The organism is Aeromonas sp. 601039, assembly GCF_049174415.1.
Classification (GTDB): domain Bacteria; phylum Pseudomonadota; class Gammaproteobacteria; order Enterobacterales; family Aeromonadaceae; genus Aeromonas; species Aeromonas veronii_A.
In genome coordinates, this window is the sequence record NZ_JAAKTL010000003.1 from 1 (window position 1) to 57,671 (window position 57,671).

Sequence of the window (57,671 nt, forward strand, 5' to 3'; positions counted from 1 at the left end):
CACCACAATAATGGGATACCGCCAGCAAAAGCCGAAGATCGGCCTAACCAAGTGTCCGGATTTAGTTGACCACTACAGGGCTTTTTGTTTCTGCTTTTCGCCCTCCTTGCATTCCCTAATTACAGCAATATTTTGACACACTTTATTTCCTGTGCCGGACAAAATTAACGTTTTGTTCAGGGGATGGGTGCTATAACCCCTGCCTCGTTCATGATGAACCGTGTAGTAGGGAGAGTGACATGCTGGATATGCTGATGGCCATTTGGCATCAGGATTTTGACGCCCTGGTTCAGATGCAGGCGGTCCCCCTGTTGATCAGTTGCCTGATGCTGGTACTGCTGCTGGAGTCCGCATTCGTCTTCCTGCCCCTGCCGGGGGACAGCCTGGTACTGCTGGCCGGTGGGTTGGTGGGCATGGGGGTGTTTGGCCCCGAAGTGACTCTTGTCTATCTGCCGTTGGCTGCGGGCATAGGTTCCGTGCTCGCCTACTGGCAGGGACGGGCACTGCAGCGCACCCGCTTTATGGATCATATCGAGCGGATATTGCCTCCCGACAGCCTGCCCAAGGCGACCCGGCTGCTGAAAAAGTACGGTTTTCTGGCGATGTTCTCCTCCCGTTTTATCCCGTTTGTGCGGGTGCTGACCCCCATGCTGATGGGGATTGGCCGCCTGAGCGTGATGCGGATGTGCGTGGCCAGCTTTGCCAGTGCCTTTATGTGGGCGCTCTGCCTCAGTTTGGTGGGCAAGCTGGCGATGAATACCCCCTTCTTCCTCCATCACAGCGAACTGTTGACCCGAGCCCTGCTGATTACCTCGCTGGTGCTGTTTCTGGCGGCCGTCATGGCCATCCTGTTTCGCTGGTTCAAAGGCGGAGCAAAAAACGAGACCAGCCACGACTAGATGACAACCCTTGCCGCACTGGATCAGTGGGCAAGGGGGGTCTTGTGCAGCAGGGGCACGGAATTGTGCCCATTCGGGTAATGAGCTTTGTGTCGGGTGAGCAGGATGCCTTATCCTGTTTCCAGCCACGCTGCGTTTGCAGCGCTCCAACTCGGGATGGAACCTATGCGCCTCTTCGACTCTCTCTCTGCTTCTCACCGCTCTACCGCTGGAACCGGCGCTTTGCGCCGCCGCTGGTCAACCCTGCTGCTTTGCGGGGTGGTCGGTTTGCTGTCTGGCTGCGGCCCTGACAAGCCCGCCAGCCAAGTACCGACCACTGAATCCACTGCGCAGCAGGAGGCCGGGGCGCCAACTTCTGTAGTGCAGGCCAATGCCCGCCAATATCGCGATGCGCCGGCACTGGCGCTGGTCTTCTCCGGCCCCCTGGCGCCCAAGGCGAACTGGCAGAGCTGGCTCGGGGTCAGTGAGGGGGGCAAGCAGGTGCAGGGGGAGTGGATCCTGGCCGACGATGGCCGCACCCTCTATTTCCCGAACGTTCAGCCCGATAAAAGCTATGAAGTGAGCCTCAAGGCGGGGCTGGGCCCATCCCCCCAGAGCTGGACCCTCAAAACCCGGCCGCTGGAGGCGGGAGCCTCCTTTACCGCCAGTGGCATGGTATTGCCGCTGCGTCAGGAACTTCGCCTGCCCATCAGCGCGGTCAATGTGGATGAGGTCAATATCGATTTCTTTCGGGTCGATGCGGAATATCTGCCCCGTTTTCTGGCGGAATATCGCCCTGGTGCCGGCATGGGCAACTGGGAGCTTGAACAGATCACCAAGCGGGCCAAGCGGGTGTTCAGCGGCCGCTACGCGCTGGAGCTCGATGCCAACCGGCGCGAGACCCGCCTCATCAATGTGAAGGAGCCGCAACTGGCGGAGTCCGGCGTCTACTTTGCGGTGATGTCGCCCCTTGGCAACTACGACTGGCGCAAGGAGACCACCTACTTTGCGGTGAGCGACATGGGGCTCAGTGCCCGCCGTTACCGCGATCAGCTGGAGGTGTTCGTGAGCTCCCTGGCCAGCGCCGACCCCCTCAAGGATGTGCAGCTCTCCCTGCTCGACGAGAAGGGCAACCGGCTGCAGGTGCAACAGACCGACCCCCAAGGTCATCGCCGCTTCGATCAGGTGCAGGGGGCTCGCCTGCTGCTGGCCGAACAGGGCAACCATCTGGCGGTGCTGCGCCTCGATGGCGCGGCCCTCGATCTCTCCACCTTCGATCTCGGCACCCAGCCCTGGCAGGCCCAGCAGTTGTATCTCTTTAGCGGGCGCGACCTTTATCGCCCCGGCGAGCGGCTCGACAGCGAGATCCTGCTCAAGGGGCAGGATGGCCAGCTGCTGCCCGGCATGGCGGTGGAGCTGGAGGTGAAGCAGCCGGACGGTCAATTGCTCGAACAGAAACGGCTGCTACCTGATAGCCTTGGCGCCGCCCACTACGGCCTGCGTCTGCCGGACGATGCGCCGCTCGGGCGCTGGACCATCAACCTCAAGACCGCCGCCGGCAGCCGCTTCGAGTGGCCTTTCCTGGTGGAGGAGTTTTTGCCGGAACGGCTCAAGCTGCAGCTTGGCAAGGGGCCGGATGGGGAAGTGACGGATTTGGACGCCGCTCTCACCCTGCAGCTGCAAGGGGACTATCTCTACGGCGCGCCAGCGAGCGCCACCAAGGCGAAGGCGGAGGTAAAGATCAGCCGCGCCACCATGCCCTTTACCCAGTGGCAGGAGTTCACGCTGGGTGACGTGTTGCTCGCCGAGCAGGCCAAGGATCTCGAGGCGCGCAGTCTCACCCTCGATGCGCAGGGGCAGGGGACTTTTTCGCTTGCTGATGAGCTAGATGGGGGGCGCGCCCTCGGGCCGCTGGAGGTGGCCTATCGGGTCTCCCTTTCCGAGCCCGGTGGCCGCGCCGTCAATCGCAGCCGCACCCAGTATGGCTGGCCTGCGGGCAGCCAGTGGCCGGCGCTCAAGGCCGACTTCGTGGCCGATCGTGTGGAAGGGGGCAAGCCGCTCCCCTTCCAGATCCTCAACCTCGATGAGCAAGGCCAGCCGGTGGCGGGGGCGGTGAAGGTGCGTCTTATCAACGAGTACCGCGACTACTACTGGCACTACGCCGATGGCGAGGGGTGGAAGTACGAGTTCAACAGCCAGCCCTATCTGGAACAGGAGCAGACCCTGCAGCTGGATGGCAAGGGGCCGACCCCGCTCACGCTGCAACTGGCGGCGGGCTGGTATCGATTGGAAGTGGAGAACAGTCAGGGCCATCAATCCAGCCTGCGGGTGGAAATAGGCAGTTACGCCTGGGGTGGCGGTGGCGAGCAGGCGCGGCCTGACAAGATTGCCATCACCCTCGACAAACGCGCCTATCAGGCGGGTGACAAGGCCAAAGTGACGCTGGTGGCGCCGCGCCCCGGTAAGGGGTTGCTGCTGGTGGAAGATGGCGACGGCCTGCGCTGGTGGCTGCGCATCGAGCTCAAGGGGGCCGGTGGCGATGCCAAGGATGCCCGCGGCGAGTTCGAGATCCCGGTCAGCCCCGAGTGGCAGCGCCACGATCTGCACATTTCGGCCCAGATCGCCGCGCTAGACAGTGCCTCCAAACCGGTCAGCAGCCAGCAGGGACAGAGCCTGCGCTCGGTCGGGCTGGTGCCGCTCACCCTGGATCGGGAAGAGCGCCGTCTTCCGCTCACCCTGAGCGCGCCGGATAAAGCGGTGCCCCTTACCCGGCTGGAAGTGACCGCCACCTCCACCCCCAACAGTCAGGGACGGGTGGTGCTGGCTGCGGTGGATCGGGGCGTGCTCAATATCAGCGACTACCAGCCGCTCGACCCGTTCGAGATCTTCTTTGGTCGCAAGCGCTTCGCCCAAGATTTGTTCGACAACTACGGCCAGGTGATCCCGCCGCAGGATGGCAAGCTGGCCCGCCTCAATTATGGGGGTGACCGGGCGCCGCTGAAAAAGGGTGGCGCGCTGGAGAGCCGGGTCGAGATCGCCGGACTGTGGAGCGGCGAGGTGAGTTTTGATGAGAGCGGCAAGGCGGTGATCCCGCTCGATCTGCCCAACTTCAACGGCGAGTTGGCACTGATGGCGCTGGCCTGGAACGAACAGCAAGTCGGCGAGGCCGAGCGCGCCGTCAAGGTAGTAGCGCCCTTGGTGGCCGAAATTGGCTGGCCACGCTTTGGCGCCAGAGGGGATGAGACCCGAGCGCTGGTGCAACTGCGCAACATGAGCGGCGAGGATCAGACCCTCTCCCTTGCCTGGACCCTCAATGGCGGGCTGAAAGCAAACGGTGAGCTGCCCGGCACCCTTTCCCTTAAAAATGGCGAGGAGCAGTGGCTGACCCTGCCGCTCACCGTGACCGGGGCGAGCGGCGTGGCGAGCCTGCAGTTGGCGGCCAGCGGCAAGGATTTTGCGATAAGTCGCGACTGGACTTTGCCGCTGCGCTCCCCCTGGCCGGCCGAGACTCGCCAGCGCTACCAGATGCTGGCCCCCGGCCAGCAGATGAGCTTTGCGCAAAGTGAGCTGGCCGGGCTGGATCGCGCCAATCTGCAGGGGTTGCTCAGCCTCTCCGGCACTCCCCCCTGGGATCCGGCAGCCCAGTGGCAGGCGCTGGCTGACTACCCCTACGCCTGTCTGGAGCAGACCCTGTCCCGAGCCTGGCCTTACTTGCTGACCACGGCGGATGAGCGGGCCGCCTGGCGCAAACCCGCAGAGGGCAAGAAAGCGGCGAGCGAGGCGGATGTACAACGCGCCCTGCTGCAACGGTTGCAGCGGTTGCAACTGCCCAGCGGCGGCTTTGGCCTGTGGGATGGTCGCTCCGACGAGGAGCAGTGGCTCACCGCCTATGCCGCTGACTATCTGCTGGCGCGCAAGGAGGCAGGCGATGCAGTGCCGGAGGCGATGCTCAATCAGGCGCTGAACCGGCTGCAAAACTATCTCACCGACAGTCAGTATGGTGAGCGCTGGAGCAGTGCCCCCGAGCACAGCCGGTTGGCCTATCAGGCTTACAGTGCCTATGTGTTGGCCCGGGTGGGCAAGGCGCCGCTCGCTACCCTGCGCCTTATCTGGGAACAGCAGGCCGATCACGCCCGCTCAGGTTTGCCGCTTTTGCACCTCTCGCTGGCCCTCTCGGCCATGGGGGATGAGCAGAACGCCGCCAAGGCCCTCAGCCGGGCATTGGCGACCGAGCGCGGTGATGACTATCTGGGGGATTACGGCTCGCCGCTGCGCGATCAGGCCCTTGAGCTCTCCTTGCTGCGCCAGCACAAGCTGGCTGCGGAGCGCTGGCCTGATCTCAGCGCCAAGGTAGCCGATACCCTGGCTCACCGTCAGTGGCTCAGCACCCAGGAGCGGCTCGCCCTGCTGCGACTCGCCCGCTTCGATCCGGCCGCCGACTGGCAGGCCAGGGTGACTTCCTCTCTTGGCAGTGGATCCCTGAGCGGTTCGGCTCCGTTGCAGCAGGGCGCCCCCGAGGCGCTGGCGGCGAGCACCGTCACCAACGAGGGCAAGGGCTCGCTCTATGTGCAGCGCACTCTGGTCGGTTACCCCGAGCAGGCACCGGCACGGATCAGCAAGGGGATGAGCGTGACCCGTAGCTGGTTCAATAGCGACGGTCAGCCGTTTGATCCCGCCAAGGTGAAGGTGGGCGATCTGGTGGTGGTGCGGCTCAACGTCAGCAGTGAGTCGGCGGTGCCCGATGCCCTGCTGGTAGAAATGGTGCCCGCCGGCTTCGAGCTGGAGAACCCAGCCCTTGGCAACAGCATCAAGCTGGAAGAGCTCTCCATTGAGGGGAAACCGGCGTGGCAGAGCGAGTGGAACGACTATCTCAAGCATCAGGAGTTTCGCGATGACCGCTACACGGCGGCGCTGGATCTGAGCGAGGGGAGCAACCAGCAACTGGTCTACCTGATGCGGGCGGTGACGCCGGGTCGCTATCAGGTGCCGCCGACCCAGATGGAGGATATGTACCGCCCCGAGCTGCGGACTGTGGGTGAGGATATCCATGAGGTGATCATCTCTGAGTAACATTCCCTCCCTTGAGCGGGTTCGCCCGCTCACTTTCTGGCAGCGTGGCTGGCTGAAATTAGGTCGCACTGGCCACGCTGGCTGGCGCTGGCTTGGTCGCCTGCCACGCTGGCTGCGTTGCTCGGTGCTGGGCGTTGTAGCACTGCTCCTGTCATTGCTGGCACTGGATCGACTCTTCCCGCCGCCACCGCTCGACCCTGCCTACGCACGGGTGGTGCTCGACATGAAGGGGCGACCGCTGCGCGCCTTTGCCGATACCAGCGGCGTGTGGCGCTACCCCGTGACCCTGGAGCAGGTCTCCCCCCGCTATATCGAGGCGCTGCTGGGCTACGAGGATCGCTACTTCTGGCGTCATCCGGGGGTCAATCCGGTGGCCATGGTGCGCGGGGTCTGGCAGTGGCTGCGCTATGGGCGGGCTGTATCGGGCGGCTCGACCCTTACCATGCAGGTGGCGCGTCTTATCGAGCCCTACCACCGGAGCGTGCCCGGCAAGCTGCGCCAGATGGTGCGTGCGCTGCAACTGGAGTGGCACTATGACAAGCGCACCCTGCTCACCGTCTACCTCAATCGGGCGCCGTTTGGCGGCAACCTGGAGGGGGTGCAGGCGGCAAGTTTTGCCTATCTCGGCAAGAGCGCCGCCAAGCTGACCTATGCCGAGGCGGCGCTGTTGGCGGTGCTGCCGCAGGCTCCCAGCCGCAACCGGCCAGACCGTCATCCCGAGCGGGCCCGCGCCGCCCGTGACAAGGTAATGCAGCGGCTGGTGGCTCAGGGTGTCTGGCCCGAACAGGTGTGGTTGGAGGGACGTATCGAGCCGGTGCTGGCCCGCGGTCACTTCACGCCGATGGAGGCGCCGCTCTTTGCCCGCCTCGCCGCCGACCATCAGGCCGGTGCGCTGGTGCACACCACCATCGATGGCGAGCTGCAGCGCTGGCTGGAGGGACGGGTGGCGAGCTATATCCGTCGTTTCCCCGAGCAGACCTCAGCGGCGTTGCTCTTGGTAGACAACAAAACCATGGCGGTGCGCGCCTATGTGGGCAGCGCCGAGTATGGCAATTTGCGCCGCCACGGTTACCTTGACATGGTGCAGGCGATCCGCTCTCCCGGCTCCACCCTCAAGCCCTTTATCTACGGTCTGGCCATGGATGAAGGGTTGGTGCACTCGGCCTCCCTGCTCTCCGATGCGCCAAGGCTGGGCTCTGATTATCGCCCCGCCAACTTTTCTGGCGCCTTTCAGGGGCCGGTGACGCTAGCCCAAGCGCTGCAGCAATCCCTCAACGTGCCGGCGGTGCAGGTGCTGGAGGCGCTCGGGCCCGACAAGCTGGTCAGCCGCCTCGACAACGCCGGGGTGCGGCTGGCCCTTTCCGACAAGCCAAATCCGGCCATCGCGCTGGGGGCGGCAGGCATTCGACTCGAGCAGTTGGTGGCGCTCTACAGCGCACTGACCCGGCAGGGGCAGGTGGCGATGCCGGTCTGGCTGGCGGGGCAGCAGGCGGTGTCACGCCCCTTGCTGAGCCCGGGAGCGGCCTGGATCATCTGGCAGATATTGAGTGCCCAGGGGCGCGCGGATCAGCCCTTTGCCAGTGAGGCGACCGGCCGGGTCAACAGGCTGGCCTGGAAGACCGGCACCAGCTACGGCTATCGCGACAGCTGGGCGATGGGAGTCTCCGGTCGCTGGACCATCGGCGTCTGGCTTGGGCGCCCCGACGGCACCCCCATGCCCGGTTTTTACGGCCAGAGCGCAGCGGTGCCGCTGCTGCTCTCGGTCTACTCGCGATTGGCTGACAACAGCCCCTTGCCGGCACAACCCAACACGGTGAGTGAGGCCGAGATCTGCTGGCCGCTGGGGCGCAAGGCGAGCGCGACCCTGCCTGAGGCCTGTTTGCAGCGCCAGAGCGCCTGGTTGCTGGAAGGGCGCGATCCTCCCACCTTGCCGGATCCCATGGATTGGCCCTCGCCGCTGCGCCAGGTTGCACTCACTGCCGAAGGCAAGCCGACGCTGATCCGTTGCCACGATGCGGCACAATCCGGTTTTCGGGCGCTCTGGCCATTGTCGCTGGAGCCGTGGCGAACGCCCGGCGAGCGACGTCAGGCGCTGCTTGCAGGTGGTTGTGCAGGGGAGGGGCAGAGTGCCGAGCAGCAGGCCCCCATCCGCATCGTGACGCTGGGGGAGGGCAACCTTATCCGCAGCCTGCGCTACCGGTTGCAGCCCAAGGTGCTGGGCGGTGTCGGCAAGCCGGCCTGGTTTCTCAATGGTCAGCGGCTGCGCTGGGACGGGGATCAGGTGCTGAGCGTGGCGGGGCGCTACCAGTTGGTGGTGGTGGATGAAGCGGGCAACAGCGATCGTATCGAGTTTCGCGTGGTGCATCCTGACGGTGATGCCGGCACCATCACCCGTTGAGCGTTTTGCCGACAGCCATTGAGGTGAATGTAATTAACCATTTGAAATGCATCAATATTTGATTGGGTGAATTAATTTGTGAATAATTACGAATTCATTCAAATCCAATCGGGAGTTCTCTTTTGCTGCGTGTTCTGTGTCCCTTGCTGGTGCTGATGAGTTCGGGTTGTGCCACAACCAATCATGGTGATCACCATGTTTCTCCTGAACGTACCGGGTTCTATTCACCTTTCGAACCTGCTTCCGCGGGTTTTGCGCGTTGCTATCAGAAACAGTTTGCCTGTACCCCTGCCAATATCCGCCGTGACAGGGCGATGGAGGCGCGCAGGCAGGCGCAAGAGCGGGCCAATCACCGGGGTGATGATTGGTAGGCCGCAGATAACGAGAGGGGTTGGCAGATGCCAACCCCTTTTTCATTCCGCCAATTCAGCCCGGTTGGCGCAGATGGCCGAGCCGGGTGAAGAAGTGCTGGCTCTTGCGTTGGTGAAAGTGGCTCTTCTTGATGGGATGGAAGATGAGGTTGCTTTCGGGATGGCTCGCTTTTAACTGGTGGAGCATGGCTACGGCGGGCAGGCTGGTGCTGACCAGGGTGGTGAGTGGCATGCTGAGGGTCTCGGGCCCCAGCAGTTGATTGAGCCCTTGCTGAGCCTGCTCAAAGCGGGTCAGGGCCGCCGGGTCGGCATAGCCGCTACCCAGCATGGCGAGCAGGTTGTCGATGGCCAGATGAAATTCGGCCAGCTGTTGGCGAAAGCCGCTGCGCCCGCGCAGGGCAATCAGCTCTGCAAACGAAATGTCGGCCAGGTGAGTGGGCACTTGCAAAGGGATCTCGAGGTGGAAGCAATCCTGACCACCGCGATTGTGGTAGCGGGATTCGAGCAGGTGGAGCAGGCGGTCGAGATAGTCGTGATCGGTAATAAGCGCCCCGTCATTGGCGAGTGCCCACTCACGGGCGAGACGCATGGAGAGCAGATTGGCAAAGCGCCGCGCCATTCTGATCCCCCCCTCATCCCGGGTCGCAAAGCCGTGAGTCAGGCAAAAGCCGTGCAGTCGCTCCAGTCCCGCCTGATCCGGGCAAAAGCAGTCGTGGTTGGCCTCCTGACGCCAGCGACCAATCAGCTCCTTGTTGCCAAATACCTTGTGGCGGACGAAATCGGGGGCCACCAGGCCGCTTATCTGGCTCTCCAATTGCGGGGTAATGGCGGCAAAAAAGGCTGCATCGGGCCGCTCGGCCAGCAGATCGGTCTGCTGTTGAAGGGTATCGAGCAGGGCGGTGAGACCGCTCTTTTCGCTGACGGTGAAGACAAAGGCAAGCCGCTCCAGATAGAGCAGGGCAAATTTGAGCCAGAGCTCGTCGCGTACCTCCATGCCGGGGTAGTAGATATAGGTCTTCATCGGATCAGTCTGTTGTCAAAAATCTGGCGAGGCGCAGGGTCGGGAATATACGCAAGATTGCGGTCGCGCGGCAAACACTGCGTGGGGTAATGTGAGCAAACGCTCATCCAGTAGGCGCTGGCCACAAAGTTCTGATATAATTCGCGCCCTTAAATCAAGGTCACCCGAGTCATTACCATGAAGTTCATTATCAAGCTGTTCCCGGAAATCACCATCAAGAGCAAGTCGGTTCGCCAGCGCTTTATCAAGATCCTGCAGGGCAATATCCGCAATGTCCTGCGCCGCTTCGACGACGATGCCCGCGTACGGATGGATTGGGACAAGCTGATCGTGAGCTCCCGCAATGACCAGTTCCGCGAGCAGGCAATCGAAGCCCTGGCCTGCATTCCCGGCATTCAGGCCTTCCTCGAGGTACAAGCCAGCAAGTTTACCGATCTGCACGACATCTTCGAGCAGGTGAAAGCCGTGTGGGGCGACCAGCTCAAGGGCAAAACCTTCTGCGTGCGCGCCAAGCGCCACGGCAAGCACGAGTTTTCCTCTCTCGAGATTGAGCGTTACGTGGGCGGTGGTTTGAACCAGCAATGCGAAAGCAACGGCGTGCGCCTCAAGAACCCGGATGTGAAGATCAACCTCGAGATCGACGGCGAAGAGCTCTTCATCGTCAGCGCCATCCATCAGGGCCTGAGCGGCATGCCCATCGCGACTCAGGAAGATGTGCTGAGCCTCATCTCCGGCGGTTTTGACTCCGGCGTGGCGTCGTTCCAGTTCATCAAGCGCGGCTGCCGGGTGCACTACTGCTTCTTCAATCTGGGCGGTGCTGCCCACGAAATCGGCGTCAAGCAGGTGGCCTACCACCTGTGGAACCGTTTCGGCTCCTCCCACCGGGTACGTTTCACCGCTGTGGACTTCGAGCCGGTGGTTGCCGAGATCCTCGATAAGATCGACAACGGTCAAATGGGCGTGGTGCTCAAGCGGATGATGATGCGTGCGGCTGCCAAAGTGGCTGACGAGTTCCAGATCCCGGCGCTGGTGACCGGCGAGTGTGTGGGCCAGGTTTCCAGCCAGACCCTCACCAACCTGAACGTGATCGACCGGGTCACCGACAAGGTGATCCTGCGCCCGCTTATCACCTGGGACAAGCCGGACATCATCAGTGAAGCCCGCCGCATCGGCACTCTGGAGTTTGCCGAGACCATGCCGGAGTATTGTGGCGTCATCTCCAAAAAGCCGACCGTGAAGGCCGAGCTCTCCCGCATTGAAGAGGAAGAGGCCAATTTTGACTTCTCCATTCTGGACAAGGTGGTCTCCGAGGCCCGTTACCTCGATATCCGTCGTATCGGTGAAGAGACTGCCGCTGAAGTGCAAGAGGTGGAAACCACCCAGGTGCTGGGCGCTGACGAGGTGATCCTGGATATCCGCTCTGCCGATGAACACGATGAGAAGCCGCTGGTGGTGGAAGGTCGTGAAGTACTGCATATCCCCTTCTTCAAGCTGGCCACCGCCTTTGGCGATCTGCCCAAGGAGAAGACCTATCTGCTCTACTGCGATCGCGGCGTGATGAGCAAGTTGCAGGCGCTCTATCTGAAAGAGAAGGGCTTTGATAACGTCAAAGTTTACCGTCCGTAATTTGGCACTCAATCTCCCATAAAAAATCCGGCCAATGTGCCGGATTTTTGTTTTATAGCTCGGAGCTTGGATTTATGGACAGGGAACGGGAGTGAAGGAGTGCTCCCCCAGGCAACGCCAACCCATTTCCGCTCCCCTCATTTGCCAAAGGTTATCGCTGCGATAGAGAGTCAGGATATAGAGCATGTCGTTCTTGCTGCCATCGAGGGCAACCGAGAGTACCAGATCATTATCCAGTTGCTGTGCATGGATGCGACTGGGGATGTCGCTATGACCGACAAAACGAAGTGCTACCTCACGGTAGTCATTGACCCATTTCTGATGTAGCTCGTTCGCCTGACGTATCTGCTGGTTGAACTGCTGCACTGGCGCCGATGCCAGTCGTCCAAAAACGGCTTGTGCTTCGGCATGTGCTGCTGTCACGTTCGCAAGGAGGAGAGTGGTAAGCATACCGATTTTGTGCATGAGAATATCCGGCTAACAACGACTGCTTCTATGACAACAGAAAAGCCCATTTGGTTCAACGCACAACCCACAGAGCCATATTCCACTGCGGGTGTGCTTTCAGTTGCGTTGCAGCGAGAAGGTTGGTAGCGACAGGTGCCAGTAGATAGCAGCTACCCGCAAACCGAACACGGCTGTCATACAGATGAGCATGGCGGTTACTCTGTCCATGTTCGCCTCCAGTGCCAGGGTGTAGAGGATTCCGCCCAAAATGCAGGCTGTTGCATAGATCTCTTTTTGCAACACCATAGGCACTTCCCTAGCCAGTACATCACGGATCATACCGCCTGCTACCCCGGTCATGGTCCCCATCAGCACGGCGATCAGTCCCGGGGTACCGAAGTTGAGGGCTTTTTGCGCCCCAATCACCGTAAAGAGGGCCAACCCGAAGGCATCCGCGACGGGCAGTACATACCAGGGCATTCTGCGGGGCAGTTTGACCATCCACATACCGATCAGCGCCGTTGCAATGACCACCCAGATATAGAGAGGATCGCGAACCCAGAACACCGGGGTTGCTCCCAGGATCATGTCGCGGATGGTACCACCGCCGATGGCGGTGACTGCCGCCAAAACCATGACGCCAAATCCGTCCATTCTGAGCCGGCCCGCCACCAGAACCCCTGAAAACGCGAATACCGCAGTACCAAACATATCGCTGATGTAAACAATCTGCTCAACCAGTGTCTGCATGGAAAACAACTCACGCCAAATTGTTGATGGGGCCGCGATTTTAGGGGCTGGAGAGCCCAATCGCCAACTGTGCTCGACAAAATTGAGAGTCGACACCGCTTTTTTCTCGCATCATGGACAAGGAGGGGCTCGAGTGTGCCTGTTTACCTCCTTGTTGGAGGAGGGGCGCGATGAGTTTCTGCCACGTTTTAGTGGGCGTTTTTTTCCTTAAGTTTATCCCCGACCTGTCGATATATAGGGTAAGCGGCGTTAACGTGATGAAGCGTTGAAAAAAATGCTAAAGACATCGAAAAACGGGCCGTTAAATAAGACGCATCGGGCACAGAAAATAATAAAGCCAGAGCAAATAGAAGAGTAAATTTAATAGCTTAGGAGAATAGTCATGGGCCTTTATATCAACACTAACGTTTCATCACTCAACGCTCAGCGTAACCTGATGAACACGACCAAATCACTGGATACATCCTACACTCGACTGGCATCCGGTCTGCGTATCAACAGCGCCAAAGACGATGCCGCCGGCCTGCAAATTGCCAACCGTTTGACCTCCCAGATCAACGGTCTGGATCAAGGTAATCGTAATGCCAATGACGGTATCTCTGTTGCCCAAACTGCCGAAGGGGCAATGGATGAAATTACTTCCATGCTGCAACGGATGCGTACGCTGGCTCAACAGTCAGCCAACGGCTCCAACAACACAGATGACCGTACCGCGCTGCAGCAAGAGTACACTCAGCTGATGACTGAGATCGACCGGGTAGCCAAAGATACCACCTTCGGTGGCCAGAACCTGCTCAATGGCGGCTATGTGGGCACCTTCCAGGTGGGGGCAGACGCAGGGCAGACCATCACCTTCCGGATGACGACCGCCTTTACTATCTCGGGCATGGCCTCTGCCACCAGTGGTAGTGCGACAGTGGCAACCACGACCTCGGGCGAGCCGTATAACATCACGAAGACAGCAGGAACGCCGGTCACATCTACCAGTATGTCGACCATTACAGCTGCAAGCTCGGCCCAGTCGGCTATGGCCAACCTGGATTACATGATAAAGGTGGTGGACAGCAAGCGTGCTGAACTGGGGGCGGTACAAAACCGGTTTGACTCGACCATTCGCAACCAGGCGAACGTCTCCGAAAACGTTAGTGCTGCACGCTCACGTATCCGTGATGCAGACTTCGCCACCGAGACTGCAAACCTGACCAAGCAGAATATCTTGCAACAGGCCGCATCAACCATACTGGCCCAGGCGAACCAGCGCCCCCAGTCAGCTCTTTCGCTGCTGCAAGGCTAACAAAAGAAAACAGGGCGGTTGTTCAGGCCGCCCTGGTCAAGAGATGGAACAAAGGGGTGTTCGGTTCGCACTCTGTTCTATCGGGAGAGATATAATTCTCTACTAGTAATGCCAAGTGTTGTCCAGCTGTTCAGTTCTGTCACGCTTGGTCATATTCTCCTGAGCATATGCTCATCTTTAGGCCGGTTTACCGGCCTCTTTTTATTGTGTCGTCAAATCGACGTCACTCTACCCAACCTAAGCACAAACCGTGCCACAAAAATAATCCTGTCACACCATCTTGCAACCCCTCTATTTACGTCTTGCACTATGTTTGCCATCTGGCTTTCCTTGCCATGTACCGGAGAAAAATTGCCGCGTTAGGCAACAATTTTCCTAAAGCTTGCCTCTGCACTGCCGTTAAACAAGGTGAAGCAATCGAGGGGTGTTCGGAATCCAACGTTTGCACTACTGCGGGTGACCTGTCCGTTCAAACAGACACCCGCCAGAAGACTCAGGCTCGTTCAACCTGTTCTTCTAACGGTGGGACGCCGCTTTGACGGCGCAACCCGCAGTCGCATGTTCTTCGGGAGAATATTTTATGGCCATGTATATCAACACGAATACTTCATCACTGAACGCCCAGCGTAACCTGATGAATACCAACAAGTCTCTGGATACCTCTTACACCAGACTGGCATCGGGACTTCGTATCAACACTGCCAAAGATGATGCTGCCGGTTTGCAGATCTCCAACCGTTTGACTTCCCAGATCAACGGTTTGGATCAAGGTAACCGCAACGCCAACGATGGTATCTCGGTTGCTCAAACGGCTGAAGGGGCCATGGATGAAGTGACCAGTATGCTGCAGCGTATGCGCACGCTGGCACAGCAATCTGCTAACGGTTCCAACAACACCGATGACCGTACTGCATTGCAGCAAGAGTTTGACCAACTGACTACAGAGATCAACCGTATCTCCAACGACACCACTTTCGGTGGCCAGAAGCTGCTGGATGGCAACTACAAGGGGTCGTTCCAGGTGGGGGCGGATGCTGGTCAGACTATTACCTTCAAGATGACTTCCGCCTTTACCATCAGTGGGATTGCGGCATCAACCAAGGGAAGCGCGACCGTTGCTACCAGTGCCTCTGGCGAGCCCTATACCGTGACCAAGGGAACATCTGCAGTAACCTCTACCAGCGTCAGCAGCATCAGCTCTGCCAGCGCCGCCCAGCTGGCCATGGCCAACCTTGATTTCATGATCAAGGCGGTAGACAGCAAGCGGGCAGAGCTGGGTGCGGTGCAGAACCGGTTTGACTCCACCATTCGCAACCAGTCCAACGTCTCTGAAAACCTGAGCGCAGCACGTTCTCGTATCCGTGACGCAGACTTTGCAACCGAGACCGCTAATCTGACCAAGCAGAACATTCTGCAACAGGCTGCTTCCAGCATCCTGGCTCAAGCCAACCAAAGACCGCAATCAGCCCTGTCCCTGCTGGGTTAACAGGCTGTGATGAGATAAAAAAGGAGCGACGATATGGCCAATGAAATTGGAATTCCGTCATCGGTCACTCCTTCTTCTCTTCAGTCAAGTAGCAAGAGCGGCCAGTCGGCCGCTCAAGTGCTATCTGGCACATCAGAAGAGCAGCGGGGGACGGCAAAGGACATGGAAAAGCAACAGGGGCTGCCTGAGCAGGAGAGGGCTGGCAAGCCGAAGATTTCAGACAAGGAAATTGAGAAAGGGGTACAAAACTTGCAAGAGTTCAGTCAGTTGCAAGGATGGACCGTCAATTTCAGTGTTGAAAAGGAACTGGAGCAGGTTGTTATCAAGGTAATGGATGCCGATACCAAATCAATGATCCGTCAGATACCAAGTGAAGAGTTGCTGGCTATCAGCAAACGAATCCAGGCTCTGCGCGAAGGTGATGTGATTGGCGGTGGCTCTCGAGTCGGGTTATTGCTTGATAAAGAGATTTAATAGTTACGTTTGCGAGGAGAGTGAGTATGGCCACAATTACGTCTGCTGGTGCGGGCTCTGGACTGGACTTGGAGTCTGTCATTGCTGCAAGTGTTGATGCCAAGAAGGCGCAGCTGTTGCAGCCAATTACCACCAAAAAGACCAATGCCCAGATCACTCTCTCAGGGGTAGGCCAGCTGAAGTCAGCGATCGCGACTTTTGTCACCACTCTGCAGGCTATGTCAAAGGATGACGCGTTTAACAAACGTGCGATAAACATCACCCAGGATAAAGATAATCCGGTTCTCAAGGTGGAGAGCAAGAGTGGCGCTTCCAACGGGCAATATGACATCAGTGTCGAAAAATTGGCGAAGACCAGCAAATTTGAAGGTAGTTTCGCCTCTTCTACCACGCCCATGATCACTCAAGATGGCACCCTGACATTCAAAGCAGGTGACAAGACCTTTGATGTGGATGTTAAAGCAGGGGATTCACTCCAGTCCATTCGCAAGCGGATCAACAATGATAGTGACAACTTTGGTCTTAGCGTCAATATCATGAATACCTCCGATGGCAAGGCGGCCCTTGTGATTGACTCCGGTGTCAGTGGAACAGGTAAAGATCTGCAGATAACCGGCAGTACACCTGAATTGACTGACAATTTCATCTCCAAGCTGACCCAGAAGCAACAAGCCCGTGATGCCGAGATAAGCGTGGATGGCAATAAATTGACCAGTGCGACCAACACCTTTGATGGCACCATTGTGGGTCTAAAGATTACGGTGTTGAAAGAGTCGGAGAGCACCACTACCACGAACCCGAGTGATGGTACCGTGACGACCACTTACAAGCCAAACAGAGTGGATGTGACGACAGACAAGGCTGGCATCAAAACCATGGTGCAGAGCTTCATCGATGGCTATAACGCTCTGGTGAAGAAGAGCACCGATCTGGGCAAACGCAGCTCTATCGTGGCCGGTGTCAGCCAGAATGATGGTGGAGCCCTGGCGGGGGATGCGACGACCAAGGCTGTGACCAACCTGATGAGTGGCACCGTCACCGAGCCTTCTAACAACTCTTCGACCTTCTCTACCATCTTTCAGTTGGGGGTCAAGATGGACAACAAGGGAGTGCTCTCACTTGATTCGACGAAATTCGATGAAGCGGTCGAGAAGAACTTCGACCAGGTAGTGGCTGTATTTGGTGGCAAGGACGGTGTTGCTGGCAAGTTGGCCAGCCAGCTTGAGACCTACTCCAAGACAGGGGGACTGCTTGCCAAGCGGGAAGAGACACTCAATTCTGATCTGCGTGATGTCAACCGCAAACAAGCAGATGTCGCGGCGCAGCTCACCAAGTATGAAGAGACGTTGAGGGCACGCTACGGCAGTCTGGATACCTTGCTGGCCAAGATGAACAAATCTGCCTCCTATCTCAACCTGCTCAATACCAACAACAAAACCAGTTAATTTGTAGTCAGGAGCTGAGTCTCGTATGTATCGAAAAACGATCAAGGCCTATACAACCCAGAGTTTGCAGTCTGAGCTGGCAGTGGCGGATCCCTATCGCGTGATCCAGTTATTGATGCAAGGGTGTCTCGAACGTCTCGCTCAGGCTCGCGGTGCAGTCGAGCGTCGCGATTTCGAGGGTAAGTCCCAATCTATCTCCAAGACGCTGGCCATTATCAATGGTCTGCAAGATTCACTTGATCTCTCTTATGGCAAGGTCCCCGAAGACCTGTTCGCACTTTATGACTATATGAAAGTGCGCATGATGGATGCCAGCCGTGACATGGATGTAGGCGCCATTGATGAAGTGATGAACCTGATGCTGACGGTCAAGAGCGGTTGGGATGCCATCCCTGTCGATGAGCGAGACAAGGCGCTGGCACAGCAAAAGGTAGGCAGACCGGCATGAATGAGGTCAATAGTACTTCTGTGTCTGCCTTGATGAGACAGGGCGAGCAGTTGCAGTCTCTACTGGTGCAAGGTGAGCTGGTTGCAGCAGAACAGCTGGCTGAACTTTATCTGCATGCTCTTGAAGAGGTATTCGGGTCACTGCCTTGGGGAGAGACTCTCAATGTGGAACAGCGGCAGGCACTGATGCAGTTCCAGCTTATTTATGATTGGGTGGGTCAGGAAAAGCAGCAGGCTGAAGCACAATTACGACAATTCTCCCAGGCCGGACGTGCATCCGGTCTTTACAAGCTGAATGCAGGTTAGTCTGACATGGATATCCATCACAAGATTCATGATGTAGAAAGTGAACTGGCACGCCTGGCTCTGCAAAAGCAGCAGGAGGCCGCCATGCTGGAAGTACTCCCCGTTCGTTATGAACTCAATATGGCTGCGTTTGCCAAATACATGCCCGCCATTCATGACTTTTTCAAGGAGTACCAGCCTGCCAGGCCTTTTCGTTTCTTCTGTAATGAAAACGGCGTTCCCAATATTCTGTGGCTCGATGAGGGTATCTCGCTTTATGGGGATGATCCATTTAGCGAGGTTCAGTCGCAGATTGCCGAGGTCATTGAACACAGTGTCTTGCAGTGCATCGATTTTGTGCCCCAGTGGTATATCGATGGCCAAATCCATATCAAATACAACAATGAAATCTCCAAATTAAAAGAGAACTCAGCTCTGGAAGGGTTGCGTCTAAAGGCAGCATTACATACCGATATTCCTCTGGCACTGATGTATGGCATTGGTTTGGGCTACCAGCTCGGTTGCTTGTATGAACAGTGCAAGATCAAGAATCTGTTTGCTTTCGAGCCTGATCTTGACATGTTTTACGCCTCGCTCTTCTGTTTTGATTGGCATCAGCTGCTCGCCTACATGGAGGAGGAGTCGATCAGTCTGCACCTCTTTATCGGTGTTGACGAGCGATTGCTGGTCGCTGACATGATGGAGGCGCTGCATCGCAAGGGGGCATTCTGGTCGGCAAGCTATTTCTCGTTCTGTCATTACCATTCCCCCAAGCTGCACGCCTTGATAACACAGGTGGAAAGGGAGTTCTATCTGCTCAAAACGGGGTGGGGGTTCTTTGATGACAACATCTATGCACTTGCCCATAGCCACACCCATCTGCAAGACGGCACCCCCTTTCTGAAACGGTGGCGCGATAGCCGTGCCTTCGAGCAGATCCCTGTCTTTGTGGTTGGCAATGGCCCCTCGCTGGATCAGAGCATCGAGTTCATCCGGCAGCATCAGCAGCAGGCAATCATTATCGCCTGCGGTACTGCGGTCAGTGCACTCTACAAAGTTGGCGTAAAACCGGATATCTACGTTGCAGTGGAGCGCACCAAGAGCTCAGCCGATTTTCTGAGCATTCTCAATGCCGATGACTTTATAAAGGACACCGTGTTTCTGAGCGTTGATGTCATTCACCCTGAATGCAAGCGCTTCTTTCGTAAAACAGGGTTGGCGTTCAAGCCCAACGAGCCGATGTTCTCCATGCTGATTAGCGCGTTTGGTCAGGCATTTGAGTACGATACCATTGAATTTTCCAACCCGTTCGTCGGCAATACCGGCCTCAATTATGCGGCCTTGCTTGGTTTCAAGCAGGTGTATTTGTTTGGTATCGACAATGGCTATAAAACAGCCGGACAGCATCACTCCAGCCTGAGTCTCTATTACAACGACAAGCAAGAGGCGAAATACGAGGAAAATTTAAAGGATACTTTCCCGGCTCCGGGTAACTTTGGCGACGAAGTGCGTATCAATCATCTGTTTGGGCTAGCCATTCACAATATGGCCAGTGTATTGCGTGATTATCCCGAGATGCAGTGCGTCAACAGTAGTGACGGCGCTTATATAGAAGGGGCAATCCCTCGTCGTGTTGAATCGTTGCAACCTGAATGGCCGGTACTCGACAAAATCCCGCTCATGGATGAAGTGATGGCCACTTGTTTCCAGTCCTTTGACATGAGCAGCGTTGATTTCGCTGCTGCATTGCAGGTGCCGCTGTTCGTTGAGCTGGTAGACAAGTTGCGCGATGACTGGCGCCAGGTAGCCTGTGAACACAATGCGGTATTGGCCATGATGCAACGCCATCACGACTATCTGCTTTATCTGTTGATGAGCCGCGAATCCCATCTCTATCGGGTCTTGATCGGTTCAATGAACTATTTCTACGCCAATATCATCAGCCTGATGATGTCGCAGGTGACAGCAGAACCCGAGGTACTGGCGGTCAAGATAAAAGAGGCGCAGGCAATCCTGGAGTTATTTTTCGAGGACAGCAAAGTGATGTATGCCGATGCGTTCGATGGCCATGATACCACCTATTTTACCGGCCTGGATGTGTTCAAGCGCTAGTCCTTGAATCGGATGGGGATGACTCTGTTCATCTCCATTCCCTAACAGTATGATATAGAAGTATTTAATCATTTCAGGTGCATATATGGCCACCCTTTCCCTGGCATCCACCGCATTTCTCATGCCCGGTAATGTGGCATGGGCTCCTTTGGCCCGACATGCACAGTTGCAATTTTGCCCTCAAGGTCAATGGCAGCCGATGGCCGCTTGTGACGGACATCTGGTGCTCTGGTTTTGGGAGCAACTGCTGACCGACAGCGAATGCAAGCATTGGTACACCTTGGCTGAACCCGCATTGTCCGAGACCATCGACACCTGGTTGGAAGCATTGCTCTCGCCACTGCGGGGGCTCCCTCATCTTTATCTTGGTGCCTGTTCACTGCAAGGCGGTGGTGTGAGTAGCGCTCTTCATCCCTGGATGATGCAGCTGGATGTCTGCTTTACCCGAGCGCTTGCACGTCACCACATTAGGGATTTGGGGCTGGGTCGCTGGCTCTCTGAGCAGGGGCGAGCCCATTGTGTGGACGAGCGTAATCGTTACCTTCTTTCTTGTCCTCTCTCGATGCACGGCTTGACCAGCCTTGCCGACTGGATTGCCGCGCGTTGGATGCTTGATCAGGCGCCAATACGCAAGGTGCTGGTGCTCGATTGTGACAATACCCTGTGGGGGGGGGTAGTGGGTGAAGAGGGGTTGACTGGCCTTTACCTTGGTCAGGACGGTCTCGGCAAACTCTATCAGTCGTTTCAGGATGCGGCGCTTTACTGGTATCAGCGCGGCGTGTTGTTGGCATTGTGCTCTAAAAACGAGCCTGCAGATGTTTGGCTGGTGTTTGAGCAGCATGGCGCCATGAGACTCAAAAGGCGAAATATTGCAGCATCTGCCATTGGTTGGGGCTCGAAATCTCAAGGTTTGCGACATATTGCCGCCAGCCTCAATCTGGGGCTTGAGGCCTTGGTCTTCTGGGATGATTCCCCCCTGGAAAGGGCTGAAGTTCGCCATGCCCTGCCACAAGTCGATGTCATTGAACCACCAGCAGATATTTGGGCATGGCCTACAACCTTGCTCACTTATGGGGGGTTCTCCCGCATCTTCAGTGGTGATGACGCTCTTCGTCAGGCCTCCTATCTGGCATTGGCAGATGCCGCCCGGTTACGTAGCGAGGTTGGCAGTGAACAACATTTTCTCGCCTCTTTGTCGTTGCGTGCGGCGATACAGCCGTTGGCGGTGGATAACCTTGCTCGTGCCGAGCAGATCATCCATAAAACCAACCAGTTTAATCTCTCCTGTCAGCGATATGAGGCGAGCGAGCTCAAACGGCTGGCGCAGTCTGGCTGGTGCTGGCTAGTGTCGTTGCAGGATCGCTTTGCCGATCATGGTTTGGTTGGCTTGGTGCTGATCATAAACCTCACGCCCAAACTGGCATTGCTCGATACGCTGGCTCTGAGTTGCAGAGTGTTGTCCAGAGGACTCGAATATTGGTTACTGGATAGCGTCTCGGCTGCATTGCGCGAGGCGGGGGTCGAGCGTCTGGTTATTGGCTCGAACCGTTGTGCACGTAATGAACCTGCGCTGACATGGTTGGCATCCCTGTCGTTGACCCCCTGTGATAATCCGGATCCCGCCCGTTTTTCCCATGAGCATTACCATAGTCTGGCGCTCGAACAGCTGAATTTGCCTTTTTTGGAGTTTTATCACCATGACTGATCTCTTCACTTTGTTGGAACAGCAGTTTCCTTTTGCAACCGTCACGCGAGGCGACTATCAGTTGGGACTTGGGGCCTTTCCGGAATGGGATTCGCTCGGTCATTTCAATTTTCTGTTACTGGTTGAACAGACGTTCTCGGTACGCTTCGAGCCTGAAGAGCTGGCGACGATGAAGCAACTTCGGGATATTCGTGATGCGCTGTTGCGTCGTGGTCTTGCCCTGTGATTGAGGCTCTCTCTCATGCGTTGAGCACTCTCGGGATCGCGCGCGGAAGCGCCTTGATGGTTCACTCTGACGCCATGGCGGTAGCCCAGTTTCCAGGACGGGGCAATGAAGCCGGCATGCATGCTTTTTGGTTGGGGATGCAGGAGTGGCTTGGAAACGAGGGCACTCTGCTGGTGCCAACATTCACGTATAGCCTGACTCGCCAGAGCTGTTTCGACAGGGCGACATCCCCCAGTGAAGTCGGGTTGATGACGGAGCAGTTTCGCACTCTGCCAGGGGTTGCGCGGACCCGCGATCCCATCTTCAGCGTTGCGGTATGGGGAGCGGGGCGTGACCAGGTGGTTGCAGCAGGGGGCCATGACTGCTTTGGTGAAGAGAGCCCCTTCGCCTGGTTGGCGGCTCACGATGGCTGGATTGCCGGTTTTGCCTGTCATCCAGATCGCATTACCTTCACCCACTATGTCGAGCAGCAACTAGGTGTCGATTATCGCTTTATGAAACGCTTTGAGGGTGATGTCCGCGAGCAGGGAATGGTGTGCCCCTGGCATTGTGACTACTTTGTGCGAAGACTCGATCTGGCCAGCGAGATAGATCTTTCCCGTCTGGTTGAAGCCCTTAAAAATCAGGACAAATGGCACCAGGGGTTATTTGGCCGTTTACCAGTCTGGGCCGTTCGCTGCGCCGACTTTGCCGCGGTGGCAAAAGAGCTGATCGCTGTCCATCCCCATGCGCTTATCAGGGAGGGGAGATGAAACTGCACCATATTGGACTGGTGGTGGCCGAACTGGATCTTGGCGTACGTTATTGTTGCGAGACCCTCGGGCTTTCCCGCTTTAGCGAGCCGGTGCTCGATCCGTTGCAGCGGGTGCATATCTGTTTTGCCTATGATGATGCGGGGATTTGCTATGAACTGATTGCACCTGCCAGTGATGATAGCCCCGTCAGTCAGGCGCTACGAACCCGTCATAACCTGCTTAATCATCTGGCCTATGAGGTGGCAGACCTGGCAATGGCTGCCGAAAAACTGCGGGCCCAGCGTCATCTTCCCCTCGGGCCCAGCCAGCCAGCCATCGCGTTTGGCGGCGCCCACGTCCAGTTTTTCCTGAGCCCCCTTGGCCACATTGTCGAATTGATCGAGGCACCCACCCCATGAGTTTTTCACCCAAGAGCGGCTATCTGCCCACCGACTGGGACGACCAGGCACAAGTCGGTGAACAGCTGCATCGGCTGCTCACCCTTCTGTTTCCGCTCAATCGCAGCCTGACCGGGGACGGGGTTCGGCAGTCGCTGGCCCTGTGGCGCGAGCACTGCCTGCCCGAGCTGCGGATCCATGAAGTGGCCAGCGGCACCGAGTGTTTCGACTGGACAGTGCCTGACGAATGGAACGTGCGGGAAGCCTACATAGTGGGGCCGGATGGACGCAGAGTGGTGGACTTCCAGGATCACAACCTGCATCTGGTCGGTTACTCGGAGCCGGTGCGCTGCACCCTCTCGCTTGCCGAGCTGCAGCCCCATCTCCACTCTCTGCCCGAGCAGCCGGATGCCATTCCCTATGTGACCTCCTACTACAAGCGCCGCTGGGGCTTCTGTCTGCCCCATCGGCTGCGTGAAGCGCTGCCGGAGGGAGAATATCAGGTGGTGATCGATGCCACCCTGGCCCCGGGCTCGCTCACCTATGGTGACTGGGTGCTGCCGGGGGAGAGCGAGCAGGAGATCTTGCTGTCGAGCTACACCTGTCACCCCTCCATGGCCAACAACGAGCTTTCCGGCCCCTGTGTCGGTGTATTCCTGATGGCCTGGCTTGCGTCACTGCCCACACGTCGCTACAGCTACCGGCTGATGCTGGTGCCTGAAACCCTGGGGGCCATCGTCTATCTCTCCCGCCATCTGGACCAGCTCAAGCAGCGCACCCTGGCCGGCTTCAACCTGACCTGTCTTGGCGATGACCGCAGCTACTCCTTCCTGCCCTCACGCCAAGGCAACACGTTGGCGGATCGCATCGGTCGCCATGTGCTGGGTCATCTTGCGCCGGGCTACAAAGCCTACAGCTTCCTGGAGCGGGGCTCCAACGAGCGGCAGCTGTGCGCGCCCGGCATCGATCTGCCGGTCACCTCGGTGATGCGCAGCCGATACGGCTGTTATGCCGAGTACCACACCTCGCTCGATGACCTCTCGCTGGTGACACCGGCCGGTCTGGCGGGCGGCTTCATGGCGCTGCGCCGTGCCATCGAGTGTCTGGAGCTGGACGAGCGCTGCGAGGTTACTGTGCTGGGCGAACCCCAGCTCGGCAAGCGGGGGCTCTACCCGGATTTGTCGACCCGCTATTCGGGCTGGCAGGTGCGGGAGATGATGAATCTGCTGGCCTACAGCGACGGCAAGCTGACTCTATTCGAGATTGCCGAGACCATAGGGACGCCGTTCTGGCGGGTGGAGCCGCTGGCGCGGATGCTGCTGGATGCCGGGCTGCTGCGTCGCATCAGCCCGCAACCGGACTACTCGATCACCAGATAGGCTGGCCCTGGGTTGTGCGGAGTGCGGCGGATGGCGTAGCGATCCAGCCCCAACACCTCCTTGAGGGCCAGGGTCTCCCCCGGAAAGGCGGGCCAGTTGAGCTCATCGAATGCCAGCACGGATCCCTTGGTCAGGTGCGGCTTGATGAGCTCGAGGCAGCGGCGGGTCGGCTCGTAAAGATCAAAGTCAAAATAGGCCAGCGCAACCATGGTCTCCGGCTGGCGAGCCAGATAAGCTGGCAGCGTCTCGGTCACATCCCCCTTCACTAACTCATGCTTGACGATATGCTCCAGCGGGCTTTCCGCCTCATGGGCGGCGAGCAGTTGGGCCAGATGCTGCTCATAGCCCGGCGTCACCCCGTAGGCACCCGGCTGGATGGCGGCGTCGCTGCCATCCTGCGGAGCGTGGGAAGGGAAGCCGCTGAAGGTATCGAATCCCACCAGCTTGCGGTTGTAGTTGTAGGGTTCATACATGCCGCGAAACGAGGAGAAAAGCGCTAGGTTTTGACCCCAGCGGGTACCGAAATCCATGATGACGCCGTGGACCGGCACGATCTTCTGATACAGCTCGTGCATGAACAGGATGCGGGAGAGCGACTGGCGCTTGAGGTAGAGGCCCAGGTTGTTCTGCAGCTCGGCTGCGGGCAGCGGGCTGGCGTGCAGCAACTCGCTGAAGGCCTGGCGACGTGACAGCTCTTTCTCGGAGGCGTTGGAAATGGCCTTGATCATCAGTAGTCTCCTGTGTTTGTGTCGCCGGCCGGGGTCGACAGGCAGTGCACCACTTCATATTCGAGGTAATCGGCCAGCCCTAGCCAGTCCTGCCGTTCCTGGCACTGCAGCAGGGCGGCTACCAACCCGGGCGGCAGGTTGCCCTGCTCGGTGAGCACCTCTTGCAGCAGTTCCGGCAATGCCTGACTCGCAGCAACCGACTGCCCCAGTCGAAACTGGTGCGCCAGGGCGGTTAGGCGGGTGATCTGGTCGTTTTTCATTGCACGTACTCCGGGTGATAGCGGCAGCCGGCGATCTCCGCGCCTTCCCGGCTGCAGTTCCAGAACTGTACCTCGGGGTGGCGCGCTATGTAGCGCTCGAGCTCGGTGCGGTAGGCGGAAAAGTTCGGATTGGTCTTGACCCGCCGGCCATGGCCGTCGAGGGCCCAGCTGAGTGCCTGCGCGGCGCTGGGGCCGAGCGCACCATCGGCCCAGCCCGAGTGGGTGAGTTCGCCGGGAAAGGCGAAGTCGGTGCCCAGCAGGATGACCTGGTGGCAACCCATCTGTACGGCGAGATCCACCGCGGGATGAATGACGCTGCCGCCCGAGTGCAGCACGCCCTTGGGGTGCGTCTGCCGCAGCTGCTGATACATGGGGCTGCGGGAGTAGGCTGTCTTGCGCGGCCCCTGCCAGGCCAGCAGGGCTGCCGTGGGAACCGTGGGGTAATAGACCAGGGTGGTCTGGGCCGACTGGGCGGCGGGCAGCCGGTTGCCGTGGATGGCGTCATCTATGGTGACGACGATGTCGGGCCGGATGCCGTGGCTGAGCAAAAACGCCAGTGCGGTATCGACGCTAATCAGAAGATAGTCCTGACGCCGTGTCTGCAACTGGGCCTGCAGGGTGGCCAGGTTGTGCTGCAGGGTCGGACCGCTCGCCACGATCAGCGCCTGCTTGCCCTGAGCCAGACCGAACAGGGAGGCCACATCGCCGTCGCCAGCCAGCAGATCGCGGTTTTCCGCCAGCCGCCGGGTGATGTCGGGGTGTTCGGCGTCGAACCTGGCCCGGGCGAACGGCAAGTCTATTTCACTCACCAGCCGGTCGCGGATGCGGGCGGCGGCATCTTCCACCAGCAGCAGCTCGGGCGGCAGGGCGAAGAAGGGCAGGCGCACCTCCCCCTCGTCGCCGGCCATCATCAGCTCGACCCTGGGGTCCGTCAGCCAGTCCTGCTGATCCAGCAGCCGCAGCACCAGGGCAAACAGGGCGCCATTCATGATCTTCACTTCCAGCCGCTTGAGGCCACTGCGCCCCAGCAGGGCGCGCGGCAGATCGCCGAGTCCGGTACCGTAGAGGTGCAGCACTGGCTGCTCTGGCAGGCTGGCGGCCTGCAGCTCGGCCTCTTTCACCCGATCGTGTCGGCTGGTGAGCTGGATGCCGTGGAGGCTGAGGGTGGAGCCGAGCCCCTCGGTCAGCTCGGCCGGCAGGCTTTCCACGTCTTGTGCCAGCAGGCGGGGCCAGAGGGCGGGCCAGCGCTGGCTGATGAGCCTGCCGTGCTGGTTGAAGAGATCATCACTCATCGTTGTCTATCCACTCCCAGCTCAGTGGTTGGTTAGCGCTCAGGCTGCGGTTGACCCGCTTGCCGATGAGCCGATCGTAATCGGCCGGGGGCAGGCCGAGGGCGGGGCGCACCGACTTGATATGCGCTGCGGTGAGCACCTCACCGGCGGCCATCTCCTTGACCAGATAGAGGGAGCGGCGAAAAGCGCGGTTGCCCTGTTCACTGGCGGTGAGCTGGTAATCGGCCACCCCGAGGGCGGCATGAGCGGTATTGACCGAGGCTACCAGCTCGGTGAGTTCGGCCGGTTCCATGGAGAAGGCGCAATCCGGCCCGCCGTCGGCGCGAGCCAGGGTAAAGTGTTTCTCGATGAGGGTCGCCCCGAGCGCAGTGGCGGCGATGGCCGTGGCCGATCCCAGGGTGTGATCGGAGAGCCCCACCTCGACCCCGAAGCGCTGACGCAACATAGGGATGGTGCGCAGGTTGTATTCGGCGGCGGGGGCCGGGTAACCGCTGACACAGTGCAGCAGGGCCAGCTGGCCGTTGCCGTGTTTGAGTGCCATCTCGACCGCGGCGGCGATCTCGGCCTCGTTCGCCATGCCGGTGGACATGATGAGCGGCTTGCCGGTCTGGGCGGCGTAGCGAATGAGGGGCAGATCCACCAGCTCGAAGGAGGCGATCTTGTAGGCCGGGCAGTCCAGTGATTCAAGCAAGTCCACCGCACTGAAATCGAACGGACTGCTAAAGACCGTTAGCCCCAGCTCGCGCCCTTTGGCAAACAGCGCCTGGTGCCACTCCCAGGGGGTGTGCGCCCACTCATAAAGGTCATAGAGGCTATGGCCATCCCACAAACCGCCGTGGATCTGAAATTCCGGTCGATCACTTTTGAGGGTGATGGTATCCGGGCGGTAGGTTTGCAGCTTGACGGCGCTGGCACCCGCTGCTTTGGCGGCGGTCATGATGGCCAGGGCGCGGTCCAGATTGCCATTGTGGTTGGCCGACAGTTCGGCAATCACATAGGGGGCCTGTTCCTGGTTGATGGGGCGATGATCGATCTGCATCTGTGTTCAGATTCCTGTGCCAAGTTGCCAGCCTTGCGGCGCCGGCTGCCAAGGGGCAGGGGGCGCTATCTGCGGTGGCTCGGCAAGATAGAGGGGAAATTGGGAGAAAATTGTTTGCAAGCGATGTGCCAGCTCTTGCCACTCCGATAGTTGAAGTGGCCGGGTGGCCTGCCATGTCAGCCGCTGGCCGTTCAGCGTCAGGGTGAGCAGCAGTTTGCCATCATGGCGTAGTTGCCACTGTTGGCCATCTGGCAACAGTTGATAATCGGATTGTGGTAGCAGCCAGGCGGTGAGCCGATCCAGCCCCAGCCCATCCACCTGTTGCTGGCCGTGGCAGCGATAGTCATCTGCTTGCAATTCAAGTCGTTGCAGGGCCTGCATCAGCCGCTCAGGTTCATCCAGTTCGCTCAGGGTCAGCCGCTCTGCCAACTGGAAGCGGGCGATCACCTCATCGTTAAACTGTTGGTTGTCGACGATGGGCACCGCCAGGGTCGGCAGGCCGAGACAGGCCCGCTCCCAGGTCATGCCGCCCGCAGCGCCAATGGCGAAGTCGTGTCGGCTCATCAGGTCGGCCATCTGGTCGCTCTGACGCAGCAAGGTGAGCGGCAGATCGGGCAGTTCGGCAACCCTTTGTTGCAGCTCGGGCCAGAAAGGATTGGCCCCACCGGCTACCAGAGTCCAGCTGACGGTTTTAGCCCATGGCAGTCGAGCCAGCGTATTGAGGGTGATGAGGCAGGCTCCGGCCGGATCGGCACCACCAAAGCAGATGAGGCCATGTCGCCACCGGCTGGCCTTTTGGCGTGCTAGCTGGCGATAGGCAGGGCGCAGCAGGGCATAGTCGGTGCCCAGCAGCAGCCGACAGTCGGCAGGGACGAGTGACTGGTAATCGGCTGTGCTGCGCTGTGGCCCCTGATCCAGCAGCAACTGACCATGATGAGGGCGATCGGCCAGATCGTCGATCACCAGCAACTGACCACAGTGACTTGCCAGTGTCTGCTCGATTTGCCGATCAATCTGGTAGTGATCACACACCAGCCACTCCGGGCGCAAGGTGGGCAAGGGGCCTGCATCGTCCAGATCACAGAGAGCGTGATGCTGGTGGGAGTGCAGCAGTGGCAACAGGTGCATAGGTAGCTGATGGCAGAGGAAGTGGCACTCGGCGCCAGCCGTTTTCAGCCGATCGGCGATGGCCAGACAGCGCATCAGATGACCCAGCCCAATCTCGGTGCCGGCGTCGAGCCGGAAGGCAACCTTAAACGTCATCTTGGGCCAGCACTTGATAGAGCAGTTCGGCCAGGTGCCAATCTTCCGGCGTGTCGATGTCGACCACCCTGTGTCTTGGCAGAATATGGCCAATCCCTTCTCCCCCTACCGGGCTGATCCCTCCCAGCCAGGCCGCACGGCTGCCCCAGTAGAACTGGCCGGCATCCTGATAGGCAGGCTCCAGATCCTGAGAGCGTTTCGCCATCTGCTCCGGCCAGAAGGGGGTGACCCGGCCCTGCTCGTCCATGCGCACGGCGCGCTGAATAGGAAAGCCAAACTCGGCCACGGTATAGACAAAGGGAGCATTACTTGCGATCAGTCGCTGATGGGCGGCCTTCAAGTCATCGGCTTGAATAAGCGGGACCGTGGCATAGATGCAGCAGTAGTGCTCTGCCTGGATGCCGAGCTGGTCGAGCCGCTGGATGGTGTCGATCACCACAGGGGTGGTACCAGTGTGATCATCGGCGAGGTTGGCTGGTCGCAGAAATGGTACTTCCGCGCCCAGTTGACGAGCAACTTCGGCAATCTCCTCATCATCGGTGGAGACCACCACCTTGTTGAAACAGCCTGATTGTTGCGCTGCTTGGATGGCATAGGCGAGCATGGGCTGGCCACAAAAGGGGCGGATATTCTTGCGTGGAATGCGTTTGCTGCCACCCCGGGCCGGGATAATGGCGATGGCCATGATGGGTTCTCTCTGCTGGATTAATGACTGGCCAAAGCCAGGATAATCGATGACAACTCTTTGATTATTTTTGATATTATACTGGTTTTTCTGCTTGTATTATCGATTTTTGCTACGGAATGGCGGCCGTGTGGTCGATAAGAGAGACAGGTCATGGAAGTCATGGAAACTGTATGGCGTTGAAGATGAGTTATGGCGTTGAGCTACGCCCGATAGCGCCGTGGGATCTTCCCGCTTTGCGGCGTTGGCGCAATCAGGATGAGGTGCGAATGCAGATGGTATCCCAGACGCGTATTTCGCCACGGCAACAGCGCCAATGGTTCACTGCTACCCGTGAGCGGCGGGATCAGCAGCACTGGGTGCTCTGGTGCAAAGACGTGCGAGCGGGCTACGTCAATCTTAAAGGTGAGTCTCAGGGCGAGCTGCTGGGTCAGGCGATCGCCGATGCGGGACTCTATCTGGGCAACTCACCCGTGCGGCATCCCATGCTGGCTGTCGCTGCTGCCTTATCTCAGCTTGATCAGGGTTTTGATGAGTTGCACATCGGTTGTATCCGCACCCTGGTTCGGGAGAACAATCGCTCTGCCCTGCGCTTGAATGAACAACTGGGTTATAGCCAGATAGGACAAGAGAACGGATTTTTTGCATTGGAACTGCTGCCGGCGAATTACTATGCCGCCCGTGAGCGGCTACGGAGATTTTTCAGATGACAATCGCATTGGAACAGGTTTTTGCCGAGGCGCTGGGTCTCGATATCGGCAGCGTCAGCGATGAGCTGGCCTACAACAGTATCCCGCAGTGGGATTCTGTCGCCCACATGGGGCTGATTGCCCAGTTGGAGGATAACTACGGCGTGCTGCTCGACACCGATGACATTATCGACATGAGTTCGGTCGGCAAGGCGCGCGAGCTCCTGGCCAAGTACGGGGTCGCTTTCTGATGCTGGGGCTGTTGCAGGGCAAGCGGGTGTTGATCACCGGTGCCGGGCGTGGCATCGGTCTTGCCATCGCCCGCCAGTTTGCCTCTCAGGGGGCTGAACTGTGGCTGGGAGGCCGTGATGAGGTGACCATGAGCCAGCTGGTGACCGCGATTGGTACCGAGTTTGGGGTGCCTTGCCAGCCTCTCTGTTTTGATGTGGCTGATCCGTCGGCGGTCAAGCAGGCTTTTCAGCAGCTGTTTGCTCAGACTCGTCAGCTGGACGTGTTGGTCAACAATGCCGGCATGCTGGAAGAGGCGTTATTGGGAATGGCGAACCAGACCCATCTGCAAAAGACATTCAGCAACAATACCTTTAGCGTGATCTACTGCAGCCAGTATGCCGCCCGCATGATGCAGCGCAGTGGTGGCGGTAGCATCATCAATCTCGCCTCCCTGATGGGGCTGGTGGGGGCAGCCGGGCTCAGTTGCTATGCCGGCAGCAAGGCGGCGGTGATCGGTATTACCCAGTCACTGGCCAAGGAGCTGGCTGCCAGCCAGATCCGTGTCAATGCCATTGCTCCCGGTTTTATTGATACCGATATGGCGCATGCCATCCCGCAAGAGAAGTTTGCCGAGCGGGTGGCCAGCATCGCGATGGGACGGATTGGCACGCCAGATGAAGTGGCCAAGGTGGCCCTGTTTCTTGCATCCGACTTGTCGAGCTATGTGACCGGGCAGGTGATTGGAGTCGATGGGGGGATGGTGATTTGAACCGGCCTGATTTGCTGACCCATCTGGTTGAGGGTAACAGCGAGCCCGCCTGGCGAGACCCGCAAGAGGGGTGGCTCAGTTATGGTGAGCTGGCTCGGCGTGTGGCGCAGTTGGCCACCACCTATCCCGTCGGTCGTCATTTGGTCTACCTGCCATTTGTGACGTCCACCCTGCATCTGCTTCACTACTTGCTGGCCCTGCGTGATGGCCACGCCATCATGCTGGCCGATCCTGCACAGGATGCCCAGTTGCACCATGAGCAGTGCCAGCGCTTTGGTGTTAGTCTGCGGGTATTGGAGGATGGGGCAGTTGCGCATCTTGGCGATGCGCCCTCGCTTCACCCTGAGCTGGCCATGTTGCTGCCGACATCGGGCAGTACCGGCTCCTGCAAATGGGTGCGATTGTCGCGAACCAATCTTGATGCCAATGCCGCGGCCATCGCCGAATATCTGGCGCTGAACGGGCGTGAGCGAGCCATCACCTCGTTGCCACTTTTTTACTCCTTTGGTATGTCGGTACTTAACAGCCATCTTTTGGTTGGCGCCTCGCTGGTTTCATGCACTGCCAGTCCCCTTGAGCGCCAATTCTGGGATGAGGTCAATCGCCATCAGGTCACCAGTGTGGCGGGGGTACCCTTTACCTTTCAGATGCTAAACCGCTTGCGTTTTGACTGGGCGCGTTATCCCAGTCTGATGACACTGACCCAGGCTGGAGGACGACTTGAGCCGGCACTGGCAAAACAGTTTGCTGAGCAGGCCGCTGCACTGGGACGCCGTTTTTTCGTGATGTATGGCCAGACCGAAGCGGCACCGCGCATCGCCTGGTTGGCGCACGATGAAGTGATGATTGTCCCGGATGCCATCGGCCGTGCCGTACCGGGCGGGTGCCTCTCTCTGCGTCATGAGCCCGGCTTTCCTGACGGGGAGGGGGAGCTGGTCTACGAAGGGCCAAACGTGATGCTTGGCTATGCCGAGCGCCCTGAAGATCTGGCGCGTGGGCGTGATATGGATGCGCTCTTTACCGGAGATCTGGCTCGTTGTGATGAGGCGGGCCGCTTCTATCTGACCGGGCGACTCAACCGTTTCCTGAAGCTGTTTGGCAAACGGGTGAGCTTGGCTGAAGTGGAAACCTGGTTGCAGGGGAGGGGCTATTCCTGCGCCGCGACCGGCTGCGATGATCGCCTGCTGGTAGCCATCGAGGCAGACGCGTGCCCCTGTGACGCACTACAGCTGGAGGTGGCCCGCTGGCTGATGGTGCCACCATCAAGCGTGCGTATCTACCAACATCATTTGCCACGACGCAGCAATATGAAGATTGATTATCCGGCCCTGTTAACAGAGCTGGAGCAGCTATGAACAGGCTGTTTGATGCGCCGGTTTTCGGGCTGTCCCAACAGGAAAAAAGTGGGCTGCTCCTTGCTCGTCTGAATAAATTGACGCAGTGCCATGGGCAGGGGTGCCCAGCCTTTGCCAATATTCTGACGGCGTTTGGCTGGGGTCAGGCCTCGACCTATCAAGAGCTTCCCTATCTGGCCGCTCGCCTGTTCAAATTGGCCCAATGGCAGAGTGTGCCGCAAGAAGAAGTGTTCAAGGTGCTCACCTCCTCTGGCACTACCGGAACGCCGTCACGGATCGTGCTGGACAGGGAGACCGCCGCGTTGCAGAGCAAGGTGCTGGTGAAGATCCTGCAAGAGTTCGTCGGCAAGCAACGGCTGCCTATGCTGCTGGTGGAGCAACCCGCCCTGATTCAAAACCGCAGCGGTTTTTCCGCTCGGGGAGCCGGTGCGCTGGGGCTCTCCTTCCTTGGCCGTGACCATACCTATGCCCTCGATGAGCAGATGCGGCCCAACTGGCCTGTCATCGAGGCGTTTTGTGACAAATATGCGGGCCAGCCGGTCCTGCTGTTCGGCTTCACCTTCATGGTCTGGCAATGTTTGCTGGAGCCGCTGCGTGAGCGAGGTCTGCAACTGCCGTTGACGCACGGCACGCTTTTTCACAGCGGTGGCTGGAAAAAACTGCAACACCTCGCGGTGGATAATCCGGCTTTCAAGCAACGTTGCCATGAACAGCTGGGGCTGAGTCGGGTGCACAACTTCTATGGCATGGTGGAGCAGGTGGGGTCGGTATTTGTCGAGTGTGAGCATGGCCATCTTCATGCTCCCCTCTTTGCCGATCTGCTGGTGCGGGATCCGCTGACTCATCGACCGCTCGGGGTCGGCCAACCCGGCTTGCTGCAGGTGATCTCTGCCATTCCCCAAAGTTATCCTGGCCACAGCCTGCTGACCGAGGATCTCGGCGTGCTGCTGGGGGAGGATGATTGCCCCTGCGGCCGTCGTGGCCGTTATTTCCATGTATCAGGACGTCAGCAAGGCGCCGAGGTGAGGGGATGCAGCGACACTTTCCAGTGAGCCGATCAGATGTAGAAGATGCCATCTGGCAAGCGGGGCCAGAAGTCGCTTTCGTAGCTCCCGTCAGCGGTTGGCAAGGTTTTGTCATTCGCCCGTTGCCAAGCTTTGCGCCCGTCATCTGCGACTTTGTGGCTGCGCTCTCTGCACGTCTGCTGAAGGAGGGGCGAGAGAACCCTGATCTGGCCGCCTTTGGCTTTTTGTTGCGGCCGCGCCAGATTGAGGTACAGCGCAAACGCATGGCAGGGCGTGCACCCTTGGGGATGGTTTTTCATCTGGTCCCCTCCAACGTGCCGACCGTCGCGTTCTACTCCTGGATCATGGCGCTGCTGATGGGCAATGGGTCCGTGGTACGTCTCTCATCGCGCATCGACCCGGTGCAAGAGGCCATGCTGGCCATCCTGAACGAGCTCTTCTCCCTGCCCGAGTGGCAAGAGATTGCCTCCCGTACCCGTTTTATCCGCTATGACCACGACGAGGGCATCACCGCCTGGCTGTCGGCCCGGTGTCGGCTTCGCATTATCTGGGGAGGTGATGAAACCATCAGCCGGGTACGGGCTATTCCGCTCTCACCCCGCGCTCAGGAAATCGTGTTTCCGGATCGCCGCTCCATGGCGGTGTTGGATAGCCAATGGCTCGCCAACCTGGATGCTGCTGCGTGGCGGCAAGTGGTCGCGGCTTTGCAACAAGACTTTACCCGTTTCAATCAACAAGCCTGCGCCTCACCCACTACGATTTGCTGGTTGGGCACTCCCGCCAGCACGTTGCGCCGTCGTCTGCTCGAAGGGATCTTCGCCCCATTTGCAGATAATCCCTCCCTGATGATGGAACGCCTTATCAATAGTCAACAAAATGCCGCCCATGATGGCCAGATGCAGCTGGACACCTTTTCTGGCGTCACCTTATTGACTCCCACCGCCTCTTTGCGGCTTGCACACATCGGAGGAGGTACAGTCGCCGAATTTGTTGCCGATAACCTTGATGAGTTGCTGCTACAGCCTTGGGATATGCAGACCTGTGTCTGGGCTGGCCCGGATAAAACGCAGCTTGAGCATGCGCTCCTGGTATCGCCAGGTTGTCGTATCGATAGGGTGGCAAGTCCGGGACAGGCGCTGGCATTCGAATGGCTCTGGGACGGCATCGACATGCTAGCCGCCTGTAGCCGTCGGCTTGCCCGCATTGAATAGTGGATGCCAGGTCACATAAATCAAGTCATATCAATCAATTAGCTTGGTCAGGCACAGCTCTTGCAGTAATTATTGTGATGAAGGGCAGGAAAGGTTGACAGAGACCGTGCGGTAGCCTTGTCCATTTTCTTTGTTTTGCTTCTTTTTTACTCAAACCCTGGGTTTCCTTATGAAAATCAGCATACTGGTGCCGGTATACAACCTCGGGCGCTTCATTGAACCTTGCCTGCTTAGCCTGCTGGAACAAAAAACGGATTTCGAATTCGAGGTGATCGCCATTGATGACGGCTCGAGCGATGACTCCTGGGCCATTATGCAGCGGTTGGCGTCACAGTGGCCTCGGCTACGGGCACTACAGAACGCGCAAAATATGGGGTTGGCTAAAACCCAGAAACGCTTGTTGAGAGAGGCGAACGGCGAATATATCGCCTATGTCGACGGGGATGATCTGGCCCTGCCGGGCAAGCTGCAGCGTCAGGCCGATTATCTGGACGCGCATTCCGGTTGCACCCTTTGCTACCACGAAGCGGAGATGTTTGATGATGAGACCGATGCACGGATCAAGCTCTTCACCCGCGATTATTACAATGCTCGCTATCTCGAACTAGTGATGACGCGGGAGGCATTAATCCGCTTCGGGGTGTTCGTCAATGCCAGTTCCATTATGTTTCGCCGTTATGAAGGGATGGAGAACGCCATCGATGAGGGGTGCAAGATCATCCTCGATTATCCCTGGCATATCTTGAACCTCTCCCACAATCCGGGGACGCTGGATTTTATCCCCGAATTATTGGGCCGCTATCGCTTCCATACCCAGAGCTTTGGCGGGCAAACCCGCAAATCGGCTGAACGTCGTGAACAGTCGCTGCGCGATTTGCTGCGTGCCTGTGACAATGCGGCGGCATTCGGTGCTGATCCCGTGATCATTGCTCAGGGGCGTGCCCATCACTACTACTCTGCCGCGCTCTACTTTTTGCGGCAGGATGATGTCGTGCGCTTCACTCAGCTTATCGAGCAGTCGGTCGATGCTGTGGCAAGGTTAGCCCCGGGTTGGTTCTTCGACGAACGACATCAGTTGGCATGGGCAGAGCGGGCCCATCCCGCGCGTGTCATGCAGCAACTGTTTGGAGATAGAGCGTGAGCTATCAGGCGATCGTCATCGGCGCTGGGCTTTCGGGTGCCGTCATGGCTGAACGAATGGCCAGCCAGCTTGGCTGGAAGGTGCTGGTGCTGGAACAGCGCGATCATATCGGTGGCAACTGCTTCGACGCGTATGACGAGCACGGCGTGCTGATCCATCGTTATGGGCCACACCTGTTCCATACCGACAAGCAGGAAGTCTGGGATTACCTGTCGCAGTTCACCGAGTGGTTGTCTTATGAGCATCGCGTGCTGTCACGGATAGATGGTCAGTTGGTGCCCATCCCGTTCAACCTGACCAGCATTGAACGCTGCTTTCCGGCGGAGAAGGCAGCGGCCATGATTGAGGCCCTTCAGGCCAGATTTGGTGAGGGGGCCAGAGTGCCCATCATGGCACTGCGGCAGGAAGCTGAGCCTCTGCTGGCTGAGCTGGCCCAGTTCATCTATGAGCGAGCCTTCGTCAACTACACCAGCAAGCAGTGGGGTGTATCGCCAGAGCAGGTCTCGCCCGAGGTCACTGCGCGCGTGCCGGTTGTCGTCAATCGTGATGACCGTTACTTTATTGATCCCTGGCAGGCGGTGCCCGCGCAGGGTTATACCGCCATGTTCGAGCGCATCTTGGCGAACCCCTTGATTGAGGTGAGGCTATCCATTCCCATGGGGTCCCGCGTCTGTCTGGATTGGCAACAGAAACGGATACTGCTGGATGGCGTGCCCTTTGCCGGGCCCTTGGTCTATACGGGGATGCTGGATCAGCTGATGCCGGCGGGGCACGACGGCTTGCCGTACCGTTCACTGCGCTTTGAGCACTGTCATCTGCCGCAAGCTCAATTTCAGCCGGTGACCACGGTCAATTATCCGAATGAAGAGGCCTATACCCGCATCACTGAATTCAAGCATCTGACGGGGCAGCAACATCCCGGCACCAGCATCGTTTATGAATACCCCTGCACCTATGTGGCCGGGCAGGGGCTGGAGCCTTACTACCCGCTGTTTACCGATGCAGCCAAACAGCATTATCAGACTTGCCGCGATGAATTGGCCGAGTTCCCGCAACTGATTGCTTTGGGCCGCCTTGCCGAGTATCGCTATTTCGATATGGATGATGCAGTGGATAACGCGCTGAACAATTTCTCTCGATTGGTTTCCGATGCCTGTTTTGCCGTTTTAAATAAGTAATGAATATAATCTATTGCAGAGATAGATATTTTCATTCCGCAAAAGTATTCGAGTTTTTGAGTGTGAATGTTTTTTATGTGATTTCTTTTATTTTGATGCATGTGTAGGTATATATGAGTCATTATGCGGTGATGTCTCCCGAGTTGCGTGATTTACTAGAAAATAGCCAGTTTCTAACTGCTCTTGATCAGTATCTTTGCATTGATAAAATAACACATATTTCATTGGATGTTTTTGATACATTATTGCGTCGTGCATGTGATGAACCCTCGTGGGTTTTTGAGGAAGCAGCGAGACGGTTGCTAAATAGAGGTCTTAATCTGCCAATAGAGGCAGAAGATTATAGATTTTGCCGCCTCGAGGCTGAAGCTCGTGCTCGCAAACTAATTTCAGGTGAAGAAATTAGTTTTGACGATATTTTTGAACAGCTGCCTTTTAGTGATGAAATTAAGGCGGTGCTTAAAGTTGAAGAGCTGAAAGTAGAACGAGAAGTTCTTTATCCAGACCCGATTATTCAAGAAGTTTTGGTACGTGCACAACGTAAAAATAAACTGATTGTTTTTATTTCCGACATGTATTTGCCAGAAGTTTTTTTGCGCGACTGTATTTCAGAAAAATGCCCTGAAATTTCTTATAATTATCTGTTTGTTTCATCAAGTGTTGGGTTGACCAAGCAGAGTGGCGCTCTCTTTAGCCATGTAATTACTCAGATAAAGCTGAAACCAGAGCAAGTTTTGCATATCGGTGACAATCCCAGGGCTGATGTGCAGTCGGCACGGCAACATGGTTTGGCTTCATTGCATTTTGATATCCCAGAGAATCTGTCTGAGGTGTTGGAAAACGAGAAAGTTTATCGGGTAAATGTGCCATCGACCATGCAACATGCCAGGAAGCTGGCCGTCCTGTCGATGCCACAACAGCTTTCCGAGGAGGAGCAATTTTTCTACACATATGGCGCCTTCATCCTTGGACCCGTCCTGACGGCATTTGCCAAGTGGGTTCTGCAGTCAGCCAAACGACTGCAGGTAAAAAACATTTTGTCGCTGATGCGAGAGGGCGGGATCTTTGCTGCCTGTATCAACCGCCAGGTCGATTTTCAATCACAGCAGTACCCAGATATACGCTGTCAGACCTGTTATGCCTCACGCAAGGCAACCTATTTGCCCGCGATAGATGATAGCCAAGTGGAAGAGGCTGTTTCCCAGACCTTGATGCGCCGCAATTACACCGTTCGTGACTTTTTCAATGAATTTGGTGTTCAGGATGTCAGGTTGGCATCCTTTCTTGACACGCCACTGGCGCTTTTGGATCAAATTGCCATCGATGGGCAAGATGGTCTGCAACTGATGGCTGAAGTGTTTGAGCAAAATATCGAGCAGATCAAGAGCAGTATTCAGCAAAGCAGGCTGGACATGCGAGATTATTTTGTTGGCTTGACGGGAGATGCTCCCTATCTGCTAGTCGACTTGGGTGGCGGTGGGACGATTCCCTCTCAAATTAGCAAGGCCATGTTGCAACAGCCAATGAGCAGTCTGTTGCTCTACTGTAACCATAGAGGCAGCAAAAACTCCGTTATCACGCCGATCAGTGCCTTTATTCCGGTGCGTAACGATACCATAAAGGGGATCAAGAAGATTGCCCGTTCACCAGAGATTTTTGAAATTGTTCTCGTTGGTTTGGAAGGGAGCACACTGGGGTATCGGCGCACAGCGGAAGGGAAAGTTGTGCCGCGACAGGCAGAGGTTCGCTACAGTGTCCAGCATCAGCAAAATATCCGGAGTTTTGAGGCTGGAGTTAATGCCTATCAGTTATGGGACCAGTCGCTGGGCATCGCCGAATCCGATTTGAGTGAGCGCATCTCTTTTTTACGCATGATGGAGCGTCTGGTCGAGTGTCCGGTATCGAGCGAGGTGCACTATCTTGGTAATCTGGTTCATGAAGACAACTTTGGCTCGGAGCGTAGTTACAAGGTTATTAATTCCTCCGGGTTGGCGCGGATCCACTCAGAAGGAATAGAAACCTTCTATCGCAAGTTCAGTAAAAACATGTCTTATGGTGAGCGTTGGTTGGCTTGGCCACAAGGTTCCCTGAGTCGGCTGGATCCTGATTTGATGATGGATTTTGTCGGCTTACGCGATGCACGTTATAAGCATGCCCAAGCAATCGATAGACTTCTGGAATTGATGCAAAGTCAACATGCCACCGAAGTCATAGTGTATGGGGCGGGAGAATTCTTTGAGTGTCTGGCACCTGAACTGATTAAAAAAAGCATCCGTATCCGTACCGTGATCGATAAAAAAGCCAACTTTGGACACTACCAAGTGATGGGATATGACGTTATATCATTATCCGAGTGCTCAATTCCATCTGGTTCTGTACTGATTGTCGCGTCCGCCTCCTTTGTGGACGAAATAAAACGAGACATCTTTGCGAATATATCCAGCCAAGATGTGACCATATTGTCATTGAATTGAATTCCAAGGAAACCGACACATGCTGGATCTGTCGATGAAACATGCCCTGCCTTTTGATGCGTTATTGCATCAGGAACTGCTGTCCGGGAAACGCAAGGCGATTGCCTGGGGGGTGGCGGGAAATCTTTATTATCATGTGCTCCAATCCCCTTATCCATTCGTCGCCATCATCGATGGTCTTAACGGTCCTCAAGTCGGTCAGTTCGCCTGTGGCATTCCGATTGTAGGGCCAGAACTGCTTAATAATTACCCAGCAGAGGAGGTGGTCATTGTCATCTTTTCAGATTTACAGCAATTCGGTGGGCAGATTATCGAGCAACTAGGTCATTATGGCGACTATCCCTATATCACTCCCTATGTTGAGGCAACCTGCCAGCCATCGGCGATGTTGCAGCAAAAGCTTGAGCGGTTGATCCGCGAGCGTCGAGCACATCGGCTGCCCCAAGTAGTGCAGCGTGTCGTGCTATATATCCACTCCTTGGTCAAAGGCGGTGCTGAGCGGCAGATGGTATTGCTGGCCATCGGATTGCGCCAGCAGGGATGGGAAGTGCATTTGATCTCGGTGAAGAATAAGGGGTTGGAGGTTAATAACTGGGAGGCGCTTTTGCGTACTCATGGTGTAGAGCTCTACTTCGTGCCTTCTGCCCGTGAGTGCTGGCCGAACTTGGAGCAGGAGGAAAATAGCTACCAGTTGGCTAATCAATTGGCACCCTTCTTTGAGCCCGGACTGCTTCACGGCATTCTCACTGCCTATGACTATATGCAACGTGTTCAGCCCAAACTGGTTATCGCCTATCTAGAAGACGGTAATGTCATTGCTTCTATGGCCGCAATTTTCGCGGGAGTAGAACAGATCATTATCTCTGGAAGGAGTGTTGCACCCTCAGAGTTTCCTGAATACCTGGCCGTTTATGATGAGTCGAGGTTGGCAGCTTACTATCGTCTGATGACCGAGTTGCCAGGAATCGTTTTGAGTGTTAACTCCATGGCAGGGGCGCAGTCGTATGCTCGCTGGCTAAATTTGCCTGAATCGAGCATCCCCGTAGTGAAAAATGCGGTCATGGCCAAGCGGGTTGAGGGACAAGAGCCTTTACAGCAGTTAGATATTCATTTATCGGCCCCAATATTGATGGGGATAATGCGACTGTCTCCGGAAAAGTCCCCATGTCGCTTTATAGAGGTTGTCGCTTCTGTCATTGCCAAACTTCCTCAAACCCATGCAATTTTAATCGGTGATGGACCATTGCGCTCAGAGGTCCTTGCTTGCATTGCGCAGCAGCCGTGCCGCGATAACATTCATGTCGTGGGTGTGAAAGATAATATTTTTGAATGGTTAAGTTGTGCCAGCCTGCTCATTTCCACCTCCAGTCATGAGGGAATGTCTAATGTTATTTTGGAAGCACAGGCACTTGGTTGTCCTGTTGTAGCGACAGATATTCCAGGAAATAGAGAAACTGTACTGACAGAGTTTTCTTGTGACTTGATTCCCTATGGGGAATGGGGTTTGATGGTTGAAAAGATAGTGTCATTATTAATGGGGAGTGGAGAGAAAACATCAGTTGGTTTGGTGGAAAAGATGAGTGAGCATTATTCACCACGTATACTTGCTGAAAAAACACTGGCACTGAATAATAAAAAATAAATCGGAGACGGAATATGGATGTTATCTTGTTCGGTGCTGGTGAAGTTTGTGATTCATTTATAAAAAGACTTCCTAAACGATTTTCAATATTGGCTATTGCTGATAATAACGAAAATTTACATGGTCAGTTTAAGGGTGAGCTTCCTATTATCTCTCCTGATGAAATTCATCTATATAAACCAAATTTTATTATTCTCTCTTGTCTTCAGAGGCATGTCTCAGATATCTGTGCTCAACTCGTCAAATTGGGGCTGGATGATTTATATTTACCCTTTCCTTATGATGAGGAAAGTGAAATAAAAGATCGAGAGAAGCAGGAACTGAAAGGGCTAATCGGACGTGAGCTCGTGGATGAGATAATAGGAAGTAAAAACACTAGCGGTAGTGTATTTTATCATATATCACTTGGTAATCATTTCGAGAAATGCCGTAAACAATATATTTCAAAGCCGGTAAATCGATTTTTACATATAGGTTCTGGTCATTCCCTTGGGGTGGAGATATATAGTCTATTACGATGGGGCGGGGAGTGGACCGCGATCGAACCATTCCCGGGACTAAGCGGGAAATATCCTTTCAATGAACATGTTTCAATGATTAAAGATTTAATGGGGCTTTTCAATGTCCCATGTAAGGTAAATGATGGTATTGTATTTAATGATGATGTTGAATCATTCCATCTTCATGATCATCATGGCACTAGACTAAATTACTTCCCTGAGATAAAGCTTGAAGATTTCAATGATGATGAAAAATATGATGTATGCTATTCGTGTGCCGTAATGGAGCATGTTGTAGATATTCATTCATTCGTAGCCAAGACATTTGAGCTATTAGCATCAGGTGGTTTTGCTTTTCACTGGATTGACCTCCGAGACCACCGGGATTTTTCACGACCACTTGATTTCCTGACAATAGGCAAGTCAGAGTGGCGTGACCATTATGGTGATGCTGGCCACTTTTTACATGGTAATCAGCTGCGTTATAGTGATTATCGACAGATATTTTTACAATGTGGCTTCAGGATTGTTGCTGAAGATAAATATATGAAGAATGATAGAGAGCATATTCAGGAAGTCTCTGTCGATTTCGCAGATGAGTATGCATCACTGGGATGGGAGGATTTGGAAGTCGCTGGTGTGCTATTCGTTCTGGAAAAGCCATCGCATGATAGTTGATTATTCTATGATGTCTCATGCGTGACATCATGTGTTGGCTTACCTTTAGGGAGTTATAAAATGTGCGGTATAGCCGGAATAATGAGTATTCATGGTCAACATGATCCTGCGTGGTTGAAACAGCAGGCTAATAGAATGGCGGAGGCGATGACCTATCGAGGGCCTGACGACCGGGGTCTTTGGGAGTCGGATGACGGACGCTGTGTTCTGGCACATTGTCGATTGAGTATTCTGGATGTATCGCCTGCCGGGCATCAACCAATGCATGATGCACAGCAACGAGCCTGTATCGTATTTAATGGGGAGATCTACAACCATCTTCAGTTGGGGGGGCGTCTTAAAGACGCCGGCATATCATTTACTGGCCATTCTGATACCGAGGTATTGGTCAATGGCCTGGTACGGGAAGGTGCTGACTTTCTGACCCGGCTCGAGGGGATGTTTGCACTTGCCTACTATGATCGTGAGCGCAGGGAGTTGCTGCTGGCGCGTGATCCGTTTGGCGAGAAGCCACTCTATTATGCCGAGTTTGACGGTTTGTTGGTCTTTGCCTCCGAGCTGGCGGCTTTGACCCTGGTGCCAGGATTCCCTGCCCGCATTACGGTTGATACAGTCGCCCATTATCTGGCTTTCCAGCACCCCGTCGGGGAACGCACCCTGTATCAACACGCCAGAAAGTTGCTGCCGGGGCACTTGATGCGTGCCGTGACAGGGGCGGTCTCACAGGCAGAGCGTTACTTCCACTTTATCTGTGCCGGTGACCATATGCCGTCACGCCCGCTGGAGGAGCAGGTTGACCAGCTTGAGGATCTGTTGCTGCGTTCGTTATCGCGCCGCTTGGTCGCCGATGTGCCGGTGGGGGCTTTTCTCTCCGGTGGTGTCGACTCCTCGACGGCGGTGGCCCTGATCACCCGTTGTTTGCAACGGCCGATCCGCACCTTCTCCATCGGTTTTGAACAGGCGCCGGAGAGCGAACATGAGGAGGCTCGGGCTTTTGCCGACTTTCTCGGAACCGAACACACTGAGCAACTGCTGCGTCCCGAGGCTTTTGTTGAACAGGTTGGTGATCTGGCGCGGCGCATGGATGAGCCCAATGCCGACACCTCCTGTGTACCGACCTATATGGTCTCGCAGCTTGCTCGTCAGCAGGTCACCGTCGCGATTACGGGTGACGGTGGGGATGAGCTGTTTGGCGGTTATGGCCGTTACCTGCAGACACTGGTCGCCGCCGAGGGCAGAGAGCAACAGATGCAGGCGCGTAGCTGGCATCTTGGGCGGGAGTACTACTCTGGTCGCATCTTGCTGTATGCCGATCGCCAGTTGGAACAGTTGTTCGGTCGCATTCCGTCCGGTACTGGTGATCACTTGATGGCGCTGCGCAGGCGTATCGATATGGATAGCCGCCCGTATCTTAATCGCCTTCGTGAGGCCGATATTGCCAATTATCTGCCGTTGGTATTGGCCAAGGTAGATCGAATGAGCATGCTGCACAGCCTTGAGTGCCGCACGCCCTACCTGTCGACCGAAGTAGCTCAGTTTGCCGCAGGTTTGGCACAGTCAGAGCTGATTGCACAAGGACAGGGTAAGTTCCTGTTGCGCCAGTTGGCCAAACGCTACTTGCCGGCGGAATGGATCGACAGGCCGAAAAAGGGTTTCAGCATAGATCCGTTCAATCAACAGGCCAAACAGAGTGCGATTACGCAACTGCGTCAGCAGGCCTCTTCAGGCCAGCTCTGTCTGCATCAGTTTATCGCTCCCGACCGGTTGCGGATGTTGCTGGATAACCAGTTTGACGGTATGACCTTCTATCATGTTTGGGGTTTATTGGTGCTTGAGATCTGGTTGCAGTCCCATGAGTTCAATTTGTGAGATAATGCTTTGGGCTAAAAGTTATTAAATAATAATAATTATAATGACCGAGCCCACTATTATGAATATATTTTATGGCTATATAATAAAGGCGAGGAATTTTTGAAGTTTATAACTGTGGTTGAAATTATAGCCTTGTTTACATTGTTTGTGAAATATAACTCATTCGTGAATTGATAAGTCTTTCTTATAACTTCATATTATATGTTACGGGAGTTCTGTGATGGGTATGACGCCAGCTATGTTTAATAAAATGAAGAATCACTTTCCTGAAAATTTTAATTCGATAATTGAGTTAGGGTGCCAGCAGTTTTATTCATTAAACTCGGCAGAGATAATTGATGAAGAATTAAAGAATTATCAGGATGGTGATTTTACAAAATCTATGTATGAAAACCTAGGTTTAAAATATGATTCTGTGGATGTTTATGATGGGACAATATTTTGCGATTTTAATAATCAGATGCTCGAGTTATCTCATCAGTATGATGTGGTAACTAATCTTGGAACTAGTGAACATGTTTTTAATCAATATAATGTTTTTGCGTCAATACATAACATTACAAAGAAAAATGGATTAATGATTCATTGTTTGCCTTTGAAGCATTCCCCACATGGACTTTTTACATATAATGTTGATTTTTTCATTTCACTTTGTTTTTCAAACAACTATGAAGTCGTTGAGTTAGTATTTGGTTGGAGAGGTACTGATGGTGAGTATACATTTGGCTCATTGTCAGACGTCGTTGAGCATCAGACAACTGAACAATATGCTTTCCTAGTGGCTAGAAAATGTCTGGAAGATAAATTTGTTTCTCCGCAGCAGATAATATATAACCCTTTGATTTCTATTGATAAAGTAATAACGTTGTGCTCTGGTGACATCTATTTGTTGAGCCAAGTTGTTCAATATCCTTTCACGGATAATGTTCTAAATCATACGCTTATCTTCGATGAGGTAAGCAATAGTCATTCTGAAGTGCTTCTATATGGTGCTGGTCATATCGGACAGGCCATTTTAAAATTTTCCAAGCACAGGAAAAAAATTAATATTATTGTTGATGAACACTCACATGCTATGAATGACTTCAAGGTTAACACGTTGGGGGATTTAGATGCTATTAATTCACCAGTCTATATAGCATCGGATTTCTATCGAGAGGAAATTAGACGTGCTTTATTGATGAAATTTGATGGGAGAGTTGTTTTTTTAAACTGATAAATAGCTATAGATATTATAAGTTATTTTATTACTTTCCTTTTGTTTTTAGTCTCTAATTTTTTATGAATTACTCTTTGAATTTATCCTTTGATTCTTCCTTGACGAACCAGTTCGAGCTAGTGTATTGATTTTTAGAGATTCCTATATGTTATAGATTGTTCATTTTTTGAAAAAATGGTATTAATTGCATCAATTATTATTTTAGGCTTGTAATTTTATTCGGCGTGTTATTAACACAGGATTGTGGGGGCGGCGTGAACATTGTTGTTTTTGATTTCAATAAGAGTGTCGGTGGTGCGGAGACATTTAACTGTAGATTTATTGACTATCTTGTTGGATTAGGTGATTCCGTTGCCGTAGTTGGATACGAGGACTCTGCACTTTTTGGGCTATTGGATAACAAGAGTGTAAAGATAAAAAAGTATATCATTCCAGAAATGGATGATTTCTTTGTTTCTATTTCAAATCAATCGTATCTGGGGGCACTTGGACAGAAAATTATTGATGATTTTTTTGGGGAAGATATATATGTTCTCGCTTCATATTTTGAAGTTTTGCATAGGGCTATGCATGTCTTCAATGGAAATAAAAGAGTTCATATATTGACTGGGATGTTGCATCCAGAAGCTTGGAGTATCTGGGAGCCAGGGATTGGATTTAACGCATCTCGTGCATTCAAACCAAAGTTAATTAATGAAACTTGGCACTACCAGCGCCAATTATTATTAAAGTTGGATCGAGCACATGCAATCTGGTATCCCAATGACATATATCGTAAATATAATTCTGAGTATTTTTCTGTTCCACTTAATCATCACTCATCTGCCACTGTTCCTGTTGAGCCCGTAACACAAAAGATACGGTACAATATTTCTGCTCCAGAAGAGTTTATGAAGGTGCTCTGGCTCGGGAGATTTGACTTTTTCAAGAATGAAAGCATCTTGAGTTTTATTGACAGCTTGAATGTTGTTCTTAACAATAAACCTCAGCTGCATATACTTTTTGATTTGATAGGATATGGATATGCTCTCTATGAGGATGAAGTTGAATCATATAAAAAGCTTGCGCATGAACGCCTTGAAATTCGTATCTTAGGAAAGAGAAATGAATCTGATATATACAGCCTAATTGAATCTGAAAAATATCATTTCGGTGTTGCAATGGGCTCCTCAGCATATCATCTTGCAATGATCGGATTACCTGTGATTGCCATAGACTCTTGTGTTAAAGGATACCGTCGTCTAGTGAAAGGGGTGTGGCTTGATGAAGCTTCAGACGAGTTTGATGAAGGCTCAAGTCTTTATCTCTCGCTAATTGGGGAGCCTTCCCCACAGCGAAATGATATTCATGTTATGCTTGAAGATGTATTCCAATATGGTTTTCTCGAAAATAAATCAAGAAGCTGCTGCAACTATGTTGAACAGTTTCATAATATTGACGTTATTTTGCCGAAAATCAGAGGTTTTTTACTTGAAAGTTCATTTTCAGAGAAATTTACGTATCGATTTAAACGAAATTTGCCAGATGAGTTTTACTATCGATTTGGAAGAAAAAGAAATATTAAAATAGCTATTTTTGGCACTGGCTCTGGCGCAAAAAAATTCTATGGAAAACTTCATTCTGACCTTGTTTTTTCTGACAGGGAAATAAAGGTGAAGTGTTTTTTTGATAATGACGAGAGTAAATTTGGCGCTATATTTTGTAATGCCCCAATAGAAAAGTTTACACTGGAGGCCACCAATGAACTTGATGTGGTTATTATTGCTTCTGATTACTGGCCCGAGATTAAAGCACAGATGATTTCATGTGGTTTAACACGTTCAAAAATATTAAGAGCATACTAACTTGCATAAAAAGATAGCAATCATTCAATCTAATTATATTCCTTGGATAGGCTACTTTGATATTATAAACAGGGTGGACGAATTTATATTTCTTGATTCTGTCCAGTATACAACAAGAGATTGGCGTAACCGCAATAGGATTATGACCACACAGGGTGCTGTATGGTTAACAATACCCGTATGTCATGTTGATAGAAATCAGAAAATATCATCCACAAAAGTTGTCGATAATCTATGGTGTCAGAAGCATTTTGCTATAATTAAAGAGCGATACAAAAAGGCGCTTTTTTTTGATAGATATATAGATGAAATTAAATCATGGTATGAAGATGCACGTGAATTTGAGTATATCTCTGATATAAATATCATGTTTATTAAAAAAATCATGCATTTATTAGGGATCACCACCCCCATCTTTACGGATAGTCATTACTTGAATGGGGGGGGGTTTAGCGATGCAACGGAAAGACTGATCGTCATTGCTGAAAGAGCTGATGCAAGTATTTATTTTTCTGGGCCGGCGGCAAAAAATTATTTAGATATCGGGCGCTTTGAAGAAAGGGGTATCGGTGTTGCCTGGATGGAATATCCTGAATATGCTCGCTATCCCCAGAACGGACCTGGTTTTGATTGCCGCGTCAGTATTATCGATGCTTTATTATGTGCTGGCGGTGATTTTGTTCATAGCGAACTAAATTATTAGTAGGAGGACTCATGGCTAAATATGGTTTCTATGATCGACTGTCATCGGAGTTTCCATCACAGGTCATTGTAGATATTGCTGAAATTTGTAATTTAAGATGCATACATTGTCCACACCCTCAATTTAAAGAGTCTGAACATTATTCCGCAAGATTGTTAGACCCTGAACTAAACAAGAAGCTGATCGATGATATAAGAGACAATAGCGACGGACATTGCCAGTATATACGATATACCAGCAATGGTGAGCCACTTATGCATCCACATGCACATGAAATGATCCAGTATGCTGTCGAGCATAGTGGCACGTTTGTCACGTTAACCACTAATGGTACAGTTCTTAATGAGAAAAAACTAAAACAGTTATTAGAAAGTGGCCTTCATATGATTGATGTCAGCATTGATGCCTTTAACGATGAGACTTATGCGAAGATTCGTGGCGGGCGTCTTGAGCAAGTGCGACGTAATATAATTAGAATGATCGAACATATCAAGACAGGGCAATACAGAACTCGTATTGTTGTGAGTTTTATTCGTCAGGCAGGAAATGAAGATGAGGTAGATGATTTTTCTCTTTTTTGGAAAAATCAGGGAGCTGATGAAGTGCTGATCAGGAATTTACATTCGGCGGCAGGTATGTTGGCTCAAGGGGAAGCTCATTCCCATGAGTCAAGGCGCCCATGCTTATATCCATGGGAGCGTTTGACCCTGGATCCAAAAGGTGAGCTTTCTTTTTGCCCGACAGATTGGGCGTATGCATCCAGTTTCATTGATTACAGGAAGACAACGCTAAAAACTGCTTGGCAGGGAGCATTTTTAAACGAACTGCGAGAGGCTCATCTTAATAACGATTTCAAATGCCATACTTTTTGTGGGCAATGTCCTGATTGGAGACTGACAACATGGCCTGATTCAGGAAGAAGTTATGCAAATCTTGTCAGTGACATTAAGGTTATTATGAAATGAAATCATATCGCAATTGGATACCATATAATCGCCCCAATAATATTGGCCATATCACTGAAAGTGATGGAGAATGTTTAGGTATCGGTGTTAATAAAAAAAAATGTGAGGAACTATTACACGATATATATAATGCAAGGCGAGTTTTTTTAACGCCATCCTGTAGTGCATCTTTGGAGATGGCAGCTTTAGCGATGGATTTGCAGCCAGGGGATGAGGTAATACTGCCAAGCTTTACATTTGTTACCTCTGCAAGTGCTTTTGCCTTAAGGGGCGCAAAATTAGTATTTGTCGATATCAGGCCAGACACTTTGAATATAAATGAGCAGCTTATTGAAGAGGCTATTACAGTTAGAACGAAAGCCGTAGTGGTTGTTCACTATGCCGGTGTTGCATCAGAAATGTCTTCTATAGTCGATATATGCAATCGCTATAATCTTGTATTGGTTGAAGATGCTGCACAAAGTATCATGTCAACATATAAAGGACGGCCACTTGGTTCAATTGGTCAATTTGGCTGCGTCAGCTTTCATCATACTAAAAATATTCATGCCGGTGGTGAGGGCGGGGCTTTTTTAGTAAACGAAGATAAGTACCATGGTATATGTGAAATCATTCAGGAGAAAGGAACTGATCGTTCAAGGTTTTTGCGTGGAGAGGTTGATAGATATACATGGCAAATTTTATCATCTAGTTATGTAATGTCAGAGGTTCAAGCTGTAGTCTTGTTGCAGCAATTACAAAACGCGAGAGAAATTACGAATGCTAGATTAAAAAAATGGCTTTTTTATCATACATGTTTATCTGAGTTGGCTAATGCTGGAGTGCTCACACTTCCTGCCGTTCCGGCACATGTTGAGCATAATGCTCATATATATCATATAAGAACAAGATCCCCTGACGAACAACAGGGATTATTTAAATTCATGCGCAATCTTAATGTGGAAGTTACCTCACACTTTGTACCTCTGCATTCTAGTCCGGCTGGTATTCGATATGGTAGATTTCATGGCGATGATATAAATACCACAGCGGTTTCTAGAATGCTGTTACGTTTACCTTTACATGCAAGCCTGACTGAGTCGGAGCAAGTATTCATTATTGATGCGGTCAGACACTTTTTTGTAGTCAATAATTAAAGCTAATCATAAATTTAAATGAATTAGATGCATTTTATTAATGATCTTATAAATATTCATAAGCTATAATATTTGTAATATACATATGGATATTGGCACTCAGTAAGATAATGATTTCACCTTAGCGTATAACCAAAAGAAATTTTTAACAGGTATGTCGTATGAAATATTTTGTAACTGGTGCAGCGGGATTTATCGGTGCGAAGGTGTGCGAACTACTGTGCTTGAAAGGGTATCAGGTTATAGGTATTGATAACCTAAATGATTACTATGAGGTATCTCTTAAATTAAGTAGACTTGAACAGTTAACTCCATTTTCTAACTTCAAGTTTGTAAAAATGGATGTCTCTGATAGAAAATCTATCCTGACTCTTTTTTCCAAAGAGAAGTTTGACAGAGTAATTCATCTTGCCGCTCAAGCCGGTGTTCGCCATTCAATGGAGTCTCCCTTTTCTTATATTGATAGCAACGTAGACGGATTTTTGGCAATTCTGGAAGGTTGTCGTCATCATCATATTGAGCATCTTGTTTATGCATCTTCTAGCTCCGTATATGGAATGAATGAGGAAATGCCATTTAGAGTGAGTGAACCCACTGACCATCCTATTTCGTTATATGCAGCGACAAAAAAAATGAATGAGCTGATGGCGCACACATATTCTCATTTGTATGGTATCCCAACCACAGGATTGCGTTTTTTCACAGTTTATGGCCCGTGGGGACGGCCGGATATGGCATTATTTAAATTTACTAAATGTATGCTGTCTGGACAGCCAATAGATGTATATAACAATGGTCTGTTAAGCCGAGATTTCACATATATAGATGACATTGCTGAAGGTGTGATCCGGGTAGCGGACGTGATACCGGTTGAAAATTCTGCCTGGCGTTGCGCAACTGGTTCTCCAGCTGATAGCAGTGCCCCTTATCGTGTATTTAACATTGGTAATGGTAGGCCGATTAAAATAGTTGATTTTATTCAATCTCTCGAGCAAGCGCTGGGGGTTAAAGCTATAAAAAATATGATGCCCATGCAGTCGGGTGATGTTTATGCGACATGGGCGGATACTGAGGATTTATTTGCTACTATTTCATATCGCCCATCAATGAAGATAGAACAGGGCATACAGAATTTTGTTGAATGGTATCGCTCTTATTATCAATTTTTGGATGTGAAGGTTCAATAATGAAAATTGCCGTTGTCGGTATAGGTTATGTAGGTTTGTCTAATGCAATATTGTTAGCTCAGAACCATCATGTTGTTGCATTTGATGTCAATCCAGAAAAAGTGTCCATGATTAACAGGCGACAATCTCCAATTATTGATTCTGATATCGATCTGTTCTTTAAACAACGGACTTTGGATCTTACCGCAACCTTGAATAAATCAACCGCTTACGAACATGCTGACTATATTATAATTGCGACGCCCACTAATTATGATCCTGATACAAATTGCTTTGATACTGCGTCGGTAGAGTCAGTTATTTTTGATATTATGGAAATTAATCCTGAGGCAGTAATTGTAATCAAGTCTACTGTTCCTGTTGGTTTTACCTCTAAAATGCGGATGACTCATAATTACGAGAATATTTTCTTTTCCCCCGAGTTTTTACGTGAAGGGAGAGCATTATATGATAACCTTTATCCATCACGTGTTATAGTCGGGGCAACAAGTGAATATGCACGAACATTTTCTAGACTTATGATTGATGGGGCAATAGAAAAAAATGTGCCAGTCATTTTTACTGAAAGTACGGAAGCAGAGGCTGTAAAATTATTTGCTAACACATATCTGGCGATGCGAATCGCATTTTTTAATGAGTTGGATACATATGCCCAAAAAAATAATCTAGAAACAAAGGATATTATTGATGGTGTTTGCCTGGACCCTCGTATTGGCCACTATTACAACAATCCATCTTTTGGTTATGGAGGTTATTGTCTGCCAAAAGACACCAAGCAGCTTCTGGCAAATTTCAACCAAGTGCCCAGCAACCTGATTAGAGCTATTGTTGATGCTAATACAACGAGAAAAGATTTTATTGCCGATACAGTTATCGCGACTAATCCTAAACGAGTAGGTATTTATCGACTAGTTATGAAGGCTGGTTCGGATAATTTTAGAGCATCGGCAATACAGGGAGTCATGAAAAGAATCAAGGCGAAGGGTATTGAGGTTGTTGTTTATGAGCCATCCTTAATGGAACCTTATTTCTTTAGGTCAAAAGTCATCACTGAAGTATCCGTATTTAAAGGTATGTGTGACATTATACTTGCCAACCGAATGAGTCCTGATTTAGCCGATGTGATTGATAAGGTCTATACACGAGACATTTTTGGCTACGACTAAAGCAGACTGCATATTTTCAATTGCTGTGCTTTTGTCAAACCAGGAAAGAGTGGCAAGGTCATTGCGCCTGCGTAAAATTGCTCAGTAGAGGGAAGGGTAGTATGAGTCCACTTTTGATACCAAGGTTGTTTGTAAATAGGTATATAGTGCACGTTGGCGCCGATATCCTGTGCACGTACTTTTTGGAAGAGCGCACTGCGTTGTTCAGGGGCTACATGGTGAACATAGAGATGGAAGGCACTACGCCGCTCGGTGTTGAAATGACGAGGTAGCTGGTGTGGTGCCAGTCTTTCGAAGTAGTACTGGGCAATCTCGTTACGCGTGTGAATCCATGTCTCCAGATTGGCCATCTGGCTCAACCCCAGCGCAGCCTGAATGTCGGTCATGCGGTAGTTGAAGCCGAGCATCTGCTGCTCATAGTACCAAGGGCCGTCCGGCTCATTGATAAAGTCTTCCGGTTCACGGGTGATGCCATGGCTGCGGAGCATGCGCATCGTCTTGGCAAGCGCAGGGTCGTTGGTCATGGCCATGCCACCCTCGCCAGTGGTGATGATCTTCACCGGGTGGAAGCTGAATACTGTGATGTCGCTATAGCGGCCATTGCCGGTAGGCTCACCATGATAACGGGCACCAAGGGCGTGGCAGGCATCTTCGATGATCTTGAAACCGTACTTTTGTCCCAGGCGGTGGATCTCCTGCATGTCGCAGGGGAGGCCGGCAAAGTGCACCGGTATGACTACTTTGGGTAGCTTTCCTTCAGCCTTGGCTGCAATCAGCTTCCTCTCCAGCTCCAAAGCGCACATGTTACCGGTATCTGGTTCAATATCGACAAAATCGACTTGTGCACCGCAGTAGAGAGCACAGTTGGCGGATGCAACAAAGCTGATGGGGGATGTCCAGACCCAGTCGCCGGGGCCAACGCCAAGTGCCAGACAGGCTACATGGAGTGCTGCGGTACCTGAATTGACTGCCACCCCGAATTTGGCTCCACAGTAATCGGCTACTGCTTGCTCGAAGCGGGGGACTACGGGTCCCTGGGTCAGGAAGTCGGACTTGAGAACGTCCACAACAGCATCGACATCTGCCTGGCTGATGGATTGGCGGCCATAAGGGATCATTCAGTTCTCCCCTTTTGGTTCATTTTCAAAAGCTGTTCAATGGTAAAAAAGTGAGGGTTGCTGCGAGAGTTATATTCGAAGCCCTGTTCTACCATTTTTCCTTTTTCGCCCGCCGCTGTTTTGGAGAAATCGTTGTTGCGATTATTGAAGTTGATGGTTGGGCCAATCACGAAGAAGTCATCAAACTCGAAGGTGTGATAAGAGTCATCGGCAGGACACATCACTTCATGGAGCTTCTCTCCCGGGCGAATGCCGATGATCTTGTGTGGCAGGTGAGGGGCCATGGCGCTGGCGAGCTCGGTAATTCGGACGGATGGCAACTTGGGAACAAATATTTCCCCCCCCTTCATCCGCCCAAAATTATCCAGGACAAAATCAACCCCTTGCTGCAAGGTGATCCAGAAACGCGTCATCTCCTCATGGGTGATGGGTAACGCATCCGCCCCCTGGTCAATCAGCTTTTGGAAGAAGGGGACGACAGAGCCGCGAGAACCCACCACGTTACCGTAACGAACCACTGCAAAACGGGTGGGATCCTGCCCCGCGATGTTGTTTGCTGCCACGAAGAGCTTGTCTGATGCCAGTTTGGTGGCACCGTAGAGATTGATTGGATTGGCAGCTTTGTCAGTGGAGAGGGCAATAACTTTTTTGACTTGATTGAGCAAAGCGGCCTGGATCACGTTCTCTGCACCATGGATATTTGTTTTAATACACTCCATGGGGTTGTATTCAGCGGCTGGAACCTGTTTCAGTGCTGCTGCATGAACCACGTAATCGACGCCACGCATTGCCATGGTAAGCCGGTTGGCGTCTCGGACATCACCGATAAAATAGCGCATGCAGGGGTCGTTAAACTCCTGCTGCATCTCGAACTGTTTCAGTTCGTCACGAGAATAGATGATGAGCCGTTTCGGCTTATAACGTTCCAGTACTGTCTTGACCAATCGTTGGCCAAACGAGCCGGTGCCACCTGTGATCAGTAGCGTTTTATCGTTGAACATTGTGGGCATCTCGTCATAAAAACAGTAGATGAATCATATGCTAGCAAATAAAGTACCAGCTTTTTTGGCAAAGAGTGTGATCCATTCACAAAAACAGTTTTAAAGATTTGGGCGCACCCAGACCACCTCGGATTGGCTCGCATCAGTAGAGCTTTATCAAGATGTGCTGGAGCTCTGCGCGCTTAGCTGAATAGCCTGGCAAACCTCTTCAACCCCATTGAGGGCTCTCGGGGTGAAGCGGTGTAGTTCATCCGAGTTGATCAAATCGAGTCGCTGGTGCTGCACCGCATCGAGATTGGGCCACTTTTGCCAGTGATTCAGGGCGTCAGGATCTTGACTCCCCGCCAGGATCAGCGCGGGGTTCGCTTTGATCACCTGTTCCATGTCCACTTGAGGGTAGGGGGTCTTGGCATTTGCCATGACGTTGACCCCGCCGCAGAGTTCGATGGCCTGAGCCGGCCAGGCATTGCCACTGACGCTGGTGAGCGGTGGGTACCAGAGCTGGTAGAACACCTTGACGCCGGTTGATTGTCCATAACGCTGTTGCAGCTCATGCAGGCGCGCCAGATAGCGATCGGCGGCTTCGTTGGCACTTTTCTCAACACCCAGCAATTTGCCCAGCGCCCGCATCTCGGTCGCCAGCGAGGCAAAATCGGTGGGTTCAGAGTAGAACACCGAGATACCCAGCTGTTCCAGCGGTGCCAGCATTCGTGACTGGGCCGAGCGCCAGCCCAGGATCAGGTCCGGTTTTTGTGCCAGCAGGGCCTCGACATTGATGCTGCGATAATTGGCCACCTTGGGTTTGTTTTTCACCTCGGCGGGATAGTCTGAGGCATCATCAACGGCCACCAGTTTGTCACCGGCACCGATGTCGTAAAGCAGTTCGGTAAGATGGGGTACCACGCTCACCACCCGGCTCGGAGTCGCGGCAAACAGAACACCGGGCAACCAGGCCAGCAGCACGCAGGGCAGCCAGATCGGCAAGCGCAACACTCTACCCATGAAATAACCCCGCTACCGTGACAAGCAGCGCCAATATCAACCAGCCCCAGCCACATCCTTGCAGAATGTTGAGCAGCTTGCGCGGTGTCTCGCTATCTGGCTCAGCACCTGTGCCGATGACTGGCCTGCGCTGGAGAGCCCCCTGATAGTAGCGAGGGCCACCAAGGCGGATCCGGCACTTGTCTACCAGCAGGGTGAGCAGCATCCCCATGGCGGGATAGGGCCAGAGCGCGCCACTTCGCAGCAACTGCGCTGCCTGCTTGAGACGGCTTGCCAGCAGTGGCAGCCCCAGCAACAAAATGACGGGGGCATTGAGCCCCTGATAGAGGGTGCTGGCGGCGCGACCAAAATGGTCGAAGGCGGGATCTTTGCGACTCCAGCTCAGGTTCATCAGCTGCACCAGCCGCCAGAGCAGGGCGCCCTGTACACCAGCCAGGGCAAATCCCAGCAGCGGGCCAGCCCATTGTCCCACCAGGCGCAGGGCGCAGCTCTCCGTCACTGCTTTGGCGAGCCCCATGGTCGAGAGTTTACCGGTCTCCCGCTTGAGCCAGGGGGCAGACTGCAATCTCGCCAGCGGCAGGGTCTCCTGGGTGGCGAGCGAGCGGGTGGCATGGGCGAGTTCGCGTAGTGGGCGGGATTCGAGCATCAGCAGCAGGAACAGCAGGTCGAAGACCGGCTCGCTCAGGGCCAGATTGCGAAGCGACCAGAGCCCGGCTGCGCAGGGGAGCCAGACTACCAGCATTGCTAGCAGGCCGGCCTGCATTTGCTGGCCGGGTGAACCATCGGGTCTGTGTACCTTGTGCCCCAGCCGTGTCAGCAGGGGCGTGACGGCCGAAAGACGCAGATGGGATGGCCACGGGATCACCGCCTCCAGCAGGGCAGCACCTACCAGAATGGCCGCCGTCGTCGAGAGGAGGGCGTCGGCCATCAAATCAAGCGAGCCGGTCTCGATCACAGCTTGCCGAGCATCTTGATGATCACTTCGGCGGAGTGCTTGCCGGCCACTTCGATGAAGGCATCGAAGGATTCAACCTGTTCCTTGCCGGCGATATCGGACATGGCGCGCACCACCAGATAGGGCACTTTGAACATGTGGCACACCTGACCGATGGCGGCACCTTCCATCTCGACCGCCAGCATCTGCGGGAAGTCGGCGCGAGCCTTGGCGATGGCGTCCGGTTTGCACATGAACTGATCGCCGGTGCAGATAAGGCCAACCTTGGTTTGGTGCTTGCCCTGCTCGGCGATGCAATCCTGAGCGACCGCGATGAGTTTCTCGTCGCAGGGGAAGGCGGCGGGTTGCTGCGCCATCTGGCCCATCTCGTAACCAAAGGCGGTCACGTCGACATCGTGGAAACGCATCTCGCTGGCGATCACCACATCACCGATATGCAGGTCTTGGGCAAAGCCGCCCGCAGAGCCGGTATTGATGACGCAGTCGGGGGCAAATTTTTCCAGCAGCAGGCTGGTGGCCACGCTGGCGGCGACCTTACCGATACCGGAGCGGGTCAGGATCACCTCTTTGCCTGCCAGCTCCCCTTGATAGAACTCGCAGCCGCCCAGTTGCAGGGTGGTGGGGTTGCTCATCTGGCTGCGCAGCAGGGCCACTTCTTGCTCCATGGCGCCGATAATACCTACTTTCATTGCTGACCTCGTCTTGATAGCCGTGTGGCTGAATTTAAGTTGCTGTAGATCATAACAAAAGATGGCGTCGGCGCCGAGAGGCACAAGCGAAAGGAGAGATGAAGCGCG

General features: G+C 53.9%; 49 protein-coding genes. 35 read left to right on the forward strand and 14 right to left on the reverse strand.

Annotated elements, in window-relative coordinates; translation table 11 throughout:
• Positions 1-239 precede the first annotated feature (239 nt).
• The 3 genes from G5195_RS03525 to pbpC all read left to right on the forward strand — a co-directional run bounded on the left by G5195_RS03525 (position 240) and on the right by pbpC (position 8,346).
• On the forward strand, positions 240-899 hold the full coding sequence (locus G5195_RS03525) for a DedA family protein (RefSeq protein ID WP_421235859.1): 660 nt from the start codon (positions 240-242) through the stop codon (positions 897-899).
• A 165-nt stretch (positions 900-1,064) separates the two neighbouring features.
• Positions 1,065-5,948, forward strand: coding sequence for an alpha-2-macroglobulin family protein (locus tag G5195_RS03530; protein WP_421235860.1), 4,884 nt, complete (start codon positions 1,065-1,067; stop codon positions 5,946-5,948).
• 1 nt (position 5,949) lies between these two features.
• A complete protein-coding gene (gene pbpC / locus G5195_RS03535; protein WP_421235900.1) occupies positions 5,950-8,346 on the forward strand; it encodes a penicillin-binding protein 1C in 2,397 nt (798 codons plus the stop codon).
• 426 nt (positions 8,347-8,772) lie between these two features.
• On the opposite strand, the gene G5195_RS03540 is transcribed toward pbpC, so the two are convergent.
• Positions 8,773-9,738, reverse strand: a complete 966-nt coding sequence (locus G5195_RS03540) for a hypothetical protein (protein WP_421223434.1) — start codon at positions 9,736-9,738, stop codon at positions 8,773-8,775.
• A gap of 177 nt (positions 9,739-9,915) precedes the next feature.
• Here G5195_RS03540 and thiI point away from each other — a divergent pair, with 177 nt between their 5' ends.
• Positions 9,916-11,364, forward strand: a complete 1,449-nt coding sequence (gene thiI, locus G5195_RS03545) for a tRNA uracil 4-sulfurtransferase ThiI (RefSeq protein ID WP_421223436.1) — start codon at positions 9,916-9,918, stop codon at positions 11,362-11,364.
• Positions 11,365-11,436: 72 nt separating this feature from the next.
• On the opposite strand, the gene G5195_RS03550 is transcribed toward thiI, so the two are convergent.
• Entirely contained in the window at positions 11,437-11,829 is a 393-nt protein-coding gene (locus tag G5195_RS03550; RefSeq protein ID WP_042053183.1) for a hypothetical protein, read from the reverse strand.
• A gap of 99 nt (positions 11,830-11,928) precedes the next feature.
• Positions 11,929-12,561: a trimeric intracellular cation channel family protein gene (locus G5195_RS03555; protein ID WP_129503709.1), complete on the reverse strand. Its 633-nt coding sequence runs from the start codon at positions 12,559-12,561 to the stop codon at positions 11,929-11,931.
• Positions 12,562-12,943: 382 nt separating this feature from the next.
• Here G5195_RS03555 and flaA point away from each other — a divergent pair, with 382 nt between their 5' ends.
• From flaA to G5195_RS03615, 12 genes are all read left to right on the forward strand, one after another.
• On the forward strand, positions 12,944-13,855 hold the full coding sequence (gene flaA / locus G5195_RS03560; protein WP_129503710.1) for a flagellin A: 912 nt from the start codon (positions 12,944-12,946) through the stop codon (positions 13,853-13,855).
• 580 nt (positions 13,856-14,435) lie between these two features.
• Positions 14,436-15,341: a flagellin B gene (gene flaB / locus G5195_RS03565; RefSeq protein ID WP_129503711.1), complete on the forward strand. Its 906-nt coding sequence runs from the start codon at positions 14,436-14,438 to the stop codon at positions 15,339-15,341.
• Positions 15,342-15,374: 33 nt separating this feature from the next.
• Entirely contained in the window at positions 15,375-15,815 is a 441-nt protein-coding gene (locus G5195_RS03570; protein ID WP_421223438.1) for a flagellar protein FlaG, read from the forward strand.
• A gap of 26 nt (positions 15,816-15,841) precedes the next feature.
• Positions 15,842-17,260 carry a flagellar filament capping protein FliD gene (gene fliD, locus G5195_RS03575; protein ID WP_216954022.1) on the forward strand — a complete coding sequence of 473 codons (1,419 nt, stop codon included), beginning with the start codon at positions 15,842-15,844 and terminating at the stop codon, positions 17,258-17,260.
• A gap of 25 nt (positions 17,261-17,285) precedes the next feature.
• Positions 17,286-17,708 carry a flagellar export chaperone FliS gene (gene fliS, locus G5195_RS03580; RefSeq protein ID WP_005346697.1) on the forward strand — a complete coding sequence of 141 codons (423 nt, stop codon included), beginning with the start codon at positions 17,286-17,288 and terminating at the stop codon, positions 17,706-17,708.
• Entirely contained in the window at positions 17,705-18,013 is a 309-nt protein-coding gene (locus tag G5195_RS03585) for a hypothetical protein (RefSeq protein WP_129503714.1), read from the forward strand. Before fliS ends, G5195_RS03585 begins: the two co-directional genes overlap by 4 nt.
• A 6-nt stretch (positions 18,014-18,019) precedes the next feature.
• Positions 18,020-20,104: a 6-hydroxymethylpterin diphosphokinase MptE-like protein gene (locus tag G5195_RS03590; RefSeq protein ID WP_216954020.1), complete on the forward strand. Its 2,085-nt coding sequence runs from the start codon at positions 18,020-18,022 to the stop codon at positions 20,102-20,104.
• Positions 20,105-20,189: 85 nt separating this feature from the next.
• Positions 20,190-21,809: an HAD-IIIC family phosphatase gene (locus G5195_RS03595; RefSeq protein ID WP_421223440.1), complete on the forward strand. Its 1,620-nt coding sequence runs from the start codon at positions 20,190-20,192 to the stop codon at positions 21,807-21,809.
• Positions 21,802-22,035 carry an acyl carrier protein gene (locus G5195_RS03600; RefSeq protein ID WP_129503716.1) on the forward strand — a complete coding sequence of 78 codons (234 nt, stop codon included), beginning with the start codon at positions 21,802-21,804 and terminating at the stop codon, positions 22,033-22,035. The genes G5195_RS03595 and G5195_RS03600 overlap by 8 nt, the downstream gene beginning before the upstream one ends.
• Positions 22,032-22,787 carry an AAC(3) family N-acetyltransferase gene (locus G5195_RS03605; RefSeq protein WP_421223442.1) on the forward strand — a complete coding sequence of 252 codons (756 nt, stop codon included), beginning with the start codon at positions 22,032-22,034 and terminating at the stop codon, positions 22,785-22,787. Before G5195_RS03600 ends, G5195_RS03605 begins: the two co-directional genes overlap by 4 nt.
• Complete coding sequence (locus tag G5195_RS03610) at positions 22,784-23,188, forward strand: VOC family protein (RefSeq protein ID WP_005346679.1); 405 nt, start codon at positions 22,784-22,786, stop codon at positions 23,186-23,188. Before G5195_RS03605 ends, G5195_RS03610 begins: the two co-directional genes overlap by 4 nt.
• A complete protein-coding gene (locus G5195_RS03615; RefSeq protein WP_421223444.1) occupies positions 23,185-24,546 on the forward strand; it encodes a DUF4910 domain-containing protein in 1,362 nt (453 codons plus the stop codon). Before G5195_RS03610 ends, G5195_RS03615 begins: the two co-directional genes overlap by 4 nt.
• Here G5195_RS03615 and G5195_RS03620 read toward each other — a convergent pair.
• From G5195_RS03620 to pseF, 6 genes are read right to left on the reverse strand one after another with little or no spacing between them, the layout of a single operon-like run.
• Positions 24,528-25,274 (reverse strand): class I SAM-dependent methyltransferase, encoded by a 747-nt coding sequence (locus tag G5195_RS03620; RefSeq protein WP_129503719.1) that lies wholly within the window; start codon positions 25,272-25,274, stop codon positions 24,528-24,530. The genes G5195_RS03615 and G5195_RS03620 overlap by 19 nt on opposite strands.
• Positions 25,274-25,534 carry a hypothetical protein gene (locus G5195_RS03625; protein WP_129503720.1) on the reverse strand — a complete coding sequence of 87 codons (261 nt, stop codon included), beginning with the start codon at positions 25,532-25,534 and terminating at the stop codon, positions 25,274-25,276. The genes G5195_RS03620 and G5195_RS03625 overlap by 1 nt, the downstream gene beginning before the upstream one ends.
• Positions 25,531-26,826 (reverse strand): motility associated factor glycosyltransferase family protein, encoded by a 1,296-nt coding sequence (locus G5195_RS03630; protein ID WP_421223446.1) that lies wholly within the window; start codon positions 26,824-26,826, stop codon positions 25,531-25,533. Before G5195_RS03630 ends, G5195_RS03625 begins: the two co-directional genes overlap by 4 nt.
• Positions 26,819-27,865, reverse strand: a complete 1,047-nt coding sequence (gene pseI, locus G5195_RS03635) for a pseudaminic acid synthase (RefSeq protein WP_421223448.1) — start codon at positions 27,863-27,865, stop codon at positions 26,819-26,821. Before pseI ends, G5195_RS03630 begins: the two co-directional genes overlap by 8 nt.
• 6 nt (positions 27,866-27,871) lie before the next feature.
• Complete coding sequence (gene pseG / locus G5195_RS03640) at positions 27,872-29,128, reverse strand: UDP-2,4-diacetamido-2,4,6-trideoxy-beta-L-altropyranose hydrolase (RefSeq protein ID WP_421223450.1); 1,257 nt, start codon at positions 29,126-29,128, stop codon at positions 27,872-27,874.
• A complete protein-coding gene (gene pseF, locus G5195_RS03645) occupies positions 29,118-29,813 on the reverse strand; it encodes a pseudaminic acid cytidylyltransferase (protein WP_227340789.1) in 696 nt (231 codons plus the stop codon). The genes pseG and pseF overlap by 11 nt, the downstream gene beginning before the upstream one ends.
• 173 nt (positions 29,814-29,986) lie before the next feature.
• Here pseF and G5195_RS03650 point away from each other — a divergent pair, with 173 nt between their 5' ends.
• From G5195_RS03650 to G5195_RS03740, 19 genes are all read left to right on the forward strand, one after another.
• Positions 29,987-30,523 carry a GNAT family N-acetyltransferase gene (locus G5195_RS03650; protein WP_421223452.1) on the forward strand — a complete coding sequence of 179 codons (537 nt, stop codon included), beginning with the start codon at positions 29,987-29,989 and terminating at the stop codon, positions 30,521-30,523.
• A complete protein-coding gene (locus G5195_RS03655) occupies positions 30,520-30,753 on the forward strand; it encodes an acyl carrier protein (protein WP_421223454.1) in 234 nt (77 codons plus the stop codon). Before G5195_RS03650 ends, G5195_RS03655 begins: the two co-directional genes overlap by 4 nt.
• Positions 30,753-31,502, forward strand: a complete 750-nt coding sequence (locus G5195_RS03660; RefSeq protein ID WP_227340787.1) for an SDR family NAD(P)-dependent oxidoreductase — start codon at positions 30,753-30,755, stop codon at positions 31,500-31,502. The genes G5195_RS03655 and G5195_RS03660 overlap by 1 nt, the downstream gene beginning before the upstream one ends.
• The gene (locus G5195_RS03665) at positions 31,499-32,857 is read left to right on the forward strand and encodes an AMP-binding protein (RefSeq protein ID WP_421223456.1); all 1,359 of its coding nucleotides are present in this window, start codon (positions 31,499-31,501) and stop codon (positions 32,855-32,857) included. Before G5195_RS03660 ends, G5195_RS03665 begins: the two co-directional genes overlap by 4 nt.
• On the forward strand, positions 32,854-33,909 hold the full coding sequence (locus tag G5195_RS03670; protein ID WP_323912157.1) for an acyl-protein synthetase: 1,056 nt from the start codon (positions 32,854-32,856) through the stop codon (positions 33,907-33,909). Before G5195_RS03665 ends, G5195_RS03670 begins: the two co-directional genes overlap by 4 nt.
• Positions 33,888-35,093: an acyl-CoA reductase gene (locus tag G5195_RS03675; protein WP_421223459.1), complete on the forward strand. Its 1,206-nt coding sequence runs from the start codon at positions 33,888-33,890 to the stop codon at positions 35,091-35,093. Before G5195_RS03670 ends, G5195_RS03675 begins: the two co-directional genes overlap by 22 nt.
• A gap of 169 nt (positions 35,094-35,262) precedes the next feature.
• Positions 35,263-36,234, forward strand: coding sequence for a glycosyltransferase family 2 protein (locus G5195_RS03680; RefSeq protein ID WP_421173049.1), 972 nt, complete (start codon positions 35,263-35,265; stop codon positions 36,232-36,234).
• A complete protein-coding gene (gene glf / locus G5195_RS03685; protein ID WP_227340782.1) occupies positions 36,231-37,412 on the forward strand; it encodes a UDP-galactopyranose mutase in 1,182 nt (393 codons plus the stop codon). Before G5195_RS03680 ends, glf begins: the two co-directional genes overlap by 4 nt.
• 113 nt (positions 37,413-37,525) lie before the next feature.
• Positions 37,526-39,886 (forward strand): HAD family hydrolase, encoded by a 2,361-nt coding sequence (locus G5195_RS03690; protein WP_421223461.1) that lies wholly within the window; start codon positions 37,526-37,528, stop codon positions 39,884-39,886.
• Between the two features lie 19 nt (positions 39,887-39,905).
• Positions 39,906-41,528: a glycosyltransferase gene (locus G5195_RS03695; protein ID WP_421235861.1), complete on the forward strand. Its 1,623-nt coding sequence runs from the start codon at positions 39,906-39,908 to the stop codon at positions 41,526-41,528.
• Positions 41,529-41,542: 14 nt separating this feature from the next.
• Positions 41,543-42,706 (forward strand): hypothetical protein, encoded by a 1,164-nt coding sequence (locus G5195_RS03700; protein WP_421223465.1) that lies wholly within the window; start codon positions 41,543-41,545, stop codon positions 42,704-42,706.
• A 60-nt stretch (positions 42,707-42,766) separates the two neighbouring features.
• The gene (asnB, locus tag G5195_RS03705) at positions 42,767-44,575 is read left to right on the forward strand and encodes an asparagine synthase (glutamine-hydrolyzing) (RefSeq protein ID WP_421223467.1); all 1,809 of its coding nucleotides are present in this window, start codon (positions 42,767-42,769) and stop codon (positions 44,573-44,575) included.
• Between the two features lie 220 nt (positions 44,576-44,795).
• Entirely contained in the window at positions 44,796-45,794 is a 999-nt protein-coding gene (locus tag G5195_RS03710; protein WP_421231486.1) for a hypothetical protein, read from the forward strand.
• 257 nt (positions 45,795-46,051) lie between these two features.
• Positions 46,052-47,641 (forward strand): hypothetical protein, encoded by a 1,590-nt coding sequence (locus G5195_RS03715; RefSeq protein WP_421223470.1) that lies wholly within the window; start codon positions 46,052-46,054, stop codon positions 47,639-47,641.
• 1 nt (position 47,642) lies between these two features.
• Entirely contained in the window at positions 47,643-48,344 is a 702-nt protein-coding gene (locus G5195_RS03720) for a WbqC family protein (protein ID WP_129503725.1), read from the forward strand.
• An 11-nt stretch (positions 48,345-48,355) separates the two neighbouring features.
• Entirely contained in the window at positions 48,356-49,309 is a 954-nt protein-coding gene (locus G5195_RS03725; protein ID WP_216953974.1) for a radical SAM/SPASM domain-containing protein, read from the forward strand.
• Positions 49,306-50,445 carry a dTDP-4-amino-4,6-dideoxygalactose transaminase gene (rffA, locus tag G5195_RS03730; protein ID WP_216953973.1) on the forward strand — a complete coding sequence of 380 codons (1,140 nt, stop codon included), beginning with the start codon at positions 49,306-49,308 and terminating at the stop codon, positions 50,443-50,445. The genes G5195_RS03725 and rffA overlap by 4 nt, the downstream gene beginning before the upstream one ends.
• A gap of 161 nt (positions 50,446-50,606) precedes the next feature.
• Positions 50,607-51,632, forward strand: coding sequence for an NAD-dependent epimerase (locus G5195_RS03735; RefSeq protein ID WP_421223472.1), 1,026 nt, complete (start codon positions 50,607-50,609; stop codon positions 51,630-51,632).
• A complete protein-coding gene (locus tag G5195_RS03740) occupies positions 51,632-52,798 on the forward strand; it encodes a nucleotide sugar dehydrogenase (RefSeq protein ID WP_421223474.1) in 1,167 nt (388 codons plus the stop codon). Before G5195_RS03735 ends, G5195_RS03740 begins: the two co-directional genes overlap by 1 nt.
• On the opposite strand, the gene pseC is transcribed toward G5195_RS03740, so the two are convergent.
• From pseC to mtnN, 5 genes are all read right to left on the reverse strand, one after another.
• The gene (gene pseC, locus G5195_RS03745) at positions 52,795-53,916 is read right to left on the reverse strand and encodes a UDP-4-amino-4,6-dideoxy-N-acetyl-beta-L-altrosamine transaminase (protein ID WP_421223476.1); all 1,122 of its coding nucleotides are present in this window, start codon (positions 53,914-53,916) and stop codon (positions 52,795-52,797) included. The genes G5195_RS03740 and pseC overlap by 4 nt on opposite strands.
• Positions 53,913-54,917 (reverse strand): UDP-N-acetylglucosamine 4,6-dehydratase (inverting), encoded by a 1,005-nt coding sequence (gene pseB / locus G5195_RS03750; RefSeq protein ID WP_227340774.1) that lies wholly within the window; start codon positions 54,915-54,917, stop codon positions 53,913-53,915. Before pseB ends, pseC begins: the two co-directional genes overlap by 4 nt.
• Before the next feature lie 156 nt (positions 54,918-55,073).
• The gene (locus G5195_RS03755) at positions 55,074-55,919 is read right to left on the reverse strand and encodes a cobalamin-binding protein (protein WP_421223478.1); all 846 of its coding nucleotides are present in this window, start codon (positions 55,917-55,919) and stop codon (positions 55,074-55,076) included.
• Entirely contained in the window at positions 55,912-56,874 is a 963-nt protein-coding gene (locus G5195_RS03760; RefSeq protein WP_421235862.1) for a cobalamin biosynthesis protein CobD/CbiB, read from the reverse strand. The genes G5195_RS03755 and G5195_RS03760 overlap by 8 nt, the downstream gene beginning before the upstream one ends.
• A complete protein-coding gene (mtnN, locus tag G5195_RS03765) occupies positions 56,871-57,563 on the reverse strand; it encodes a 5'-methylthioadenosine/S-adenosylhomocysteine nucleosidase (RefSeq protein WP_021230869.1) in 693 nt (230 codons plus the stop codon). Before mtnN ends, G5195_RS03760 begins: the two co-directional genes overlap by 4 nt.
• Between the last annotated feature and the right edge of the window lie 108 nt (positions 57,564-57,671).

Bases quoted from the DNA above. Each gene is read 5' to 3' on its own strand.
- G5195_RS03525 (WP_421235859.1), top strand. From the start codon at position 240: ATGCTGGATATGCTGATGGCCATTTGGCATCAGGATTTTGACGCCCTG.
- G5195_RS03530 (WP_421235860.1), top strand. From the start codon at position 1,065: ATGCGCCTCTTCGACTCTCTCTCTGCTTCTCACCGCTCTACCGCTGGA.
- G5195_RS03540 (WP_421223434.1), bottom strand. From the start codon at position 9,738: ATGAAGACCTATATCTACTACCCCGGCATGGAGGTACGCGACGAGCTC.
- thiI (WP_421223436.1), top strand. From the start codon at position 9,916: ATGAAGTTCATTATCAAGCTGTTCCCGGAAATCACCATCAAGAGCAAG.
- G5195_RS03550 (WP_042053183.1), bottom strand. From the start codon at position 11,829: ATGCACAAAATCGGTATGCTTACCACTCTCCTCCTTGCGAACGTGACA.
- G5195_RS03555 (WP_129503709.1), bottom strand. From the start codon at position 12,561: ATGCAGACACTGGTTGAGCAGATTGTTTACATCAGCGATATGTTTGGT.
- flaA (WP_129503710.1), top strand. From the start codon at position 12,944: ATGGGCCTTTATATCAACACTAACGTTTCATCACTCAACGCTCAGCGT.
- flaB (WP_129503711.1), top strand. From the start codon at position 14,436: ATGGCCATGTATATCAACACGAATACTTCATCACTGAACGCCCAGCGT.
- G5195_RS03570 (WP_421223438.1), top strand. From the start codon at position 15,375: ATGGCCAATGAAATTGGAATTCCGTCATCGGTCACTCCTTCTTCTCTT.
- fliD (WP_216954022.1), top strand. From the start codon at position 15,842: ATGGCCACAATTACGTCTGCTGGTGCGGGCTCTGGACTGGACTTGGAG.
- fliS (WP_005346697.1), top strand. From the start codon at position 17,286: ATGTATCGAAAAACGATCAAGGCCTATACAACCCAGAGTTTGCAGTCT.
- G5195_RS03585 (WP_129503714.1), top strand. From the start codon at position 17,705: ATGAATGAGGTCAATAGTACTTCTGTGTCTGCCTTGATGAGACAGGGC.
- G5195_RS03590 (WP_216954020.1), top strand. From the start codon at position 18,020: ATGGATATCCATCACAAGATTCATGATGTAGAAAGTGAACTGGCACGC.
- G5195_RS03595 (WP_421223440.1), top strand. From the start codon at position 20,190: ATGGCCACCCTTTCCCTGGCATCCACCGCATTTCTCATGCCCGGTAAT.
- G5195_RS03600 (WP_129503716.1), top strand. From the start codon at position 21,802: ATGACTGATCTCTTCACTTTGTTGGAACAGCAGTTTCCTTTTGCAACC.
- G5195_RS03610 (WP_005346679.1), top strand. From the start codon at position 22,784: ATGAAACTGCACCATATTGGACTGGTGGTGGCCGAACTGGATCTTGGC.
- G5195_RS03615 (WP_421223444.1), top strand. From the start codon at position 23,185: ATGAGTTTTTCACCCAAGAGCGGCTATCTGCCCACCGACTGGGACGAC.
- G5195_RS03620 (WP_129503719.1), bottom strand. From the start codon at position 25,274: ATGATCAAGGCCATTTCCAACGCCTCCGAGAAAGAGCTGTCACGTCGC.
- G5195_RS03625 (WP_129503720.1), bottom strand. From the start codon at position 25,534: ATGAAAAACGACCAGATCACCCGCCTAACCGCCCTGGCGCACCAGTTT.
- G5195_RS03630 (WP_421223446.1), bottom strand. From the start codon at position 26,826: ATGAGTGATGATCTCTTCAACCAGCACGGCAGGCTCATCAGCCAGCGC.
- pseI (WP_421223448.1), bottom strand. From the start codon at position 27,865: ATGCAGATCGATCATCGCCCCATCAACCAGGAACAGGCCCCCTATGTG.
- pseG (WP_421223450.1), bottom strand. From the start codon at position 29,128: ATGACGTTTAAGGTTGCCTTCCGGCTCGACGCCGGCACCGAGATTGGG.
- pseF (WP_227340789.1), bottom strand. From the start codon at position 29,813: ATGGCCATCGCCATTATCCCGGCCCGGGGTGGCAGCAAACGCATTCCA.
- G5195_RS03650 (WP_421223452.1), top strand. From the start codon at position 29,987: ATGGCGTTGAAGATGAGTTATGGCGTTGAGCTACGCCCGATAGCGCCG.
- G5195_RS03655 (WP_421223454.1), top strand. From the start codon at position 30,520: ATGACAATCGCATTGGAACAGGTTTTTGCCGAGGCGCTGGGTCTCGAT.
- G5195_RS03660 (WP_227340787.1), top strand. From the start codon at position 30,753: ATGCTGGGGCTGTTGCAGGGCAAGCGGGTGTTGATCACCGGTGCCGGG.
- G5195_RS03670 (WP_323912157.1), top strand. From the start codon at position 32,854: ATGAACAGGCTGTTTGATGCGCCGGTTTTCGGGCTGTCCCAACAGGAA.
- G5195_RS03675 (WP_421223459.1), top strand. From the start codon at position 33,888: ATGCAGCGACACTTTCCAGTGAGCCGATCAGATGTAGAAGATGCCATC.
- G5195_RS03680 (WP_421173049.1), top strand. From the start codon at position 35,263: ATGAAAATCAGCATACTGGTGCCGGTATACAACCTCGGGCGCTTCATT.
- G5195_RS03690 (WP_421223461.1), top strand. From the start codon at position 37,526: ATGAGTCATTATGCGGTGATGTCTCCCGAGTTGCGTGATTTACTAGAA.
- G5195_RS03695 (WP_421235861.1), top strand. From the start codon at position 39,906: ATGCTGGATCTGTCGATGAAACATGCCCTGCCTTTTGATGCGTTATTG.
- G5195_RS03700 (WP_421223465.1), top strand. From the start codon at position 41,543: ATGGATGTTATCTTGTTCGGTGCTGGTGAAGTTTGTGATTCATTTATA.
- asnB (WP_421223467.1), top strand. From the start codon at position 42,767: ATGTGCGGTATAGCCGGAATAATGAGTATTCATGGTCAACATGATCCT.
- G5195_RS03725 (WP_216953974.1), top strand. From the start codon at position 48,356: ATGGCTAAATATGGTTTCTATGATCGACTGTCATCGGAGTTTCCATCA.
- rffA (WP_216953973.1), top strand. From the start codon at position 49,306: ATGAAATCATATCGCAATTGGATACCATATAATCGCCCCAATAATATT.
- G5195_RS03735 (WP_421223472.1), top strand. From the start codon at position 50,607: ATGAAATATTTTGTAACTGGTGCAGCGGGATTTATCGGTGCGAAGGTG.
- G5195_RS03740 (WP_421223474.1), top strand. From the start codon at position 51,632: ATGAAAATTGCCGTTGTCGGTATAGGTTATGTAGGTTTGTCTAATGCA.
- pseC (WP_421223476.1), bottom strand. From the start codon at position 53,916: ATGATCCCTTATGGCCGCCAATCCATCAGCCAGGCAGATGTCGATGCT.
- pseB (WP_227340774.1), bottom strand. From the start codon at position 54,917: ATGTTCAACGATAAAACGCTACTGATCACAGGTGGCACCGGCTCGTTT.
- G5195_RS03755 (WP_421223478.1), bottom strand. From the start codon at position 55,919: ATGGGTAGAGTGTTGCGCTTGCCGATCTGGCTGCCCTGCGTGCTGCTG.
- mtnN (WP_021230869.1), bottom strand. From the start codon at position 57,563: ATGAAAGTAGGTATTATCGGCGCCATGGAGCAAGAAGTGGCCCTGCTG.